40 protein-coding genes are annotated in these 40,881 nt (G+C 55.9%); 32 read left to right on the top strand and 8 right to left on the bottom strand.

Annotation, left to right across the window (positions count from 1 at the left end):
- The coding region (locus FGQ86_RS16345) for a hypothetical protein (RefSeq protein ID WP_207670744.1) at positions 1-188 on the bottom strand (188 nt) is incomplete at its 3' end.
- 98 nt (positions 189-286) lie between these two features.
- On the opposite strand from FGQ86_RS16345, the gene FGQ86_RS13785 reads away from it, so the two are divergent.
- The 10 genes from FGQ86_RS13785 (at position 287) to proC (ending at position 8,758) form a co-directional block, all read left to right on the top strand.
- Positions 287-1,006, top strand: a complete 720-nt coding sequence (locus FGQ86_RS13785; protein WP_033127073.1) for a lantibiotic protection ABC transporter ATP-binding subunit — start codon at positions 287-289, stop codon at positions 1,004-1,006.
- Positions 1,003-1,806 (top strand): lantibiotic immunity ABC transporter MutE/EpiE family permease subunit, encoded by an 804-nt coding sequence (locus FGQ86_RS13780; RefSeq protein WP_138304724.1) that lies wholly within the window; start codon positions 1,003-1,005, stop codon positions 1,804-1,806. Before FGQ86_RS13785 ends, FGQ86_RS13780 begins: the two co-directional genes overlap by 4 nt.
- Positions 1,803-2,546 (top strand): lantibiotic immunity ABC transporter MutG family permease subunit, encoded by a 744-nt coding sequence (locus tag FGQ86_RS13775; protein ID WP_138304722.1) that lies wholly within the window; start codon positions 1,803-1,805, stop codon positions 2,544-2,546. Before FGQ86_RS13780 ends, FGQ86_RS13775 begins: the two co-directional genes overlap by 4 nt.
- 15 nt (positions 2,547-2,561) lie before the next feature.
- Positions 2,562-3,227, top strand: coding sequence for a response regulator transcription factor (locus tag FGQ86_RS13770; protein WP_138304720.1), 666 nt, complete (start codon positions 2,562-2,564; stop codon positions 3,225-3,227).
- 2 nt (positions 3,228-3,229) lie between these two features.
- Positions 3,230-4,750: a HAMP domain-containing sensor histidine kinase gene (locus FGQ86_RS13765; protein WP_171031578.1), complete on the top strand. Its 1,521-nt coding sequence runs from the start codon at positions 3,230-3,232 to the stop codon at positions 4,748-4,750.
- Positions 4,751-4,841: 91 nt separating this feature from the next.
- The gene (gene trxA / locus FGQ86_RS13760) at positions 4,842-5,153 is read left to right on the top strand and encodes a thioredoxin (RefSeq protein ID WP_033127067.1); all 312 of its coding nucleotides are present in this window, start codon (positions 4,842-4,844) and stop codon (positions 5,151-5,153) included.
- 255 nt (positions 5,154-5,408) lie between these two features.
- Positions 5,409-6,560, top strand: a complete 1,152-nt coding sequence (locus FGQ86_RS13755; RefSeq protein ID WP_138304716.1) for a YdjY domain-containing protein — start codon at positions 5,409-5,411, stop codon at positions 6,558-6,560.
- A complete protein-coding gene (locus FGQ86_RS13750; protein ID WP_138304714.1) occupies positions 6,560-6,997 on the top strand; it encodes a hypothetical protein in 438 nt (145 codons plus the stop codon). The genes FGQ86_RS13755 and FGQ86_RS13750 overlap by 1 nt, the downstream gene beginning before the upstream one ends.
- Positions 6,998-7,222: 225 nt before the next feature.
- Positions 7,223-7,879: a ketopantoate reductase C-terminal domain-containing protein gene (locus FGQ86_RS13745; RefSeq protein WP_243127285.1), complete on the top strand. Its 657-nt coding sequence runs from the start codon at positions 7,223-7,225 to the stop codon at positions 7,877-7,879.
- Positions 7,880-7,957: 78 nt separating this feature from the next.
- Positions 7,958-8,758 (top strand): pyrroline-5-carboxylate reductase, encoded by an 801-nt coding sequence (gene proC / locus FGQ86_RS13740; RefSeq protein ID WP_033127070.1) that lies wholly within the window; start codon positions 7,958-7,960, stop codon positions 8,756-8,758.
- 34 nt (positions 8,759-8,792) lie between these two features.
- Here the strand turns inward: proC and FGQ86_RS13735 are convergent, their stop codons facing one another.
- Positions 8,793-9,479, bottom strand: coding sequence for a Crp/Fnr family transcriptional regulator (locus tag FGQ86_RS13735; protein ID WP_138304712.1), 687 nt, complete (start codon positions 9,477-9,479; stop codon positions 8,793-8,795).
- A gap of 122 nt (positions 9,480-9,601) precedes the next feature.
- On the opposite strand from FGQ86_RS13735, the gene FGQ86_RS13730 reads away from it, so the two are divergent.
- The 4 genes from FGQ86_RS13730 to FGQ86_RS13715 all read left to right on the top strand — a co-directional run bounded on the left by FGQ86_RS13730 (position 9,602) and on the right by FGQ86_RS13715 (position 14,952).
- Positions 9,602-10,165 (top strand): nicotinate-nucleotide adenylyltransferase, encoded by a 564-nt coding sequence (locus tag FGQ86_RS13730; RefSeq protein ID WP_033126741.1) that lies wholly within the window; start codon positions 9,602-9,604, stop codon positions 10,163-10,165.
- Between the two features lie 184 nt (positions 10,166-10,349).
- Complete coding sequence (locus FGQ86_RS13725; RefSeq protein ID WP_138304710.1) at positions 10,350-10,841, top strand: MarR family transcriptional regulator; 492 nt, start codon at positions 10,350-10,352, stop codon at positions 10,839-10,841.
- Between the two features lie 30 nt (positions 10,842-10,871).
- A complete protein-coding gene (locus tag FGQ86_RS13720) occupies positions 10,872-13,109 on the top strand; it encodes an ABC transporter ATP-binding protein (RefSeq protein WP_138304708.1) in 2,238 nt (745 codons plus the stop codon).
- 1 nt (position 13,110) lies between these two features.
- Complete coding sequence (locus tag FGQ86_RS13715) at positions 13,111-14,952, top strand: ABC transporter ATP-binding protein (RefSeq protein ID WP_138304705.1); 1,842 nt, start codon at positions 13,111-13,113, stop codon at positions 14,950-14,952.
- 200 nt (positions 14,953-15,152) lie between these two features.
- On the opposite strand, the gene FGQ86_RS13710 is transcribed toward FGQ86_RS13715, so the two are convergent.
- Both FGQ86_RS13710 and FGQ86_RS13705 read right to left on the bottom strand, forming a co-directional pair.
- On the bottom strand, positions 15,153-15,830 hold the full coding sequence (locus tag FGQ86_RS13710; protein WP_033126737.1) for an LrgB family protein: 678 nt from the start codon (positions 15,828-15,830) through the stop codon (positions 15,153-15,155).
- A complete protein-coding gene (locus FGQ86_RS13705; RefSeq protein ID WP_033126736.1) occupies positions 15,827-16,189 on the bottom strand; it encodes a CidA/LrgA family protein in 363 nt (120 codons plus the stop codon). The genes FGQ86_RS13710 and FGQ86_RS13705 overlap by 4 nt, the downstream gene beginning before the upstream one ends.
- Positions 16,190-16,408: 219 nt before the next feature.
- On the opposite strand from FGQ86_RS13705, the gene FGQ86_RS13700 reads away from it, so the two are divergent.
- The 16 genes from FGQ86_RS13700 (at position 16,409) to FGQ86_RS13630 (ending at position 35,277) form a co-directional block, all read left to right on the top strand.
- Positions 16,409-17,563, top strand: a complete 1,155-nt coding sequence (locus FGQ86_RS13700) for an exonuclease SbcCD subunit D (protein ID WP_033126735.1) — start codon at positions 16,409-16,411, stop codon at positions 17,561-17,563.
- A complete protein-coding gene (locus FGQ86_RS13695) occupies positions 17,560-20,427 on the top strand; it encodes an SMC family ATPase (protein WP_138304703.1) in 2,868 nt (955 codons plus the stop codon). Before FGQ86_RS13700 ends, FGQ86_RS13695 begins: the two co-directional genes overlap by 4 nt.
- A gap of 87 nt (positions 20,428-20,514) precedes the next feature.
- Positions 20,515-21,138, top strand: coding sequence for a cytidylate kinase-like family protein (locus FGQ86_RS13690; RefSeq protein WP_033126733.1), 624 nt, complete (start codon positions 20,515-20,517; stop codon positions 21,136-21,138).
- A gap of 36 nt (positions 21,139-21,174) precedes the next feature.
- The gene (locus FGQ86_RS13685) at positions 21,175-21,516 is read left to right on the top strand and encodes an arsenate reductase family protein (RefSeq protein ID WP_138304700.1); all 342 of its coding nucleotides are present in this window, start codon (positions 21,175-21,177) and stop codon (positions 21,514-21,516) included.
- A gap of 13 nt (positions 21,517-21,529) precedes the next feature.
- Positions 21,530-22,219: a response regulator transcription factor gene (locus tag FGQ86_RS13680; protein WP_138304698.1), complete on the top strand. Its 690-nt coding sequence runs from the start codon at positions 21,530-21,532 to the stop codon at positions 22,217-22,219.
- A complete protein-coding gene (locus FGQ86_RS13675; RefSeq protein ID WP_052084122.1) occupies positions 22,192-23,364 on the top strand; it encodes a HAMP domain-containing sensor histidine kinase in 1,173 nt (390 codons plus the stop codon). Before FGQ86_RS13680 ends, FGQ86_RS13675 begins: the two co-directional genes overlap by 28 nt.
- A gap of 50 nt (positions 23,365-23,414) precedes the next feature.
- Positions 23,415-24,086, top strand: a complete 672-nt coding sequence (locus FGQ86_RS13670; protein ID WP_033126730.1) for an ABC transporter ATP-binding protein — start codon at positions 23,415-23,417, stop codon at positions 24,084-24,086.
- On the top strand, positions 24,083-26,575 hold the full coding sequence (locus FGQ86_RS13665; protein ID WP_033126729.1) for an ABC transporter permease: 2,493 nt from the start codon (positions 24,083-24,085) through the stop codon (positions 26,573-26,575). Before FGQ86_RS13670 ends, FGQ86_RS13665 begins: the two co-directional genes overlap by 4 nt.
- A gap of 145 nt (positions 26,576-26,720) precedes the next feature.
- Positions 26,721-28,232 (top strand): malonate decarboxylase subunit alpha, encoded by a 1,512-nt coding sequence (locus tag FGQ86_RS13660; protein ID WP_033126728.1) that lies wholly within the window; start codon positions 26,721-26,723, stop codon positions 28,230-28,232.
- 130 nt (positions 28,233-28,362) lie between these two features.
- Positions 28,363-29,043: a TIGR00266 family protein gene (locus FGQ86_RS13655; protein ID WP_052084120.1), complete on the top strand. Its 681-nt coding sequence runs from the start codon at positions 28,363-28,365 to the stop codon at positions 29,041-29,043.
- Positions 29,044-29,237: 194 nt separating this feature from the next.
- On the top strand, positions 29,238-29,753 hold the full coding sequence (locus tag FGQ86_RS13650) for a DUF6465 family protein (RefSeq protein WP_033126726.1): 516 nt from the start codon (positions 29,238-29,240) through the stop codon (positions 29,751-29,753).
- 785 nt (positions 29,754-30,538) lie between these two features.
- Complete coding sequence (locus tag FGQ86_RS13645; RefSeq protein ID WP_138304695.1) at positions 30,539-31,330, top strand: TMEM198/TM7SF3 family protein; 792 nt, start codon at positions 30,539-30,541, stop codon at positions 31,328-31,330.
- Between the two features lie 64 nt (positions 31,331-31,394).
- Positions 31,395-31,571: a hypothetical protein gene (locus FGQ86_RS16285; RefSeq protein WP_156111855.1), complete on the top strand. Its 177-nt coding sequence runs from the start codon at positions 31,395-31,397 to the stop codon at positions 31,569-31,571.
- A 121-nt stretch (positions 31,572-31,692) separates the two neighbouring features.
- Complete coding sequence (locus tag FGQ86_RS13640) at positions 31,693-32,523, top strand: CehA/McbA family metallohydrolase (RefSeq protein ID WP_033126725.1); 831 nt, start codon at positions 31,693-31,695, stop codon at positions 32,521-32,523.
- A gap of 172 nt (positions 32,524-32,695) precedes the next feature.
- Positions 32,696-33,898, top strand: coding sequence for an iron-containing alcohol dehydrogenase (locus tag FGQ86_RS13635; protein WP_138304692.1), 1,203 nt, complete (start codon positions 32,696-32,698; stop codon positions 33,896-33,898).
- A gap of 11 nt (positions 33,899-33,909) precedes the next feature.
- A complete protein-coding gene (locus FGQ86_RS13630; protein ID WP_138304690.1) occupies positions 33,910-35,277 on the top strand; it encodes an aldehyde dehydrogenase in 1,368 nt (455 codons plus the stop codon).
- 24 nt (positions 35,278-35,301) lie between these two features.
- Here FGQ86_RS13630 and feoB read toward each other — a convergent pair whose 3' ends face one another.
- A complete protein-coding gene (gene feoB / locus FGQ86_RS13625; protein ID WP_138304687.1) occupies positions 35,302-37,344 on the bottom strand; it encodes a ferrous iron transport protein B in 2,043 nt (680 codons plus the stop codon).
- Positions 37,328-37,570 carry a FeoA family protein gene (locus tag FGQ86_RS13620; protein WP_033126721.1) on the bottom strand — a complete coding sequence of 81 codons (243 nt, stop codon included), beginning with the start codon at positions 37,568-37,570 and terminating at the stop codon, positions 37,328-37,330. The genes feoB and FGQ86_RS13620 overlap by 17 nt, the downstream gene beginning before the upstream one ends.
- A gap of 166 nt (positions 37,571-37,736) precedes the next feature.
- On the opposite strand from FGQ86_RS13620, the gene FGQ86_RS13615 reads away from it, so the two are divergent.
- Positions 37,737-38,612, top strand: a complete 876-nt coding sequence (locus FGQ86_RS13615; protein ID WP_138304684.1) for a putative ABC transporter permease — start codon at positions 37,737-37,739, stop codon at positions 38,610-38,612.
- Between the two features lie 98 nt (positions 38,613-38,710).
- Here the strand turns inward: FGQ86_RS13615 and FGQ86_RS13610 are convergent, their stop codons facing one another.
- Both FGQ86_RS13610 and FGQ86_RS13605 read right to left on the bottom strand, forming a co-directional pair.
- Complete coding sequence (locus FGQ86_RS13610; RefSeq protein WP_052084115.1) at positions 38,711-39,394, bottom strand: NUDIX hydrolase; 684 nt, start codon at positions 39,392-39,394, stop codon at positions 38,711-38,713.
- A 16-nt stretch (positions 39,395-39,410) separates the two neighbouring features.
- Positions 39,411-40,085 carry a J domain-containing protein gene (locus FGQ86_RS13605; protein WP_033126719.1) on the bottom strand — a complete coding sequence of 225 codons (675 nt, stop codon included), beginning with the start codon at positions 40,083-40,085 and terminating at the stop codon, positions 39,411-39,413.
- Between the two features lie 193 nt (positions 40,086-40,278).
- Here FGQ86_RS13605 and FGQ86_RS13600 point away from each other — a divergent pair, with 193 nt between their 5' ends.
- A complete protein-coding gene (locus FGQ86_RS13600; RefSeq protein ID WP_033126718.1) occupies positions 40,279-40,758 on the top strand; it encodes a pyridoxamine 5'-phosphate oxidase family protein in 480 nt (159 codons plus the stop codon).
- The last annotated feature ends 123 nt before the right edge of the window (positions 40,759-40,881 follow it).

Below are 40,881 nucleotides of genomic sequence, written 5' to 3'. Positions count from 1 at the left end.
TACCATGTGCAGGGAACGTACCGCTTAACTTTAGAGTTGATAAGTAGGGGATTTTTCTTGATAAAAACCGGAAGGATCATTGAAATGTTGATAACTACAATAGAAAAGCCCCGGGGTAAACCGGGGACTTTGTCTACAGTCTGAGGTATAATGACTACAATGTAGTCATTATACCATATTTTCTCCATCTTTATAAATTCCTTATAACCACTCTCTATACTTTCGGATGTAAGGCAGGGAGGCCCCGGGAAGAGGGCCCTCCCAAAAGAAAATGGAGGAGAAGAATATGCAGTCAATCGTGTTAGAGACAAGATCACTGACAAAGACGTTCCGGGGCAGCGAGGCGCGGGCCCTGGACAAGGTGGCGGTCCGCATCCCCAGAGGGTGCGTCTACGGGCTGCTGGGGCCGAACGGCGCCGGGAAGTCCACGCTGCTGAAAATTATCACCGGCATGATGAGGCCGGACGAGGGGGAGGTGCTCTTTGAGGGAAAGCCCTGGCAGAGGCAGGACTTAAGAAGGACCGGAGTCCTCATAGAGACGCCGCCCATCTACGACAACCTGAGCGCCCGGGAAAATCTCCTTGTGCGCACCACTGTACTGGGGCTTCCAAAGAGACGGATCGATGAGGTGCTGGAGATTGTGGAGCTGACGGATACGGGGAAGAAGCGGGCGGGGAAATTTTCCCTGGGCATGAAGCAGAGGCTGGGCATTGCGGCGGCCCTTCTGCCGGACCCGGATCTTCTCATACTGGACGAGCCCACCAACGGCCTGGATCCTTTTGGCATCCAGCAGCTGCGCGCCATGCTGAGGGGCTTTGCGGACAGGGGCATGACCGTGCTCATATCCAGCCACATCCTGGGAGAGGTGGAGCAGATGGCGGACCACATCGGCATCCTGGCAGGAGGCGTTCTGGGCTACCAGGGAGGGATGCCAGGGAGAGGGCATCTGGAGGAGCTCTTTGGGAAAGTGGTGGAGAAGAACCGGAGAGGGGGCTGGCAGGCGTGAGCGGGAATAGGATGTCTTCTGAAAAAATATCTCTCTGGAGTCTGTGCCGGGCGGAGGCCATGAAATACCGCCACAGCGGCACCGGAAAGCTGTGGCTGTTCATGCCCGCGGTCACCCTGGCCGTGGCCTTCTGGCTGAGCAGGAGCTACGGCACCATCAGCGGCTACAACTGGTGGTATGTGGGGCTCTATCCGGGCATGCTCTCTCTTGTCTGCTGCATGACAGCGGCAAAAGATGCAAAGCTGGGGAGCCGAGCAGTCCTGTCCCTCCCCGTCCGTCCGGCCCGGGTGTGGGACGCCAAGATCCTGACCTGCGCCCTGGCGGCGGCAAAGGCCAACATCCTGGTGGGCGTCCTGGCCTGGGTGCTGGGAAATATCCTCCTGCCGGCGGTAGGGATAGAGCAGACGCTCCAGGTGTCCTGGACACAGACGCTGGCGGCGGTTCTTGTGATGACAGCGGCCGGCATCTGGCAGGTGCCCCTCTGCCTGTGGATGGGGCAGAGACTTGGCATGCTCCCGGCCCTTATCATAAACGTGGCCCTGGCCACCAGCGGCGTCCTCACAGCCGTCACATCCTTCTGGATGGCAGACCCCTATGCGGTCCTTCCCAGGCTGATGTGCGCGGTCATAGGAGTTCTTCCCAACAATATGCCGGCCCGGCCGGGGATCCCCACCTACTCCCCGGAGCTGCTGGACACCTCCGCCATCCTTCCGGGGCTGACGCTCTGCCTGGCCCTTCTGGTTTTTCTTTGGTATCTGTCCCGAAGGTGGTATGAGAGAAAGGGGGCGGTGCAGGCATGAGATCCTGTGTGAGACTTTTCTGCGGGGAGATGCGCAAATACGCCCACACCTCCATCCTGTGGGTACACCTTATCCTGCCCCTTGTGGGCATGGCGGTGTTCCTTCTATATTACAGCTTTTCCACCTGGGAGAGCGGGGCAAAGGCCCAGGCCTACCTGGAGGTGCTGGCCTGCATCTGGCCCTTTCTTGCAGGGCTCATCTGCGGCATGGCGGTGGAGATGGAGAGGAACAGTGGATTTCAGACCTTTCTTCTGCTGCCTGGGAGACGCTGGCAGGCTCTCCTTGGCAAATGGCTCTGTCTCATGGCCCTGGGCCTTATCGCCGCCCTCATCGCCGCTCTGGGATTTGGGGCTCTGTTCCACCTGCTCCCCGGGGGGAATGTATTTTCCATGAAGGTATATCTTCTGGAGGCGGCGGTAATCTGGATCTGCCAGGCGCCTGTGTACATGCTCCACCTGTTCCTGGCCGCCCAGTTCGGGAGGGGAGCCAGCATTGGTGTGGGCGTGGGAGGTGCCATCCTGGCCTTCCTCATGCTGACCCGTGTGGGCGAGGGGATCTGGATGTATCTGCCCTGGTCCTTTGGTGGCAGATGGTGTGATTTTATGCTAGTATATAGCCTGGGCGCCGTGGACCGGGCCGTTCTTACGGGAAACGCATGGCCGGCGCTTGTTGTGTGCGGCGGGCTGACAGCCCTCATCTTCGGGTCGTCGCTGTTCTGGATGGGGAGAAAGAATTTTTAGTGGGAGAGGGAGAATATGGGAGTGCATATATTGGCGATAGACGATGAGGAGGGGATTTTGCGGGTCATAAGGCGGGCTCTTGAGAAGGATGGCTGCCATGTGGACGCGCTGAGCGACCCGCTGGCGATCGACACCGCTCGGCTGGGACAGTATGATCTGATCCTCCTGGATGTGATGATGCCGGGGATGGACGGCTTTTCCCTGTGCAGACGCATCCGGGGGGAGGTGGACTGCCCGGTCCTCTTTCTCACGGCAAAGACCGGGGAGGAGGATCTTATGCGGGGACTGGGGCTGGGAGCCGACGACTATATCCGCAAGCCCTTTGGCATAGGAGAGCTCCGCGCCCGGGTACAGGCTCACATCCGCCGGGAGAGGCGGGAGAGGACCCACGCGGTGACAGCCGGCGATGTGCGGTTCTATCTGCGGGAAAAGCGGGCAGTGTACAGGGAGAGGGAGCTGCCCTTCACGAAAAGCGAGTACGAGATATGCGAGTATCTGGCCCTCCACCGGGGGCAGGTGTTTTCCCGGGAGCAGATCTATGAACATGTCTTCGGATACGATGGGGAGAGCGACAGCTCCGCCATCACGGAGCACATAAAAAACATCCGGGCAAAATGCCGGGAGGCAGGCTGTGAGCCTGTGGAGACAGTGTGGGGAATGGGCTATAAATGGAGAAATTGAAAATGACTAAAAACAGGAAAAATCCAAGACAAAAAAGATTGCATGCAATCTTTGTGAGGTTCCTCCTGGGATACGGGGCCGGAGCCGCTCTGCTGGCCTGCGTGGTCATAGGACTCTATTTTGCACTCATCGCCCTCGACTGCATCCGCATCCCCTCCTATGAGCAGAACCAGATCATGGCGGCCTCCCAGGCCATCCGTACAGGCGGCCAGGTGGAGGGAGAGCTTCTGCCGGACACCTGCTCCTACGGCGTATACAGCAGGGAGGGATCCTATCTCTACGGCACCCTATCGGGGCAGGAGCAAAGAGCGGTGTGGGAGAAGGGGCGAGACTGGCAGACAACCGGACTGTACGGTAAATTCTGGCAGAGAATAGAAAAGGACAACGGCAACATCGCCTTCATCAGCTACCAGGTGATGGCGAAATTTGTCTCTCCCGCTCTGCGCACCATATTCCCCAATGCGGAGCTTCTCTTTCTGGCGGTTCTGGGCCTTCTTCTGGCAGCGCTGACAGTGGTGGTGCCCCGGTTCTTTGGCAGATATGTGGATCGGCGTCTTCTGGTGCTGTCCCGGGCCGCCGCCCGGGTGGAGAGGGAGGACCTGGATTTTGAGAGGGAGCGCTCGGATATCCGGGAGATCGACCAGGTGCTGGGAGCTATTTATAAAATGAAGGAAGCCCTCCGCAAATCCCTGCGGGAGCAGTGGGAGCTGGAGGCAAAAAAGGAGGAGCAGGTGTGCGCCCTGGCCCACGACATCCGCACGCCCCTCACCATTATCCGGGGAAACGCGGAGCTCTTTCTGGAGATGGAGGACATCCGGGAGATCCGGGAGTGGGACAGGGAGATCCTGGACAATGTAGAAGACATAGAGGCCTACCTGTCCATCCTCCAGGAGGCCATGGGCCCGGCGGGAGGGAAAAAGGACTCCGCCAGGGCAGCGGACGGCGGGCGGGAGCTCTTCCCGGTTCGCCCCTGGATGGAGGAGATAGCCGAGAGGGCCCAGGCCCTTGGAAGATCCAGACAGGTGCAGGTCATTTGCCGGAGCAGCGCGGCAAGGGGCTGTGAGGCAAAAGCAGCAGACGGCGGCGTGGGCTGGGTTCTGGAGGGGGACAAAAAAAGGCTCTCCCGGGCTGTGCTGAACGTGATCTCCAACGCAGTGGATCACTCCCCGGAAAAGGGGAAGGTGCAGGTGAGGGCAGAGACCACCTTCGCCCCCTCCGGGGAGGGAAGGCTCACGGTGGCTGTGGAGGACGAGGGCCCCGGCTTTTCCAGGGAGGCCCTTTGGCGGGCCACGGAGCGCTTCTACCAGGACGGGGAGGCCAGGCGGAAGGGGCATTACGGCATGGGGCTTTACATTGCCCGCACCTTTGCAGAGGAGGCAGGCGGGAGCATCCGCCTTGCCAATCTGTGCGAAGGCGGCGCGCAGGTTCTTGTGGAGCTGCCCCTGCTTCGGGAAACGCCGCAGAGCGGGCAGGACAGGAAGCTTTCCGATCTACAAAAACCTGAGAATATGAAAAAACTGTAAAGAATGTGACCTGGTTACAGAAAAACCTCCCGGATCGTGTATAATAGAGACAGAAACAAAAAAACAAATCCAAAAGGGAGGAATTGATAATATGGCAGCATTACATTTTACAAAGGACAATTTTGAAAAAGAGGTATTACAGTCAGACGTGCCGGTACTGGTAGACTTCTGGGCAACCTGGTGCGGCCCATGCCAGATGGTGAGCCCTATCATTGAGGAGCTCTCTGATGAGCTGACAGGCGTGAAGATCGGCAAGGTCAATGTGGACGAGGAGATGGAGCTGGCAAAGCAGTACAGAGTGATGTCCATCCCCACTCTCATTGTATTCAAGGACGGCAAGAAGGTGAACATGGCCATCGGCGCCCAGGGCAAGGAGGAGATCAAGGATCTGCTGGGCGTGTAGGCTTGAATTCCTAAAAATGTAACAGATGTTGTTCCCCGGCTGCGGTTGGTGGGAGCAGGAGAGAAAAGCAGGGATGAGAGGTCTCTGCTTTTTGTTTTGCGGCCGCAAGGTCAGGGAATTTCTGCAGCCCTGCCATATATAGAAAAAGTGAATATATGAGATGATATATAATAAATACCGATTGGCCTTTAGGAGGCGACAGGGTTAAGATAAAGAAGAAATATTGTTCACTTTTTGACAAAGGAGGAGAGGTTTATGAAAAAAACAGCAGTATTTCTCGCCCTGCTTCTGACTCTGGGAATGACCGGATGCGGAGCCCAGGAGGACACGGGCAGTGACAGCGCAGAGGAGACGACGAAGGAGGCGCAGGGGGAGACCCAGGAGGGTACAGATGCCCTGACCGTGGACGAGGCGTCTAAAACTATCACGGTACAGGCCACAGCTACAGGAAACACTGAGTCCTCTATCCATCTGCTCGTCAACGAGTCGGGGAGCAACGCCAAGAGCGCATTTTTCACCACAGAGGCGTCCACAATGGACTTCTACGACGCCCTCGTGGAGCTGGGAGGTATTCCGGGAAACAATATTCCTGTTGACGCGGAGAGCGGCACCATTCTGGGCAGCGGCCTGGATGTGTCCATCACAGTGGACGGGACAGAGTATGATACATACGATCTGATCACAGCCTCCGAGGAGCGGGAGATGGATATGCGCTTTGGCGGCAACGTGGCCCTCAATCAGGAGTATGCTACAGGATGCCTGCTCTGCATGGAGAGCTGTTCTGTAGGTATTGCCAGCGACGCGGCGTACCAGTACAACGAGCCTATTGAGTTTACACCCTCCGACAGCATGCCGGAGGAGGGGACAGATGTCACCTTTACCATTAAAGTGGACGATACGTCCATGGTGGTAAATGAGGAGGCAAAGACTATCTCCATGAACATTCTTTCCACCGGCTATGACAAGTCGACAATCCACGCCATCGTAAATGAGGAGGGATCCAATGCGGATAAGACCTTATTTACCACAACAGCGGACACGAAGGAATTCTATGAGGCTTTGAAGCAGCTGGGCGCCCAGGACGGCAACAACATCGCTCTGGACGATCCGGACGGCATCATTGAGGGAACCGGACTGGATGTAAATGTGGAGATCGGCACAGAGAACTGCTCCTTTGCGGATCTGTTTACGGCCTCCGAGGAGAGGGATATGGACATGCGCTTCGGCGGCAACCTGGAGGTGAACCAGGAGTACGCCACAGGCTGTATCATGTGCCTGGAGAGCTGCCCGGCCGGCATCACGAGCAACGCGGCTTACCAGTATCAGGAGGAGATCACCTTCGGACCCTCTGACAAGATGCCTGCCAAGGGAACCCACATCATCGCCACATTTACGGTTGAGGAGTGATGGCGAGGGTCACAGGAGCTGTCTATAACGGGTTGATCTGGGCGTGCCTGGCCACGGTGCTCTGTGTCAACTCGGTGGTGATCTGCATGAAGGTCAATATGGGCACCCTGTTCCTGGCTGTGTTCGCAGGGGGCGCCCTTCTTTTGTGGGGCATTACCTTCCTGAAAGGGAGGAGGGCAGGGGCCCTGTTCAGCCTGGTCAATCTGGTGGTCTGCACACTGGCGGCAGTACTGGTCTACCAGTTTATCTACGGGAAGGATCTCCTGACAAGGCCGGCTTTTATTCTGCGGCTGGCACTGCACAGGCAGGCGCCCTCCCAGAACCTTGTCAACGGCGTTCTGCTGGCGGCGGCCCTGCTGGGATATCTGGCCGTGCTGCTGACAAACCGACTGACAGACCGAAGAGAACAGAGAAAGAAAAGACCCTCAAAAAAATAGACAGGAAAACAGGAGAGGCCGCCCGGCCGGGGAGGAGGAAATGATCCCCGGCCGGGCGGCTTTTCTTTACATGCCTTCCGGTCCGTGGTATCCTGTTTTACAGGAGACAAAAGAGCAGGAGGGAAAGAGGATGATAGAGAGAACAGCGATCATCGGAATGGGTGCCCTGGGCCTTCTCTACGGAGACCAGATCGCCTCCGCAAAGGGGCCGGAGCTCTCGACACCATGAAAAACTGTGTGGGAGAGAATACGGTCATCCTCTCTGTGATGAACAGTATAAGCAGTGAGAAGATTATCGGGGAGCGGTATGGCCATGGGCGGCTGATCGACACGGTAGCACAGGGAATGGACGCCATGAAATTTGGCAGTAAGCTGACCTACACAAAAATGGGAGAGCTGCGGATCGGCGCGGAGGACGCTTCTCAGAAGGAGAATCTGGAGCAGGTGGCAGCCTACTTTGATGAGATAAAGATGCCCTACACAGCGGAGGAGGATATCCTCCGCAGGCTCTGGGGAAAATTCATGCTGAACGTGGGAGTCAATCAAACATGCATGGCCTTTGAGACCAACTACGGCGGAGCCCTGGAGGAGGGAAGCCGGGCCCATGAGACTATGCTGGCCGCCATGCGGGAGGTGATCGCCCTTGCAGGTGCGGAGGGCATCCGGCTGACAGAGGAGGATCTGGAGGAGTACATCGCCATCCTTCGCACTCTCTCCCCGGAGGGCATGCCCTCCATGCGCCAGGACGCTGTGTCCAGGCGGCCCTCGGAGGTGGAGATGTTTGCGGGGACTGTGATCCCCATGGCCGAGAGGCACGGCATCCCTGTGCCGGCCAACAGATTTTTATATGAGAAGATAAAGGAGATAGAGGCGTCCTACTGACTGTTACAATAGCATCAGGATAAGAAAAGATAAGAAAACGCGGGAAAAGAATGAGGACGCCCGTATGGGAGGTATGGTATGACAAGAGAAGCGGTAAAGCTTGGATTTATCGGATTTGGAAATATGGGACAGGCTATCGCGGATGGGTTTTTGTACACCCGCACACTGGAGCCGTCCAGGATGTGCGCCTGCGCAGTGAACCGGGAAAAGCTGAAAAAGAACACGGAGGCGAGGGGAATGAGAGCCTGCCGGGACAGCAAAGAGGTGGTGGAGCAGTCGGATCTTGTAGTGCTGGCGGTGAAGCCCTGGATGGCCGGGGCGGTGCTGGAGCCCCTGAAGGGCCTTTTTTCGGGAAAAGTCCTCTGGTCCGTGGCGGCAGGCGTCATGTTCGACGATTTTGAGGAGATGCTGGGGCCCGGCATCCACCACATCACGGCCATCCCCAGCACCCCGGCGGCAGTGGGGGAGGGGATCTACACCTGCGAGAAGAGACATTCCCTCACGGAGGAGGAGCACGCATTTTTCCTCTCCCTGCTGTCTGACATCGGCATGGCGGTGGAGGTGGAGACAGGGAAAGTCAACATCGCCAACACCATCAGCGGCTGCGGGCCTGCCTTTGCCAGCATGTTTATAGAGGCGCTGGGGGATGCGGGCGTCATGTACGGGCTTACGAGACCTCAGGCCTACGAGCTGGCCGCGGGCATGATGGCTGGCACAGGGAAGCTGATGCTCCACCAGGGAAAGCATCCGGGACAGATGAAGGACGATGTGTGCTCCCCGGGAGGCACCACTATCCGGGGCGTGGCCGCCCTTGAGAGAGCAGGCCTTCGCACAGCCGTCATCCAGGCGGTGGAGGCCGCCATGAAGACTTATGAATAGAGACCTATGAATAGACCAGCGGGCCAGGGAGCGGCTATTGCGCAGAGTCAGCCAGCTTCCGGAGAGCCTTTTTGTCCAGGATGGTGACGCTGCCCCTGGCCAGGGATACATAGCCCTCCTGGGAGAAATATTTCAGCATCCGGGTCACCACCTCCCGGGCGCTGCCCATGAGCTTTGCGATCTGCTCGTGGGTCAGGGAGAGGGTGTCTGTGGCAAGGGAGGCGGACTCGTCCAGAAGAAAGATGGCAAGGCGCCTGTCAAAGCTCATAAATAGGATCTGCTGCATAGCCCACATGACGTCCGAGAAGCGCTCGGCCGCCGCCTTGTTGGCAAAGGCCTCCACGTAGATGTTGTCGTGCATCAGAAGGGAGATGACAGCGGAGCTGACCTGCAGGACCTGGCTGTCATCCACGGCGTCTATGTACACGTCAAAGGTAATGGAGGACAGGACGCAGGAGGCGGAGAGGATGCACAGCTCCCCGGGATAGATGCGGTACAGGGTGATCTCCCTGCCGTCCTCGGACATGATGTACACCCGCAGGGATCCTGTTTTTACAAGGAGAAGCCCCAGACATTTGTAGTCCGCCCGGTGGATGGAGGCTCCCTTCTTATAGGAAACGGACGTGGTGCTCTGCAACAGCAGCGATCTCTCCGAGGGAGAGAGGCGGGGGAAAAAGGGGAGCGCATTTTCAAGAAATACCTGGTCTTCTTGTACGGTCATAGGTGTGATACCTCCTGTGTGTTTATGCTGGTATCATTTTAGTACATTGCCGGGAAAAGAACAAGTTTCGTTTACAGTTACTGTCATTAGGTTTGATTTGCATTATACGAAAGAGGTTTGTTATGGTTGAAAAAGGAGTTGTAAATGCGAGATTTCAGATCCCGCACCTGAAGCATATTGAGTATGTCCTGGCCGCGAAAATGCGGTGCCGGAAGCTGTACATCGGGATCACCAACCCGGATCCCTCCTGCGTGAGGGAGTCGGTGAACGATGAGATACGCTCCACGCCGGCGGCCAATCCGCTGACCTATCTGGAGCGCTATGAGATGATCCGGGGAGCCATGGAGGAGTTCAATGTGCCCCTTGGCGATTATGAGATCGTCCCCTTCCCCATCCACCGCCCCGAGTACATCACCCAGTATACGCCCTCCGACGGGGTCTACTATCTGGGGATCTGCGACGGCTGGGACGAGGAGAAGCTGAAGATCCTGAAGGGGCTGGATCTGAAGACGGAAGTCCTCTGGCGTCGCAGCAAGGAGGAGTGCGGCGTCACCGGCACCTGGATCCGGAGCTGCATCGCCACAGGCCAGGAGTGGGAGCATCTGGTCCCCCGGGCCGTATATCAATACATCACAGAGCATGGCATTGAGGAGCGCATCCGCCGCCTGTTCAACGAAGAACGCTAATTTGGGACGTAATACTTTTTAAAAGTATTACGTCCCAAATTGCGTTTTTTCGTTAGTTTAAAAAATGATTTTTTGTGAGAAATTATTAAAAAATGATAAAGAATTATCTTCATGTGTTGACTTACTATGGGCATATCTCTAGAATATCCGTTAGATAACTAATGAAAAGTGAGGTGTTATTTTTTTGGACAGCAGAAATATGCCTATTCAGATGCTTTTGATGAAGAGCGCGCATTTGCTGAAATACCAGACGGTCTCACTGCTGGAGCGGTTTGACATGAACCTGGGGCAGGCGGCGATCCTGTTTATCCTGAAACGGTACGGCAATCTGACGCAGCGTCAGCTCTCCGGGAGGGTAGGCATCACACCGCCCTCCATGAATGTGGCTCTCCGGAAGATGGAGGAGAAGGGGCTGGTCAAAAAGGAGGCAGATCCGGACGACCAGAGAAAGACCCGGATCCATCTGACAGATATGGGAAAGAGCCGCATAGAGGATCTGAAGCAGCTCTTCCGGAAGACAGAGGAGATCACCCTGCAGGATTTCCGGGAGGAGGAAAGGCTCCTCCTGCGGAGGTTTCTCGTGCAGATCGAGGAGAATATCATGGACTCCAAGGAGCTGAAGGACATGGATCTAAGTGAAATCATGCGCCGGCTGCATCCGGAAAAGAATTTTTAACCCAGAGCAAAAAAGGAGTGACAAGTATTTATGGGAAAACTATTAAAATTTCTGAAACCACATGCAGGTACTGTGCTGGCTATCCTGTGTGTACTGGTCGTGCAGGCATGGTGCGACCTGTCTCTGCCGACCTACACGTCGGATATCGTAAATGTGGGAATTCAGCAGGGAGGCGTGGACGAGAGCGTGCCGGAGCAGATCGCTGGCGACGAGCTTGAACGGCTGCTTCTTTTTGTCCCCTCCGACGAACAGGACACCGTGCGGGAAGCCTATGAGGAGGCCAAAGCAGGGGAATATGACTACGACGGCACAGTTCTTGAACTGAAGGAAACGGTAAAAGACAGCACAGAGGAGCTGGATGACCTGGCGGAGATCATGGGCAAACCCATGCTCCTTACAGCAGGGTTTGAGAGCGGCAGCGACACCTCCAAATCCATGGAGGAGACCATGCGCCAGCAGATGCAGGCCCAGGCCGGCGTGGATTTATCGGATATGACCATATTTGACATGCTGGAAATGATGGACTCTGCCGCGAGAGACCAGGTGGTGGCACAGATGGACGAGAGCATGGACAGCATGCCGGACACCATGGTAGAGCAGGCGTCCACTCTCTATATCCAGTCCGCCTACGAGGAGCTTGGCATAGACATGGATGCTATGCAGACCGACTACATCCTGGTCACAGGCGGAAAAATGCTCGCCCTGGCGGCGCTTGGCATGCTGGCCAGCATCACGGTGGGACTTATGGCCTCCCGGGTGGCGGCCAGCGTGGGCCGGGAAACCAGGGGAAAGGTCTTCCAGAAGGTGGTCGGATTTTCCAATGGGGAATTCGACAAATTCTCCACAGCGTCCCTTATCACCAGGAGCACCAATGATATCCAGCAGATCCAGATGCTGACGGTCATGATCCTGCGGATGGTGCTGTACGCTCCCATCATGGCGGTGGGCGGCATCTGGAAGGTGCTGAACACAAATGTGGATATGACCTGGATCATCGCTCTTGGCGTGGCTCTGATTTTCATGGTAGTGATCGTTCTCTTCCTTGTAGTCATGCCCAAGTTCAAGATCGTCCAGAAGATGGTGGATCGGCTGAACCTTGTTTCCAGGGAAATACTGACAGGCCTGCAGGTTATCAGGGCCTTCGGCACGGAGCGGTACGAGGAGGAGCGGTTTGACAAGGCCAATAAGGATCTGACAAGGCTGAACCTGTTTGTCAACCGGGCCATGACCTTTATGATGCCTGTCATGATGTTGGTGATGAACGGCATCTCCGTCCTCATTGTCTGGACCGGGGCCCACAGCGTCAACGATGGCACCATGCAGGTGGGCGACATGATGGCCTTTATCCAGTACACCATGCAGATCATCATGTCCTTCCTCATGATCTGTATGATCTCCGTCATGCTGCCCAGGGCCGCCGTGTCCGCGGAGCGTGTGGATGAAGTGCTCCGCAGCTCCACCTCCATCAGCGATCCGGAGAAGCCGGAGAAGGTGGGGGACTGCCGGGGAGAAATCTGCTTTGACCACGTGTCCTTCCGCTATCCGGGGGCTGAGGAGGATGTGCTCCAGGATCTGAGCTTCACCGTCCGCCCCGGACAGACGACAGCCATCATAGGAAGCACGGGAAGCGGAAAATCCACTCTCGTTAATCTGATCCCGCGATTTTACGACGTGACAGAGGGAAAGATCACGCTGGACGGCCACGACATCCGCAGCATCACCCAGCACGACCTGCGTGCCCAGCTGGGCTATGTGCCCCAGAAGGGTGTGCTCTTCTCCGGTGACATCGCGTCTAACATCCTCTATGGAAATCCGGACGGAACTCAGGAGGAGATGGAGGAGGCAGCTCAGATCGCCCAGGCCACAGAGTTTATCAATAACAAGAAAAAGAGATACGAAAGTCCCATTTCCCAGGGTGGAGCCAATGTGTCCGGAGGACAGAAGCAGAGGCTTTCCATTGCCAGGGCCATTGCAAAGCACCCGAAGGTATTCATCTTTGACGACAGCTTTTCTGCCCTGGACTATAAGACAGACGCAGCCGTCCGGGCAGCCCTTGCCAGAAAGACAAAAGAGGCGGCGGTCATTATCGTGGCCCAGAGAATCAGCACGATCCTCCACGCAGAGCAGATTATTGTCCTGGACGATGGAAGGATCGCGGGCATAGGCACGCACAGGGAGCTTCTGAAAAGCTGTGAGGCATACTACCAGATCGCTGCCTCTCAGCTCTCAGAGGAAGAGCTGGCAAAAGATATGAAGGAGGCGGTCTAATATGGCAGAGACAAGACAGATAAAACGACACGGCCACATGGGCGGCGGAAGACATATGATGCCCGGAGAAAAGGCGAAGGACTTCAGGGGCACTATGAAAAAGCTGCTGGAATATTTGGGAAGCTACAAGATCGCGATTCTCTTTGTCATGATCTTTGCGGTGGGTGGAACAGCCTTCAACATCATCGGGCCGAAGATCCTGGGAAACGCCACCACAGAGATATTCAACGGCCTTGTGAGCCGGGTCTCCGGAGGGGACGGCATTGATTTCGGCAAGGTGGGGCGGATCCTTTTAAGCGTCCTGGCCCTCTATCTGGTGAGCGCGGTGCTCTCCTTTATACAGGGCTATATCATGACCGGGATTTCCCAGAAAATGACATACCGGCTGCGGAAAGAGATTTCCGAGAAGATAGGCCGCATGCCTATGAAATATTTTGACAGGATGACCCACGGCGAGATCCTGTCCCGCATCACCAACGATGTGGACACCCTGGGACAGAGCCTGAACCAGAGCGCCACCCAGGTGATCACCTCCGTGACCACCATCATCGGTGTCCTCGTGATGATGCTCAGCATCAGCCCTCTGATGACGGTCATCGCCATTCTGATCCTTCCCCTGTCCATGTGCCTGATCTCCGTCATCGTGAAGCACTCACAGCGGTACTTCAAGGATCAGCAGGAATACCTGGGCCACATCAACGGCCAGGTGGAAGAGGTGTACAGCGGACACAATATTGTCAAGGCATTTAATAAGGAAGAGGACATTATCAAGACATTTAACGACACAAACACGATCCTCTACCAGTCCGCCTGGAAGTCCCAGTTCTTTTCCGGTATGATGATGCCCATCATGCAGTTTGTGGGAAATCTGGGGTACGTGGCAGTGTCCATTCTGGGCGGGTATCTGGCCATCCGTAATACCATTCAGGTGGGAGATATCCAGTCCTTTATCCAGTATGTGCGGCAGTTCACCCAGCCCATCCAGCAGGAGGCCCAGGTGGCAAACATGCTCCAGTCCACAGCAGCAGCCTCAGAGCGAGTCTTTGAGTTCCTGGACGAGGAGGAAGAGGAGCAGACAGTTCCCAATCCGGTGTCCACGGAAAACCTGGAGGGCCGGGTAGAGTTCGACCATGTACACTTTGGCTATAACCCGGACCACATTATTATCCACGATTTCAACGCAAAGGTGGAGCCGGGCCAGAAGATCGCCATTGTAGGTCCTACCGGCGCCGGAAAGACGACCATGGTAAAGCTGCTCATGCGGTTTTACGATGTAAACAGCGGCTCCATAAAGATAGACGGCCACGATCTGCGGGACTTCAACAGGGGTGAGCTGCGCAGGATGTTCGGCATGGTGCTCCAGGACACCTGGCTGTTCAATGGCACCATCGAGGAAAATATCCGCTACGGCCGGCTTACAGCCACCCACGAGGAGGTGGTGGAGGCGGCGAAGGCAGCCTATGTGCACCGCTTTGTGCAGACCCTCCCGGGAGGCTATGACATGGTTCTCAACGAGGAAGCAAGCAATGTGTCTCAGGGCCAGAAGCAGCTCCTCACTATCGCAAGAGCCATCCTGGCAGACCCCCGGATCCTGATCCTGGACGAGGCTACAAGTTCTGTGGATACAAGGACAGAGGTGCGGATCCAGAAAGCCATGGACAATCTCATGAAGGGAAGGACCAGCTTTATCATCGCCCACAGGCTGTCTACCATCCGGGACGCGGACATGATCCTTGTCATGAAGGATGGAGATATCATCGAACAGGGAAGACACGAAGAGCTCCTTGCCAGGAACGGCTTCTATGCGGAGCTGTACAATTCACAGTTTGAGAAGAGTGCCTAATCGGCACAAAAGGACGCGTTTCGCGGAACCCTATTGCACGACATAAAACCTTATGTTAATATTTCTTATGTCGACAGCATATCTAATCGCATCTGCAGATGTCACATCTGAAGCGAGAGCCAAAAACAAAAGGACACAGCCGGCGCCGCCGCATACGGGCAGAGCCGGCTGTGTCCTTTTGTGCTCTTCAGCCTGAAAAATCAGATAAACAGGGAAAAGATGACTGTGATAATGCCGCAGATGCCGATGGCAAGTCCGCTCATGGCCCCTTCCGTCTCCCCCATCTCCAGCGCCTTGGAGGTTCCTACCGCATGGCTGCAGGCCCCGATGGCAAGACCCGCCTCGAGAGGATCCTTTACCCGGAAGATCCGGACAAAGAAGGGGGCCAGTATACTTCCCAGTGTTCCGGTGATGAGGACAGCTACCACTGTCACAGGCACCACGCCGGAGAAACGCTCCGTGATGCTCACGGCAATGGGCGTGGTGACGGACTTGGACAGCAGGGAGTGGGTAATTTTCTCATCCAGGCGGAAGAGGGTGCACATCAGGTAAATGCTCCCCATGGATGCCAGGGAGCCGCAGGTGCAGCCCACCAGGATGGGAAGCCAGTGCCTCTTCAGAAGCCGGATCCTTGTGTAGATGGATACAGCCAGACAGGCTGTGGCCGGCGCCAGGAACATGTTGATGATCTCCCCGCCTTCGTTGTAGGACTCATAGGGGATGTCGAATAGGAGGAGAACGCCGATGATCAGCACGATGGCTGTGAGCAGCGGACTGCAGGCGGTCAGCCCCGTCTTCTTCTGCAGCTTTTCCCCGGCCCAGAAGGCCAGAATGCTCAGAAAAATACCAAAGAGCGGCGACGAAAATACTTCTTTCACGATCTGTCCCTCCTGTTCATCAGCCGCATGGTCAGACGGATGCTCCAGGCTGTCACGGCAAAGGTGATAACGGTAGAGACTACACAGACGACAAGAAGAGGCACAAGGCTGCTCTTTAAAAGGTCCAGGTAGTTGATGATGCTGACTCCGGCAGGTACAAAGAAAAAGGCCATATTGGACAGGAGAAAGTCGGATTTCTCCTGTATATGCTCAATCCTCAGGATGCCAAGGAGCAGGCAGAGAAAAAGGAGGATCATTCCGATAATGCTGGCGGGAAAAGAGAACGGGAGAGCCGCCTCAATGACCAGGCCCAGCCAGCAGATCAGAAAAATGATGCCCACCTGTTTGATGATTTTCATACAATCCCTTCTTTCGTAGTTACTCAATTTCAGTATTATACAGGAAAGTTGCATGGGCCGCAAGGGCGGCTTTCAGAGACTTTCCCGGGCTGTGGGGGTATGGTATAATGACCACATCGTGGTTAATATACCTGCGCATAGAGCGGTTTCTGCGGAACCGCAGAAATCCGCTGCGCGGCCACGGTATTACAACTTTACAAAAAAGGAGGAGCGTACACCATGCGTTTTTTTCATATATCAGATCTCCATATTGGGAAGCATCTGCACTACTATGACCTGAAGGAGGATCAGCGGTATATCCTGGACCGGATCGCCGACATGGCCCGTGAGCGGAGGCCCGACGCCATCGTCATCGCCGGGGACATCTACGACCGGTCCGTTCCCTCCGCTGAGGCGGTCTCTCTCTTTGACTGGTTTCTCACCAGGCTGGCGGAGATCCGGCCCGCTATCCCGGTGCTGGCCATCGCGGGGAACCACGACTCGGCGGAGCGGCTGGACTACGCCAGCTCCATCCTGGGCAGGCAGCATATCCATATAGCCGGCAGGCCCCCCGCAAAGGAGGGGGAGAGGATGAAGAGGGTGACTCTGGAGGACGAACACGGGGAGGTGCATTTTTATCTGCTCCCCTTTGTAAAGCCCGGGTATGTGCGTCCTGTCTTCCCCCAGGATCAGGCCCCTGAGGATTACGACGGGGCGGTCCGGGGACTTGTTGACAGAGAGGAGATCGACACCTCCGTGAGAAACGTCATTGTCACCCACCAGTTCTACACGGCGGCTGGGGTCTCTCCTCTGGCTGCCGGGTCGGAGAGTGTCCGGGTGGGAGGACTGGACAATGTGGATATCTCCGCTCTTTCCCCCTTTGACTACTGTGCCCTGGGTCACATCCACAGGAGGCAGCAGGTGGGGGAGGGTCCTGCCTGGTACTGCGGGACGCCTCTGAAATACTCTGTCTCTGAGAGCAGGGATGAGAAGACGCTGACCCTGGTGGAGTTGGGGGAAAAGGGTACGCCCCCTGTGCGGACAGAGCTGCCTCTTGTGCCTCTGCGCGACGTGCGGGAGGTAAAGGGTACGCTGGAGGAAATCCTGGCCGGCGCCGCAGAGGAGATCCGGCAGGACTATGTAAGCGTCACCCTGACAGATGAGAAGGCCCTCTATGAGCCGGTGGATCAGTTGGAGAGAGTCTTCCCAAGGCTTCTCCAGGTGCGGCTGGAAAATCTCCGGGCCCGCCTGTCAGGAGAGGAAAATCTCCGGGACCTGGAGCCCCGCGACCCTCTGCAGGTGTTTGGACAGTTTTTTGAGGAGATGCAGGACCGTCCCATGGATGAGGAGGAAGAGCAGATCATGAGAGAGATATTTAAGGAGGGGATGGAATGATTCCACAGAGATTAGTTATGTCGGCCTTTGGATCCTACGCCGGGAGGGAGGAGATCGATTTTTCAGAGGCAGGACCCGGCATTTTCCTCGTGACCGGGGACACCGGCGCGGGGAAGACCACCATTTTTGACGCCATCACCTATGCTCTCTATGACCAGACAAGCGGGGGCAGGCGGGAGGGCCCGATGATGCGCAGCCAGTACGCGGCGGAGGACACCCCCACCTTTGTGGAGTTCTCATTCCAGTACAAAGGGCAGGATTACCGGATCCTGCGGAGCCCGGAATACGAGAGGGCAAGCCGCAGAAGGGGGAAGGACGGGGAGAGGAAAATGACCCTGGAGCGGTCCTCCGTCACCCTCTTTCTCCCCGACGGCACGGAGTTTACGGGGAAAAAGGCGGAGACAAACCGGAAGATCGTGGACATCATCGGCCTGGACGCGGGGCAGTTCACCCAGACAGTCATGATTGCCCAGGGGGAATTCCTGAAGCTTCTGTCTGCCCGCTCTGATGAGAGGAGGGAGATCTTTTCCCGGATTTTCCAGACAGACCTCTATGCCCGGGTGGAGCAGAGGCTTCACGAGGAGGCCGGCGCCCTCTACGGGCAGATGAAGGATATGGAGAGGCAGGAGGAGCAGGAGCTGTCCCGCCTCTTCTGCCCGGAGGCTGAGGGCCTCCCCGAGAAGCTGGCGGAGGCTGCCCTGCCAAAGGAGCGGCTGGAGGCAGTCCGGCAGATCTTGCAATACGGGAGATCCCGGGAGGCAGCTGCAGAAAAAAAGATCCGGGAGCTTGACGGGGAACTTGATAAGGTGAACCGGGAGCTGGCTGTGGCCCAGGAGCTGAACAGCCGCTTCGCCCGGCTGGCGGAAGAGAGAAGGAACCGCGCGGAGCTTCAGGCAAAAGCCCCCTCTGTGGAGCAGCGGAAAGGGAGACTGGAGAGAAGCCGGGAGGCGGCTCTGGTCTGTGAGATTTATGAAAGGCGGCAGGAGGCGTCCAGGCAGAGGCAGTCTCTGGAGAAAGAAATCAAAGGCATACAGGAGAAGATCCTCCAGGCGGGACATAAGAGGGAAGCCCTTCTTAAGAGAAAGGAGAAGGTGCTCCTGGAGGAGAAGCGCTGCCGGGAGGAGTACCGATCCCTGACAGAGCAGATTGCCCGGGTGACAGACCAGGCGTCCCGGCTCTCCGGCAGCCGGGCACTCCTGCAGAAGTGGGAGAGTCTGGAGGTACAGGCTGCCGACCGAAAAAAACGCCTGCGGGAGCTGAGACAAAAGCTGCCTCTTCTTAAGAAGGAGGAACAGAGAAGGGATGACTGCGCCCGGGCCTTTGAGGAGAGCCGCCAGGCCTATCAGCAGGCCGCCGACGCCTACCTGGCCTGCAACGAGGCCTTCCTTCTGGGACAGGCGGGTATCCTGGCCAGGGATCTTGAGGAGGGGAGCCCCTGCCCTGTGTGCGGTGCCCTCCATCACCCCGCTCCCGCCGCCCTGCCGGAGAGAACCCCGGACCAGGCGGAGGTGAAAGCGGCCCGGAGGAGACGGGACGAGGCGGAAGCAGAGAAGGACAGAAGGCAGCAGCTTCTTCTGGAGGCGGGGCAGCGCTGCACCGCCCGGCTACAGAGTCTCCTCGCGGAAGGGAAAAATGTGGTTGGGGAGGAGTTCTCACTTGAGAGTGAGGATCCGGAGAGGCGCCTTGACCGGGAGGAGAAAAGAAGAGACCAGGAGCTTAAGGAGTGCCGCCGGCAGAAGGAGGAGGCCGGGCAGCAGGTTGGAAAGCTGGAGGAGCTGGAGAAGGCAAGGCAGTCCCTCGCCGGGCAGCAGGCCGTCTGCTACAAAAGGCAGGAGGAGCAGCAGAGGGAGACTGCTCTCGCAGATGAGAGCCTCCGCTGTCTGGACCAGTCTGTCAGCCAGGCAAAAGGCGAGGAGGCGGCCCGCCAGGCCGCCCGGGAGGAGACGGCCGCCCGGGAGGCGGCTCTTGCGAGGGAGGCCCAGAAGGCGCTGGAAGAGTCCCCCTTTGAGACAGAGGACCAGTGCCGGGGAAGCCTCCTTGCGGAGGAGGAAAAAGAAAGGCTGGAGAACGATCTGGAGGATTACCGGCAGAAGTGCATAGAGGCTGACGCCCGTGTGAACGCCCTGGAGGAGCAGCTGGACGGGAAGGAGCCCGCCAGGACAGAGAGCCTGGAGGAGCAGAAAAAAGTCCTGGATGAGAGCAGGCGGGAGGCGGAAGAGGAGCAGAGAAGGTGGTACAGCAAAAATGAGAACAACCGGGAGGCGGGGGAGCGCCTGAAGAAGATCTACGGGAACAACCAAAAGCTCCAGGAGCGCTGCGCCCGGCTGCGGCTTTTGGATCAGACCGCAGGAGGCTCCCTTCCAGGCCGCCCCAAGATCGATTTTGAGGCCTATGTGCAGCGCCGCTATTTCCAGCAGATCATCGCCTTTGCCAACCGCCGGCTGGAGACCATGACAGGCGGGAATTTCGTGCTGCGGTGCCGTTCCATGGAGCAGCTTGGCAACCGGGGCAGTGTGGGGCTGGACCTGGATGTGTACAGCCTGGAGACGGGGAAGCTCCGGGACGTGCGCACTCTCTCTGGTGGTGAGTCCTTCATGGCAGCCCTGTCCATGGCCCTTGGCATGGCGGACGTCATCTCCCGCAGCGCCGGAGGTATCCAGATGAAGGCCATGTTTGTGGACGAGGGCTTCGGCTCCCTGGACGAGTATTCCAGAGAGCAGGCCATAGGGGTGTTAAGTGAGCTGGCCGGGTCGGACCGGATGATCGGCATCATCTCCCACGTGACAGAGCTGAAGGAGAGCATTGACCGGCAGCTTGTGGTCACAAAGACAAAACGGGGCAGCCACGTACGATGGAGCCGTTAGGTCAGGGAAGAACCGCTAAAACCTTTTGCTTATCCGCTCTGTGTGAAGTATAATAAAGACAGAAGATAAAGAAAGGAGCTGATCCATATGACAGACCATACCATCATAACCATTGGACGCCAGTTTGGGAGCGGCGGCCACGAGATTGGGAACAAGCTGGCACAGCGGCTGGACATTCCTCTCTACGACAGAAATCTGATCCATATGGCGGCCCAGGAGATCGGCATCAGCAACGAGGCTGCGGAGAATATCAACGAGACCTCTCTTGGCAGGTTTTTGTCCTCCTATGTGGTGAGCCTGGGGGATTACACCACCTTTATGAGCGGAGAAAATGTGGAGCCCTTAAGTGAGCAGATGTACCGGGTGCAGACAGAGCTTGTGAAGAAGCTGGCTGCCCGGGGCTCCTGCGTCATCGTGGGCAGATGCGCGGACTATATCCTGGGAGACTACAGCAACTGCATCCACGTGTTCATCCACGCCTTCAAGGAGGACCGGATACGCAGGATTTCCCGGATCTACAAGCTGAACGACAAGCAGGCCTGGGACAAGATCAGGAGGACTGACCGGGAGAGAAGACTCTACTATGAGACCCATGCGCAGAGACCCTGGGGCAGCATCGAGTCCCACCAGATCCTCTTCAACGCCAGCCTTATGGGCGTGGACGGGATCGTGGACGCGCTGGAGGCCATTTACCGGGCGCGGCAGAAGTAAGACATAAGACACAGAACAAAAAAGGAGACAGAACACATGCTTTTTATCGAATATCCAAAATGCAGCACATGCAGGCGGGCAAAAAAATACCTGGAGGACAAGGGGATAGAGTTCCAGGACCGCCACATTGTGGAGGAAAATCCCACGGAGGAGGAGCTGACAGAGTGGATCCGCATGAGCGGTCTGCCGGTGAAGAAATTTTTTAACACAAGCGGCATGAAGTACAAAGAGCTGGGGCTCAAAGACAGGCTCCCGGGCATGAGCGACGAGGAGCAGATCCGCCTTCTTGCCAGCGACGGCATGCTGGTAAAGAGACCCCTTCTCATAGACGGGGACCGGATCCTTGTGGGATTTAAGGAAAAAGAGTGGACGTTTTAGGAGAGGATATCCCATGAAAAGTATACTGCTTGTGGAGGACGACAAGAGCCTGAACCAGGGCATCACACTGAAACTGAAAAAAGAAGGATACCGTGTTTCTTCTGCCTTCTCCCTTGAGGAGGCAGAAGAACTTTTTGCCTCCGCCGCCTGGGATCTTCTCATCTGCGATGTGGGGCTGCCGGACGGCAGCGGCCTGGATTTCTGCCGGAGGGTGCGCCAGGTCAGCGATGTGTTCATCCTGTTCCTGACTGCCCTGGACTCAGAGATTGACATGGTGACGGCCTACGACCTGGGGGCGGACGACTACATGACCAAGCCCTTCAGCCTTATGGTGCTTGTCTCCAAAGTCCACGCTTTCATGCGGAGGACCAGGGAGGCTCCCGCTTCCCGCATCGTCTCCGGCGATATCCTCCTCTCCCTGCGGGAGATGAAGGCCTTCCGGCAGAGGCCGGAGGGGGGAGCGGAGCCGGTTCCCCTGAGCAAAAAAGAACTGCAGCTTCTCCTGCTCCTGATGGAAAATGCCTGCCAGATCCTCACAAAGGAGCAAATACTGGAGCGGGTGTGGGGCGCGGAGGGTCAGTTTGTGGATGACAATACAGTGCCTGTCAACATCAGCCGTCTCAGGGGAAAGATTGGAGGCAGCTATATTCAGAATGTAAGGGGGATTGGCTATATATGGACCGAAGAAAGCTTCAGAGAGTAGTCCTGCCCGCGGGACTGCTCTTTTTTATACTGTTTTTTATACTGGTGGCCCTGGGAGATCTCCTTCACACAGCCGGGGAGGCTGTGAAGGCGGAGGAGCAAAAGAAGCTGGGCGCCCTTGTCAGGGAACACCCGGAGTACGAGGACAGCTATGCCCGGATCATGGGCGGGGATGCCCCGGATGACGCCTCCGGGCTGGGAGAGCGGATTATGGAGAAATACGGCTATGAGGCCCGGGACGGCGGGGCCTACAGGGAAGTCCGCCGTGATCTTTTCCTTGTCGGCGGACTTCTCGCAGGCGGTATGACAGCAGCCTGCCTGGCGGCGCTGCTGGCCCTCCGGGCTCAGAGAAGGGCGGAAGAAGAAAGGGAGCGCCTGGAGGAGAAGCTGGGAGAGCTGCGGCTCCGTGAGGAGGGCACCAGGGAGCGCCTCATCCGGGAGGAGCAGGAGACAAAGTCTCTGGTGACGGATATTTCCCACCAGCTCAAGACTCCCATCGCCGCCCTCAGGATGAGCCTGGAGCTCAAGGAAACTACAGAGCTGACGGAGGAGGAAAAGAGGGAATTTTCCGGCAGAGAGCTCCAGGAGGTGGCAAAGCTGGAGGAGCTTTTGCACGGCTTTACCCAGCTCTCCAGGCTGGAGACGGACATGATCCGGATTTGTCCCCGGATGGAGGCAATCCGGGAAACTCTCGCCGGGGCAGTGGGAGCCGTCTATATGAAGGCCTTCCGCCGCGGCATCGGCCTGTCTCTGGAGGAGTCCCGGGACCGCCGGATCCCACACGATCCAAAGTGGACGCGGGAGGCCTTTGTCAATATCCTGGACAATGCGGTGAAGTACTCCCCGGAGGGCACGTCCGTCACCGTGCGGATGTCTTATCTTGCCTCTGCTGTGATGATCGAGTTCGAGGACCAGGGGATAGGCGTGCCCCAGGAGGAGGCTCACCGGATCTTCCAGAGATTTTACAGGGGCAGCGCCCGGCAGGTCCAGGAGGGGGAGGGGGCCGGCGTGGGGCTCTACCTGGCCCGCCGGATCCTGGAGGCCCAGGGAGGCACTATCTGTGTGAAACGGGGCCGCCAGGGAGGCAGCAATTTTATCGTGACCCTTCCTTACAATTCTGTTATGAATTCTGTAAGCGTTCTGTAAGCCGGGCATACTATACTGGTACCAGAGTCGAAAAAGGAGGATGAGCAGCTATGAAACCAATACTGGAGACGATCGACCTGGTAAAGTACTACGGGTCCGGCACCAATGTGGTGAAGGCCATTGACCATACGGATCTTGCGATCCGACGGGGCGAGTTTACCGCCATCGTGGGGAGGAGTGGCTCCGGAAAGAGCACTCTGCTCCACATGCTGGGAGGACTGGACCGGCCGGACAGCGGGAAGGTCCTCATAGAGGGAAAGGACATATTTAAGCTGAAGGAAGAGCGGCTGGCCGTGTTCCGCAGGAGGAAAATCGGGTTTATCTTCCAGAGCTACAATCTGGTCCCCTCCCTGAATGTGTGGGAGAACATTGTCCTCCCCATCGGCCTGGACGGCCGGCGGGTGGACCGGGATTTTGTCATGGGTATTATACGGCGGATCGGCATGGAGGACAGGCTCCACGCCCTTCCCTCCACCCTGTCAGGGGGACAGCAGCAGCGGGCTGCTATCGCCAGAGCTCTGGCCAGCAAGCCCGCTATAATCCTGGCGGACGAGCCCACGGGCAATCTGGACTCCAAAAACGAGCTGGACGTGATCAGCCTCTTAAAGAGCTGTGTCAGCGAGTACGGGCAGACCCTTGTGATGATCACCCACGATGAGACGATCGCCCAGATGGCGGATCGGATGATCCTCATCGAGGACGGGAGGGTGGTGAGCGCATGAAGACAGTGACAAAGACCGCCCTTGCCAACCTGAAGCTGAATCGGGGGAGAAACCTGATCAGCGGGTTTGCCATTTTGCTGACTACTCTTCTTATATTTTTTACCATCACCATCGGGATGGCCGCGGGATCTGTGGAGCTGGCTGCCGTCAATGTCTACTATCCAACCTACCACGCCATGTTCCGGGGCGTGACGGAGGAGAACGCGCAGAGGCTGGAAAGCCAGAATGAGATTGAGACCATGGGACTGAGAGAGGATTTCGCCTTTGGCGTGGACGACGACTCGGACATCGGCTTTTACGCCATGGACGAGGAGGCAATCCGCCTCAGCAAGCTGGAGCTGGAGGAGGGTCGTTTCCCCAGAGAGGGGAAGGAAATCGCCCTTTCCAGGGGACTCCTTGCCGAGTATGGCGTGGAGGCCGGCATCGGAGACGAGGTGACGCTGCCCTTTCAGCTGGTGGAGGATGGCGGCCTGGGGTGGCAGCAGGAGGACACCTTCCGGATCACCGGCTTCCTTGAGACGGACACAGACCCGGAGGACAAAGCCTACGGCGTTGTCTGCTCCCTGGACTATATGCGGGCCGCTGTCCCTGAAAGCGACAGGGCCTACCGGGTCCTGCTCCGGCTGAAGGACACCGCCGGAGAGGGGGATGGGATCGAGACTGTGGACGCCCTGGAGGAGAAAGCCTGTGAGATAGGAGAGGACTTTGGCGTCGACCCGGATGATGTAGTTGTCAACAAGACCTACCTTCTGGCCAACTATACAGATCCGGGCCTTTACACCGGGATCGGGGCCATCATCCTGGTGGTAGCTGTGGCCGGCGTTCTTTCCATCTACAGCATCTACTACGTGTCTATGGCGCCAAGAATACAGGAATACGGCCGCCTCAGGGCCATGGGGGCCACGAAAAGACAGATCCGGCAGATCGTGTTCCGGGAGGGGCTGGCAGTGGCCTTTGCGGCGCTCCCCATGGGCCTACTCCTGGGCAGTATCCTGGCCAGGCCGGTGCTGCTTACCATCTATAAAATGGCGGACAACATAGAGACCACCTACACAGAGTCGGGCCTGCACCAGCTCTGCATCGAGCTGCTGGAAAAGGGGCAGGTGCCCGTCCTTCGCTGGTGGATCTACCTGCTGACCATCCTGGCGGTCCTTGCCACCGTCTGGCTGTCCCTTGTAAAGCCCATGCGCCTGGCGGCCAGAGTTTCCCCTGTGGAGGCCATGCGCTACCAGGGCGGCTGCAGACGGAAAAAGGAGAGAAAGGGATATGAGAGCCTGAACGTTTCCAGGCTTACGCGGACCAATCTGGGGAGAGACAAAAGACGGACTGTTCTCACGATCCTCACCCTGGGCTCCATAGGCGTCCTCTTTATGGCTGTGGCGACGGTCCTTTCCTGCGCTGCGCCGGAGGAGATCGCCAGGCAGGAGTTTGAGGGGGACTACCAGATCTACGTGGACAGCTGGGAGGGGGACAAGATGAACCTGGACAGGTCCTGGGCCAGCCTCATGAGGGACAATCCCCTTTCCCCCGCCTTTATAGAGGAGGTTCGCTCTGTCCCCGGCGTGGAGGAGGTGAAGATCCGATCCTGGCTGTCAGGCAGTCTTCCGGAGCTGGACCCGGAGTCCCAGATCACGAGGGCCACCCTGGAGGGCTATGAGGACTCCTATAAGGATGTTATCCTGTCAGGTATCACAGAGGGAACAGCGGACTGGGAGGAGCTGAAAAAAGGGGAAAAGCTCATCATGCACCGGCGTCTGCAGCGCTGGTTCCCGGATCTGACAGCGGGAAGCCGGGTGAAGCTCCTTCTGGAGACGGACCAGGGGCCGGTGGAGAAGACCTTTGAGATCGCCGCGGTGGGGGACTATCCATCGGGGATCAGCAGCGGCAATTTCCTTCTGCCCCAGGAGGCTTTTGCCCAGTTCACCCCGGCGAACCTGAGCCAGACCCTTGTCATCACTGTGGATAAGGACCAGAAGGAAGCGGCCTTCCAGACCCTGGACACTCTGGCCCAGACAAGCCCCTACCTGGCCACGGACACCTATGACGCCCATCTCGAGACGTGGAAGAGCGGCACGGGGATCATGGCCTTTCTCGGATACGCCTTCCTCATTGTCCTGGGAGCCATCGGCGTCATGAACCTTGTGAACACCATGATCAACAGCATCTACACGAGAAAGAAGGAGCTGGGAATGATGCAGGCTATCGGCCTGTCGGAAAAGCAGCTCCTTGGGATGATGCAGCTGGAGGGCCTGTTCTACACGGCGGGGACTCTGGCAGTGGCCCTGGGCATCGGAAGCCTGGCAGGCTACGGCATTTTCCGGTACATGAAGGCGGAAAATATCATGAATGTGACCAGCTATCACTACCCGGTTTTTCCGGCTCTGCTCCTGGCTCTTACCGTGGCGCTCATCCAGATGCTCCTCACCCGCGCCGTGTCCCGCAGCTTCCGGAAGATGAGCCTGATCGACCGGATACGCTACTCAGAATAAAGGGACAACACCGCACAACACCGCGGCCTGTAAAAAGTCCAGCGCTATAGCTGCGCTGGACTTTGCCGGTCTCTTCTGCTAAAATAGACTGAATATGTGGGAGTGAAGGAAATTCTGCGCTCCTGCTGTGAGGAGGATGTGAGCTATGTATGAAGTGATGAGCGCTGACGAGGCAATCCGTCTGATCCGGGACGGAGACTGTATCTGCGTCAACTCGTTTGTGGGGATCGAGAACCCGGTGGAGCTCCACGAGGCGCTGTATAAGCGGTACCAGAGGATGCAGTCTCCCAGCCATCTGACCATTATCTCCAGCGCGGGGTTTGGCGTCTGGGACGAAAACAGAAACGCGGAAGGGTACATACGGGAGGGGGCTGTGGACCGACTGATCTGCGGACATTTCGGCGCTATGCCAAGCACCAAGAAGCTGGTGCTGGAGGACAGGTTCGAGGCCTACAACCTGCCTCTTGGATGTATCTCCCACGCCATCCGCGCGCAGGCGGGAGGGCTGCCGGGGGCTCTCTCCAAGGTAGGGCTTGATATTTTTGTGGATCCGAGAAAAGAGGGGCCGGGCATCAACAGGCTCTCTATCGATGACTCCCTTGTAAAATACGTGGAGGTGGACGGGGAGGAGTTCCTCTACTACAAACTTCCGAAGATCACGGTGGCTCTCATAAAGGGCACTGCCGCCGACAGGAAGGGCAATATTTCCTTTGACGATATGTTCATGTCCGGTGACGCTCTGTCCATCTGCCAGGCGGTGAAGGCTAACCACGGCAGGGTGATCGTCCAGGTGGACCGGCTGGTGGACACTCCCTCGCGGCCAAGGAACGCCATCATCCCCGGTTGTCTGGTGGACGCCATCGTGGTGGCTGAGCTGGAAGAGAGGAACGAGGCCTACTCCGCACTTACAGGAAGCTTTGAAATCCCTTACTCGGAGTGGAACGCCTGGAATGAGAAGATTGACAATGTCTCCTCCAGGCAGCGCAGCAACAGCGCGGCCGGAAATATCATCGGGAGGAGAGCCGCCAAGGAACTGCGGGTGGATGACATCGTGAATATAGGGATCGGCATCCCGGAGATGGTGTCCAGACACGCCCGCAAAAACGGCATGCTGGATATGGTGACGCTCACAGTCGAGTCCGGAGGCATCGGCGGCTTCCCTGTCTCAGGGGAGGTGTTTGGGGCTATGATCGGGGCGGCTTCCGTGTACGACATGGCCAACCAGTTTGACCTGTATGACAACGGAGGACTGGACATCTGCTTCATGGGCGCCCTGGAGGTGGACAGGCAGGGGAATGTCAATGCTCACCGGGGAACGGGAGCCTTCGCGGGCATCGGGGGATTTGCCAATATCACAGCTAAAACGCCCACCGTGGTGTTCTGTCTCACATTCAACACAAAAGGGCTGGAGGTCTCCCAGAAAAAGGGAACAGTCACGATTGAGAGAGAGGGGACCATCCCCAAGTTTGTGGAAAAGGTAAAAAGCGTCAGCTTCTCGGCAAGCCGGGCCATTGCCAATGGACAGAAGGTTTTGTATGTGACGGAGCGCTGTGTGTTCCGGCTGACGCCCAAGGGGCTGAAGCTCATAGAGGCCTACCCGGGTGTGGATGTGCAAAGAGATATCCTTGACCGCCTCCCCTTTGACGTGGAGAGCTGAGAGCATCCTTTTCCCCAGGGGCGGCTGAGCGGACAGAAGGGCCGCGCAAAAGAGCACAATAATATTGACAGAACAGAGTGCGTGATAGTATCCTGAAATCAGAATACTTTATCAGCGAGGAGGAAAAAACATGAGATATCAAATTCAGGGAGAGACTCTTCCCGTAGTTATCTGCGAGCTGGAGGGCGGAGAGACGATGATCACAGAGGGCGGCGGCATGGCCTGGATGTCCCCCAACATGAAGATGGAGACGTCCACCAACGGCGGTGTAGGCAAGGCCTTTGGCCGGATGTTCTCCGGTGAGTCCATGTTCCAGAACAACTATACGGCCATGGGAGGCCCCGGCATGATCGCCTTTGCCTCCAGTTTTCCCGGATCTATCCGCGCCTTTGAGATTACGCCCGGCAACGAGATGATCTTCCAGAAAAGCGCTTTCCTGGCAGGCGAGGCAGGGGTAAATATGTCCATTTTCTTCAATAAGAAGATTGGAGCCGGACTCTTTGGAGGCGAGGGCTTTATCATGCAGAAATTCAGCGGGAACGGAACAGTTTTCGCGGAATTTGACGGGCATGTGATAGAGTACGAGCTCCAGGCAGGACAGCAGATCGTGGTGGATACAGGGCATCTCGCCGGCATGACCGCCAGCTGCAACATGGAGATCAAGAGCGTTCCGGGCGTGAAAAATATGCTCTTTGGAGGAGAAGGATTTTTTAACACGATCATTACCGGACCGGGGCGCATCTGGCTTCAGACTATGCCCATCAGCAATGTGGCAGCCGTGCTCCGCAATTACATAACAACCGCAAAATAGCAAAAAAACGCAGGATTTTTATAGGCAGAAATACTAACGCCGGATGTCGAATAATCTGAAAATTGGGCAGTTTTCACAGCAGTAGTCAGGAGAGATTGCATTTTCCGGAGAGTGTGATATAATATTGACGACTTAAAAAAGGAACGGCATAAAGAGAAAAATATTGTAAGCAGTAAGATCTAGGAGGAATTGAAATGGCTACAAAAAAGACAGCAGAAACAAAAGTTGGTGCACAGAAGACAGTAAGCAAGGCATCAACCAATGTTGTGACTGCGGCGGCACAGAAGGCTGCGGCAGCTGCTGATACAAAAGAGGCTGCAAAGAAGGAAGCTGTTAAGACAGAGGCTGCCAAAGAGACAACTGCCAAAGAGGAGACAGCGAAGAAGGCTGCCGCGCCGGCAAAGACTACAGCCGCAGCGGCAAAGAAGGCTGACGAAGCAAAGACAGCAGAAAAAAAGACAGCGCAGAAGAAGGCTCCGGCAGCAAAGAAGCCTGCAGCTAAAAAGGAGATCAAGGTAAAGACCTATGTTCAGTACATGGGAAGAGAAGTGGAAGAGAAGGATATGATTGCCGCTGTAAAGAAGAGCTGGACAAAGGCTTCCGGCAAAAAGGTGGGAGACATCAAGTCCATCGATCTCTATGTAAAGCCTGAGGAGGGCGCGGTTTACTATGTGGTGAACGGAACAGATACAGGTTCTGTTGCTTACTAGGAGCATAAAACATAACAGACAGAGGGCGTGGAGCAGAAAGGTGCTGCGCCCTCTTTTTTTGTCGCGAAAAAAGTCGGAATATTTCTAAAATAAAAATAAATTAAAAGATAAGTAAAATTTATTTAAAATAAATATTGACAAATATGAAAATGAGTGGTAATATAAAGTCACAAAATAATAAACGAGATAAAAAACAGAATATAAGAAGTTTTTTATAGGTTTATTATTTTAGCTTTGAAAGACGGATGATATCTATAAGTTAAAAGGAATATGACAATTAGCTTATTACAGTTGGATAATAAGTATTCATATTCTAAAAAAGATTTATAGACAGAAGCCGGAATTCAGAGTCAATAGTTTAAGAAAAGGAGGTACGGACCGCCAAAAAATTAAACTATCTATACTGATCATTGTTGAAGGAAGTCCAAAAAGGCTGATACTTGAAAGCCAGAGTACTGAGAAAGAATTTTAACAGGGATATGAAAATATTCGGGAATTAAGGTTTTAGTATCAGGAATAATATAGCAGACAGGTAAAAGTCATACGATGAAATTGAAAGTGATCAGTATAAAAAGAAGATCATTTTTTACTACATGTGTAGGGAAAGGAAGAAAAATGATTGAAACAGTAAAGTAGAGACGGGTGTCAGTTTAGTTTGAAATTGATGCCCGTCTCTACTGTCTTCTGCTGTGTGCGGCACGGGAAGAAAAATATAGACTTAACAGAGAAAGAAAAAGATGCTATAATACTGCTGAATAATTAATACAGGGACAAAGGAGAAGGTTATGGACGAATTGATGTCGATGATGAATCAACTGGCCGATGGGGAGACGGCGCAGGTCGCACAGAGTGTGCAGGAGATCATGCAGGAAAGTATAGTTCCCGCTGTGGCTGCTGTTGTTCTGGGACTTGTCATCTGTTTCTTTGGATTAAAGCTGATCCGCGTACTGGCGGCCATAACGGGTATCTGCATCGGAGCTGTGGCGGGAGCGGCCCTGGCTTTGGTGTTCGGCCTGCAGGGGACGGCTGTCCTGGCTGCGTCGGCCGTGGGGGCAGTTCTGTTTGCCTGCCTTGGAGCAATCCTCAGGAGAGTGGGAGGATTTCTCTTTATATGGGTTCTCACGGCGGGTGTGCTGGAATGGTTTTTGGCGCCGGGCACGGTGCCCTTCCATCTGATCTGTCTGGGCGTGGGACTGGTGATCGCGGTGATCACAGCCATTCTGATGGATCCCATCATTATCGTGCTCTCTTCCGTAGGGGGAGGCATTGTGGCTGGCCTGGCAGTGTCGGCGCTTCCGGGACTTGACCTGAATATCCTCCTTACATACGGGATATGTGCAGTTCTTGCCATCCTGGGCATAGTCGTGCAGTTTATGATGAAGTCCAGAGAAGTGGGCAAGAAGGAAAAACGCTATTCCGAGTCTGTGAAAGAGGAGAAGTCGGTGGAGACGGAAGTGGAGAAAGCAAGGATGCTGCTGGAGGATGATCCGGCGGACCTGGAGACAGACCTAGAGACAGACCTGGAGACAGACCTGGAGGCTGAAGGAGAACCGGAGGAAAAAACGGAAGAAAAATAATAAGTCTGATTTATAGGACACCTCATCTGCTATGGTATACTCATAGGAAGAGAGGTGTTCTTTTATGTACAGGATAAGCAGAATTTTATTGATGGGAGCCGGCTTTGTATTGGCGGCGGGAGCAGCACTGATCTTTGGCTTTACAGAGTGCAGGATGGACGGGACCGCATATATGTGGATCTGCCTTCTGGGTCTGGCAATGATCTACGGTTCCAGCAAAGGACTGTCACAGGAGCATTAAGGCAGGGGACAAGGCGGAGAACAGGTCAGGAGAGCCGGACAGCGCATTGGTTTTTTCACTCCGTTGTGCTATAATAAAATCATGTCAAAGGGACATATTAAAGTGCAAAGGAGGCTTACTGATGAAACTGGATATGCATTGTCATGTAAAAGAAGGGTCACTTGACAGTAAGGTAAGCTTGGATGACTATATTACAAAGCTGAAGCAGGAAGGCTTTGACGGGATGCTCATTACAGATCATGACACGTACAAGGGGTACAGGCACTGGAAATATGAGCTGAAGGGGAAGGCCCATGAGGATTTTGTCGTGCTGAAGGGGATCGAGTACGATACCTGTGACGCGGGACATATCATCTGCATTATGCCCGAGGGCGTGAAGATGCGCCTTCTGGAGCTGAAGGGGATGCCTGTGCAGATGCTGATCGACTTTGTGCACCGGCATGGCGGCATACTGGGACCCGCCCACCCCTGCGGAGAGAAATATCTGAGTTTTACAAACACAAAGAAATATTTTAAATCGCCTGAGACGATCAAGCGGTTTGATTTCATCGAGGTGTTTAATTCCTGCGAGCCGGAGGAGTCCAATGTCAGGGCTGCCAGGCTGGCCGAGAAGTATCAGAAGGTGGGCATCGGCGGCAGCGACTCCCACAAGATCGAGTGTGTGGGAAAGGGTTATACGATCCTGCCCCAGCGGGTGACCTGTGAGACAGAGCTGATCACCCTGATAAGGGAGAAGGCGGCTATTGAGGCGGGAGGTACCCTGTACGGCAAGACGACGAAGGAGAAGCTGGGAAAAATGAACAAGATCCTGCCCTACTCCTTCTGGTTTTACAACAAGGGAGGCGCTCTTCTGAGAAAGAGGAAGAGAAAGCAGAAGGGCAGGATTGAAAATCCGGTAGATCCCATTGATCCCATCGAAATTCCCTATCTGGACGAGATCAAGAAGAGATAGGAAGCGGCGGGGCAAAGGTCAGTGACCGACAGGGCACAGCTGACAAAAAAGAAGGGGCAGGCTGCAAAAAAGCCTGTCCCTGTACTATGTATGCCTGGGACGGCCGGTGTCCGGGAGTGACTGCGGCCGGGCCGGACGGCGGAGAAGAGAGAGGACAAAGGAGAAAGAGAAGATGTATGTTTTATGGTGCAGGCTGTTTCAGAGGGTGATGAAGTTTTTTATGGATATTGTTCCCTTCTGGCGCAAGCCGAAGATGATCACAGGCAGGGACAGCCTGAAAAAGCTTCCCGATATGCTGCGGCATAAGGGAATTAAGAACGTGATGCTGGTGACAGACCCGGGAATCGCAGCCCTGGGACTTCACAACCAGCTTCTGGAATGGATCCGGGAGGAGGGGATCGAGTGCGTGGTGTACGACAAGACCACGGCAAATCCAACTATCGCCAATGTGGAGGAGGCTCTGCAGCTCTACAGGGAGCACGGCTGTCACGCCCTCATTGCCTTCGGAGGCGGCTCCCCTATGGACTGTGCGAAGGGAGTGGGAGCGAGAGTGGCAAGGCATCACAAAAAGATTTCCTCCATGAGAGGGGAGTTGAAGATCCTGAAGCCTATCCCTCTGCTCATCGCCGTGCCCACCACGGCCGGGACAGGAAGCGAGACCACCCTGGCGGCGGTGCTGACGGATGAGAGGACCCATGAGAAATACGCCCTCAACGACTTTGTGCTGATCCCCAAATATGCGGTTCTGGATCCGGTCCTGACAGAGGGGCTGCCGCCCTTTATCACGGCGACCACCGGTATGGACGCCCTGACCCACGCGGTGGAGGCATACATAGGAAAGAGCAACACAGCCCAGACCATAGAGGACAGTGTGACGGCTGTGAAGCTGATCTTCAAAAATCTGGAGCGGGCCTACAGGGACGGATCAGATATGGAGGCCAGGGAGAACATGCAGAAGGCCTCTTTCCTGGCCGGCGCCGCGTTTACAAGGGCCTATGTGGGCTACGTCCACGCCATTGCCCACAGCCTGGGCGGGGAGTACGGTATTCCTCACGGCCTTGCAAACGCAGTGATTCTTCCCTATGTGCTGGAGGACTACGGCAGCTCCGTGTACATGTCTCTGGCTGAGCTGGCGGACATCGTGAAGATCGGACAGGAGCTGGACAGCGACCAGGAGAAGGCGAATGCGTTTATCGCTGAGATCAGGGCCATGAACAGGCGGATGGGAATTCCGGATAAGCTGGAGGGCATCCGGGAGGACGATATTGATATGCTGGCAAAGAGGGCGTCAAAGGAGGCCAATCCCCTGTACCCGGTTCCCAAAATTATGAAGAAGGATCAGCTGAAGGAAATCTATTATCAGATACGCGCGTAGGAGGAGAAAAGATGGCAGAGTATAAAGAAATGATGCAGAAGCAAAGAGAGTATTTCCGCGCCGGCGAGACAAAGAATGTGGCTTTCCGGCTGCGGCAGCTTGAGCGTATGGCGAAGTGGATCGATCAGAATGAGGAGGACATCATGGAGGCCCTGAAGCAGGATCTCCACAAGTCTCCCTTTGAGGCCTACGCCACGGAGATCGGGATTGTCAAGGAGGAGATACGATATACACTGAAGCACCTCAGGAGCTGGGCGAGGCCGAAGAGGGTGCCAACTCCCATCACCCAGTTCCCCTCCAGGTCCTTTATCTACCCGGAGCCCTACGGAGTGGTGCTGATCATGTCGCCCTGGAATTATCCCTTCCAGCTCACCATTGCCCCTCTCGTGGGAGCTATCTGTGCCGGCAACTGCGCGGTTGTGAAGCCCTCCGCCTACTCCGCCGCCACCTCGGCGCTCATCGGGCGGATGATCAGAGAGCTGTTTCCGGAGAAGTATGTCAGCGTGATTGAAGGGGGAAGGAAAGAAAACGAGGCTCTCCTGAACGAACGGTTTGACTATATTTTCTTTACGGGCAGCGTGAACGTGGGGCGCTACGTGATGGAGAAGGCCTCCGCTCACCTGACTCCTGTCAGCCTGGAGCTGGGCGGCAAGAGTCCCTGCATCGTGGATGAGACGGCGGATATCTCCCTGGCTGCGAAGCGGATCGTCTGGGGAAAATTCCTGAACTGCGGCCAGACCTGCGTGGCCCCTGACTACATTTTCGTCCACAAAAATGTGAAGGAGAAGCTGCTTAAGCAGATGGCAAAGCAGATACGCAGGATGTATGGAAATGATCCCTGCAGAAACGAGGAGTACCCGAAGATGATTAACAGAAAGCACTTTGACAGAGTGCTGGGCCTGATCCGGGATGCCCACGTGGTGTGTGGAGGCGGGAGCAGACAGGATACCCTGCAGATCGAGCCCACCATCCTGGACCAGGTTACATGGGAGCATCCGGTCATGCAGGAGGAGATATTCGGGCCGGTGCTGCCGGTCATGACCTTCTTTGATCTGAAGGAGGTGGCGGAACAGGTCAGCGCAAGGCCAAGGCCCCTTGCCCTCTACCTGTTTACAAAGAAAAAGGAGAGAGAGGCCTATGTGCTGAAGCACGTCTCCTACGGCGGAGGCTGCATCAATGACACGGTGGTGCACCTGGCCACCTCCTACATGCCCTTTGGCGGCGTGGGGGACAGCGGCATGGGCGGTTACCACGGGAAGGACAGCTTTGATACGTTTACCCACAGGAAGAGCATTATGAAGAAGTCCTGTCTCATCGACATACCGGTCAGATATGCCCCATTTAAGAAAAAACTGGATCTTCTCAAGAAGATCCAGTGATAGGCCGGCTGCGCCCGCTCCGGGCTACAGCAGCAGGCCGATGTGGTAGATGAGGAAGCTCATCACCCAGGCCACTACAAATTGGAAACACACGAAGCAGGCGGTGAGACGCCTGCTTTCTGTCTCTCTGCGGATCGTTGCAATAGTAGCCGTGCAGGGCACATAGAGAAGACAGAAGACCATCAGGGCGTACGCGTTTACCGGGCCAAAGCCCATAGACCCAAGTGTGGAGGCCATGGCGGTCATGCCGTGGGATGTGGTGATGTTCTGGATGCCAAAAAGCACGCTGCAGCTGGAGACCACCACCTCTTTCTGGGCGATGCCCGCGATCAGCGCCACCACAATCTGCCAGTAGCCAAGTCCAAGGGGGGTAAACAGCGGCACAACCGCCTTTCCCACATATGCGCCGAAGCTGGTGCCTATATCTGTCACATAACCGGAGGGACCGAAATTCAGGAGCGCCCACATGATGACGGAGGCCAGGAAGATGACGGTTCCCGCCTTGGTCAGGTAATCCTTGATTTTCTCCCATACATAGATGGCGATTGTCCGGGCGTTGGGAGATTTGTACTCCGGCAGCTCGATGAGAAGTGCGTGCTCGGCCTTGCTCCCGTCAAATTTGGAGATGACGAATGCGGAGGTGATGGCTACCAGTATGCCCAGCAGGTACATGGAGTAGCACACCAGCATGGCGTTCTTCCCGAAGAACATGGAGGAGAACAGCACGTAGATGGGAAGCCGTGCGCTGCAGGACATAAAAGGAGTGATCAGGATCGTCTTCAGCCGGTCCTTTCTGTGTTCCAGAGCTCTCGAGGCCATAACAGCAGGAACCGAGCATCCAAACCCCAGGAGAAGGGGGATGAAAGCCCGCCCTGAGAGACCCAGATGGCTCATGATATCGTCCATGACAAAGGCTACCCGGGACATATACCCGCTGTCCTCCAGAAAAGCCAGGGCCAGGAACAGGATGAAAATGTTGGGCAGGAAGGTCAGGATACCGCCCACGCCGGAGATGATCCCGTCCACGATCAGTGAGGTGACCATGGGGCCTGTCCCCACAGCGGCTAGACTGTCTGAAGCGACTCTGGAGAAGGCGTCCAGCCCGATCTCAAAGTAGCCCTTCAGGAAGTCTCCCACTGTGAAGGTGAGGAAGAATACAAGGGCCATGATGGCGAGGAAGATGGGAAGCCCCAGCCATCTGCTGGTGAGGTATCTGTCAATATGGTCTGTGCGCGCCTCGTTTTTCGATTTGTTGACAAGAACCTCCTGAATAATCTCCTCGATAAAATTGTACTTCTGATTAATGATATCCTTTTCGTAGTCCCGGTCGATGACATCCGTTAGATCAATGGGGTACTGGTCGTTGACATTTTGATCCCTCTCCAGATATTTGATGGCATGCCACCGCTTGTTGTCCATGTCCGGATAGGAGGCGTTCAATCTGTCCATGATCTGGTCGATCTTATCCTCTATGTAATCCTCGTACACCATGGCGTACTCCTGATGATGGTTGTGTCTGTGGGAGGAGTGCTCTCCGTGGTGATGGTGGATAAAGGGACTCTGCTTGGCATGGTCCTTGTGATGCGCCACCGCGTGAAGCAGGATGGACAGCCCTGTTTTTTTTCTCGCGGAGACCGGGATGGCCGGGATGCCCAGCATCTCCGGGAGGCGGTGCAGGTCGATCTCCATGCCCCGCTCCTCCACAATGTCCATCATGTTCAGAGCCAGTACGACGGGCTTGCCCAGCTCGATGAGCTGGAGAGTCAGATAGAGGTTTCTCTCCAGGCAGGAGGCATCCACCACATCCACAATGACATCCACCTCGTCGCTCAGGATGCACTCCCTGGACACAGTCTCCTCCATGGTGTAGGAGGTGAGACTGTAGATGCCGGGGAGGTCGATAAGGCGGAAATCCTGCCCCTCGTAGGTTGCGTGCCCCTCCTTCTTCTCCACTGTGACGCCGGGCCAGTTGGCCACCTTCAGGTTGGCGCCGGTGAAGGCGTTGAAGAGGGTGGTCTTGCCGCAGTTGGGGTTGCCTATGAAGGCCACATTAATTGAGTCTGCCATTTTCCGCCACCTCCTTCACATCGATATTGTCGGCGATCTGCCGGCCGAGGGCAAAGCGGGTGCCCCGGAATTTTGCTGTCAGGGAGCCCTTCTTGTCATTGTTTAAAATGGTGATCAGAGCTCCTTCCGTTAGCCCCAGAGCCTCCAGACGGCGCTCCAGCTTTTTTTCAGTGCGTATTCCACATACCTGGTATGTGTTGTTATTTTCCCCTTGTTTCAGTGTCATTTGTAAGTCTCCTTTATTGAGAAAAATTATCTTCTAGTGTATGATTATAGCATTATTTGACTGTACTGACAATGTGAAGTATAATCTTGCTGTCACGCTCCCCGCGGCCTTCTGTTTTTTTCTGATGAGGCCGGCGGAAGAGGGGGCTTTGTGAAAGGAGTTTCATATGCAGATATACAGACTGCTGCTTTATTTTTTTCTATACAGCTTTCTCGGGTGGTGCACAGAGGTGGCTTACGCCACGGTGAAGGAGAGGCGGTTTGTCAACCGGGGATTTCTAGGCGGCCCCTGGTGCCCCATATACGGGGTGGGCGTGTCCGCGGTGGTGACGCTGCTGGACGGTTTCCAGGACAGCCTGCTGCTTCTTTATCTGTCCTCCTTCGTGCTGGTGACTCTGATCGAGGGCATGACGGGATTTATCATGGATAAGATATTTCATCACAAGTGGTGGGACTACACAGGTCTTCCCTTCAATATCGGCGGGTATGTGTGTCTGCCCTTCTCCATTGCCTGGGGAGCCGCCTGCCTGGTGATCGTAAAGGGCGTCCACCCCGTCATTGAAAGGCTGGTGGGGCTCCTGCCAGAGGCCGCGGGCCTTGCCCTGATCTGTGTCCTGACGGCAGGCCTCGCGGCTGACCTGGCCGTGACGACAGCGGGCATACTGAAGCTGAACAGGCGCCTGGATATGCTGGAGCGGATCGGCGCGGAGCTCCGCGAGATCTCGGACAGGATGGGAGCCAATATCCACGAAAATGTCATGGATGCCATGGAGAGGGCGGAGGTGCTGGAGAACATGGCTCAGGCCAGAAAAGAGCGGCTTGACGCCATTTCCGGGGAGGCGAAGGAGCGCCTGGACCTTCTCTCTGAGGAGACGAGGGAGCGGTACGATATGCTCAGACAGCGATACGCGGAGCTGACCGGTGCGACCCTTCAGGCCAGCCGACGCCTTGTGAAGGCCTTCCCCAGGATGGAGTCCAGAAGGCACAAGGAGCTGCTGGAGGAACTGAAGAGGAAGCTGGAGGAAGTGACGAGAAAAAGATAGGGCAGGATAGAAAAAAGGTATTTCAAACAGAAAAAGGGCATTTCCGATCACACAGAGGATCAGAAATGCCCTTTTTGCAAACAGATATTACGAAATCATCAAATGTGAAACAATTCTTTCAGGCCGCACAGGATGATGGCGCCGTGGTCAAAGGCCAGTCCCCGGCTGTTCTTCGCAAGACAGGAGTCCTCATCAAAGAGGAGGGGACATTCCAGGGAGGAGGAGAGGACCTGACCGCCTCCCTCCAGACGGAGTTCGTAGTGAAGCAGCCCCGGCCGGATTTCCTCCCGGCGCGTCAGGAAAACGGTGAACCATCTGGCATCGCTGGCATCATCTCCCGCTTTTACCGGAATCTGGTCTGTGTCCAGGACCGCCAGATGGGCGCAGCTCATGACCCAGGTGCGGGGATCTCTCCCGGGCTTTGAAAAGGTGTAGAGCTGCCGCAGGGGTATGCCCTCCACGTGGGTCTCCTCCCAAAGCTCCCTTCTGGCCGCCTCCATGACTGTCTCGCTGGGCCCCACAAAGCCTCCCGGAAGAGCGCGGCAGCCGAGGAAGGGATGCCCGCCCCGGCTGACCATGAGGAGCTTCAGCGATCCGTCAGTTAGATAGTGCAGTCGATCCGGGGATGCGCTCCCCTCACTGCCTGTGCGGCAGGAGGAAAGCCCCGGGGCGGCGAAGATGAGCATGTCCACTGTCATGGACGGCCGGGGATAGTCGCCGGGCCGGTACCGTGCCAGAAATTCTTCCTCCGTCAGTCCGTTTTTGTCTAGAAGTGGTTCCATTATCATGCGCCTCCTGTCAGGATTGAAGCTGTCTGTAGGAGATCAGCTTGTCCAGGTTGTTTAAGAACAGTGCGTTCTGGCTGGTGATTTTTTTCTTCTCCAGCGCGGATTTGCACTGCTCCAGGTAGCTGTCGTACATGGAGTAGAGCAGTGCGTAGGGTAGATCCCGGTTCTGGCTCCACTGGAACAAAAGCCAGTTCATAGCGTGGGAGAACCAGTATCTGCGGGGGATCTCTCCGTCCTTTAGCACCAGGATGTGGGGGTGGGCCTCCTCGGCGATGGCGGCCAGCCTCTCCGCGTCCGGCTCCTGCCGGCTGAATTTTTTGGGCTTCAGCAGAACGGCGCTCTCGCTGACCAGGCCGTTCAGCTTGTTGGCGGCCTCCCAGTAGGGTGCGAAGTTGGGGGAGAGAGGGCCAGTGTGGCGGGCCTCCTTCTCCCTCGCCCGCTCAGCCTGGGTCTCCCGGCGGATAGGATTGCGTATCCTGCGGTCGTAGACTCTGCGGCTGTCCGGATTACTCAGGATCCGGTAGGCGGTCAGCACGTTCTGGATGTAGGATGTGGTGTCAAAGGTACTGTTTATATTTTCGTCCGGATGCATTTTTTTCACTAAAAAATTCTTGGCGTCTGCAATCTCTTTTTCATCTGCATCCATAGAAACGCCAAGAAGATCATAGTAGGTACAATCTTTCATATACATCTCCCCTTATTCATTCAGTTTATAAACTCCCACCTATTATAATACTTCAGCGGGGCCGGGAAATCAACCGGAAAGTCAAGCTTGTTGTTCAGAGGAAAGAGTGGTAAACTGACTGTAAATGCGTGAGCGTCCGACGGGGCGTAAGCTGCCAAATGAGCGACACAAGAGGAGAAAGGACGAGAAAGCTATGAGAAGGCCAAAGAGACAGATGACGGATGTGGGTGAGATTGCCGGGGTGCTCAGGGAGTGCATGGTGTGCCGGGTCGGTATGAGCAGCCAGGGAAAGATCTATGTAGTGCCCATGAATTTCGGCTATGAGCAGGAGGGTGAAAAGCTCACCTTCTATCTTCACAGCGCGAAGGTGGGCCGCAAGATCGAGGCGTTTAGGGAGGAGCCGGAGGTGTGCGTGGAACTGGACTGCCGGCACGGGCTGATGGAGGCGGAGCTGCCCTGCAGCCACAGCTATTACTATGCCAGCCTCATCGGCACCGGGAAGGTGCAGGTCCTGAAGACCTATGAGGAGAAGCTGGAGGGGCTGAAGAAGCTGATGAGACACCAGACCGGAAAGGATTTTGACAATTTTGACGAGAAGTGGGTGGGCGCTGTGGAGGTGCTGAAGGTGGAGCTTGATGAGTACGCCTGCAAGTACCACGACGGCACCAACTAGGACGACAGAGTGAGAACAGAGACATCCCTGTGGGGATGTCTTTTTTACTTTATAGGAAAATGCATGATTGAGGAAATTTGAGAAAAAGAAAACCCGCTGAAAAGCGGGCATGGCAATTAGACG

This window comes from Clostridium sp. BSD2780061688st1 H5 (assembly GCF_005845155.1).
In the GTDB taxonomy this organism is placed as follows: Bacteria; Bacillota; Clostridia; order Lachnospirales; family Lachnospiraceae; genus Claveliimonas; species Claveliimonas intestinigallinarum.
The sequence above is the reverse complement of the archived record's forward strand: the minus strand, read 5'-3'. Positions and strand labels throughout refer to the sequence as shown.

Excerpts from the sequence above, each read along its gene's own strand:
- FGQ86_RS13720 (WP_138304708.1), top strand. The coding sequence starts at position 10,872 with ATGGGAAAACTATTAAAATTTCTGAAACCACATGCAGGTACTGTGCTG.
- FGQ86_RS13715 (WP_138304705.1), top strand. The coding sequence starts at position 13,111 with ATGGCAGAGACAAGACAGATAAAACGACACGGCCACATGGGCGGCGGA.
- FGQ86_RS13735 (WP_138304712.1), bottom strand. The coding sequence starts at position 9,479 with ATGACCGTACAAGAAGACCAGGTATTTCTTGAAAATGCGCTCCCCTTT.
- FGQ86_RS13775 (WP_138304722.1), top strand. The coding sequence starts at position 1,803 with ATGAGATCCTGTGTGAGACTTTTCTGCGGGGAGATGCGCAAATACGCC.
- FGQ86_RS13620 (WP_033126721.1), bottom strand. The coding sequence starts at position 37,570 with ATGACACTGAAACAAGGGGAAAATAACAACACATACCAGGTATGTGGA.
- FGQ86_RS13680 (WP_138304698.1), top strand. The coding sequence starts at position 21,530 with ATGAAAAGTATACTGCTTGTGGAGGACGACAAGAGCCTGAACCAGGGC.
- FGQ86_RS13635 (WP_138304692.1), top strand. The coding sequence starts at position 32,696 with ATGTATGTTTTATGGTGCAGGCTGTTTCAGAGGGTGATGAAGTTTTTT.
- FGQ86_RS13785 (WP_033127073.1), top strand. The coding sequence starts at position 287 with ATGCAGTCAATCGTGTTAGAGACAAGATCACTGACAAAGACGTTCCGG.
- FGQ86_RS13650 (WP_033126726.1), top strand. The coding sequence starts at position 29,238 with ATGGCTACAAAAAAGACAGCAGAAACAAAAGTTGGTGCACAGAAGACA.
- FGQ86_RS13615 (WP_138304684.1), top strand. The coding sequence starts at position 37,737 with ATGCAGATATACAGACTGCTGCTTTATTTTTTTCTATACAGCTTTCTC.
- proC (WP_033127070.1), top strand. The coding sequence starts at position 7,958 with ATGACAAGAGAAGCGGTAAAGCTTGGATTTATCGGATTTGGAAATATG.
- FGQ86_RS13745 (WP_243127285.1), top strand. The coding sequence starts at position 7,223 with ATGAAAAACTGTGTGGGAGAGAATACGGTCATCCTCTCTGTGATGAAC.
- FGQ86_RS13600 (WP_033126718.1), top strand. The coding sequence starts at position 40,279 with ATGAGAAGGCCAAAGAGACAGATGACGGATGTGGGTGAGATTGCCGGG.
- FGQ86_RS16285 (WP_156111855.1), top strand. The coding sequence starts at position 31,395 with ATGTACAGGATAAGCAGAATTTTATTGATGGGAGCCGGCTTTGTATTG.
- FGQ86_RS13700 (WP_033126735.1), top strand. The coding sequence starts at position 16,409 with ATGCGTTTTTTTCATATATCAGATCTCCATATTGGGAAGCATCTGCAC.
- FGQ86_RS13665 (WP_033126729.1), top strand. The coding sequence starts at position 24,083 with ATGAAGACAGTGACAAAGACCGCCCTTGCCAACCTGAAGCTGAATCGG.
- FGQ86_RS13670 (WP_033126730.1), top strand. The coding sequence starts at position 23,415 with ATGAAACCAATACTGGAGACGATCGACCTGGTAAAGTACTACGGGTCC.
- FGQ86_RS13645 (WP_138304695.1), top strand. The coding sequence starts at position 30,539 with ATGGACGAATTGATGTCGATGATGAATCAACTGGCCGATGGGGAGACG.
- FGQ86_RS13690 (WP_033126733.1), top strand. The coding sequence starts at position 20,515 with ATGACAGACCATACCATCATAACCATTGGACGCCAGTTTGGGAGCGGC.
- FGQ86_RS13605 (WP_033126719.1), bottom strand. The coding sequence starts at position 40,085 with ATGAAAGATTGTACCTACTATGATCTTCTTGGCGTTTCTATGGATGCA.
- FGQ86_RS13685 (WP_138304700.1), top strand. The coding sequence starts at position 21,175 with ATGCTTTTTATCGAATATCCAAAATGCAGCACATGCAGGCGGGCAAAA.
- trxA (WP_033127067.1), top strand. The coding sequence starts at position 4,842 with ATGGCAGCATTACATTTTACAAAGGACAATTTTGAAAAAGAGGTATTA.
- feoB (WP_138304687.1), bottom strand. The coding sequence starts at position 37,344 with ATGGCAGACTCAATTAATGTGGCCTTCATAGGCAACCCCAACTGCGGC.
- FGQ86_RS13675 (WP_052084122.1), top strand. The coding sequence starts at position 22,192 with ATGGACCGAAGAAAGCTTCAGAGAGTAGTCCTGCCCGCGGGACTGCTC.
- FGQ86_RS13755 (WP_138304716.1), top strand. The coding sequence starts at position 5,409 with ATGAAAAAAACAGCAGTATTTCTCGCCCTGCTTCTGACTCTGGGAATG.
- FGQ86_RS13695 (WP_138304703.1), top strand. The coding sequence starts at position 17,560 with ATGATTCCACAGAGATTAGTTATGTCGGCCTTTGGATCCTACGCCGGG.
- FGQ86_RS13765 (WP_171031578.1), top strand. The coding sequence starts at position 3,230 with ATGACTAAAAACAGGAAAAATCCAAGACAAAAAAGATTGCATGCAATC.
- FGQ86_RS13750 (WP_138304714.1), top strand. The coding sequence starts at position 6,560 with ATGGCGAGGGTCACAGGAGCTGTCTATAACGGGTTGATCTGGGCGTGC.
- FGQ86_RS13640 (WP_033126725.1), top strand. The coding sequence starts at position 31,693 with ATGAAACTGGATATGCATTGTCATGTAAAAGAAGGGTCACTTGACAGT.
- FGQ86_RS13770 (WP_138304720.1), top strand. The coding sequence starts at position 2,562 with ATGGGAGTGCATATATTGGCGATAGACGATGAGGAGGGGATTTTGCGG.
- FGQ86_RS13630 (WP_138304690.1), top strand. The coding sequence starts at position 33,910 with ATGGCAGAGTATAAAGAAATGATGCAGAAGCAAAGAGAGTATTTCCGC.
- FGQ86_RS13655 (WP_052084120.1), top strand. The coding sequence starts at position 28,363 with ATGAGATATCAAATTCAGGGAGAGACTCTTCCCGTAGTTATCTGCGAG.
- FGQ86_RS13730 (WP_033126741.1), top strand. The coding sequence starts at position 9,602 with ATGGTTGAAAAAGGAGTTGTAAATGCGAGATTTCAGATCCCGCACCTG.
- FGQ86_RS13660 (WP_033126728.1), top strand. The coding sequence starts at position 26,721 with ATGTATGAAGTGATGAGCGCTGACGAGGCAATCCGTCTGATCCGGGAC.
- FGQ86_RS13705 (WP_033126736.1), bottom strand. The coding sequence starts at position 16,189 with ATGAAAATCATCAAACAGGTGGGCATCATTTTTCTGATCTGCTGGCTG.
- FGQ86_RS13610 (WP_052084115.1), bottom strand. The coding sequence starts at position 39,394 with ATGGAACCACTTCTAGACAAAAACGGACTGACGGAGGAAGAATTTCTG.